Source organism: Phenylobacterium sp. (genome assembly GCF_030646615.1).
Taxonomy (GTDB): Bacteria; Pseudomonadota; Alphaproteobacteria; order Caulobacterales; family Caulobacteraceae; genus Phenylobacterium.
Genome location: NZ_JAUSLG010000005.1, coordinates 1 through 50,218, shown reverse-complemented (window position 1 = coordinate 50,218; position 50,218 = coordinate 1). Strand labels below are relative to the sequence as shown.

Annotated in this window: 47 protein-coding genes and 1 rRNA gene; 21 read left to right on the top strand and 27 right to left on the bottom strand. The window is 67.1% G+C overall.

Annotated features, from left to right (window positions below; translation table 11 throughout):
- Positions 1 to 416, bottom strand: a 16S ribosomal RNA gene (locus Q7S93_RS00770); the annotation flags it as partial.
- 644 nt (positions 417 to 1,060) lie between these two features.
- Between Q7S93_RS00770 and Q7S93_RS00765 the strand changes: the two genes are divergently transcribed.
- Complete coding sequence (locus Q7S93_RS00765; RefSeq protein ID WP_304711595.1) at positions 1,061 to 1,495, top strand: RrF2 family transcriptional regulator; 435 nt, start codon at positions 1,061 to 1,063, stop codon at positions 1,493 to 1,495.
- Positions 1,496 to 1,519: 24 nt separating this feature from the next.
- On the opposite strand, the gene Q7S93_RS00760 is transcribed toward Q7S93_RS00765, so the two are convergent.
- From Q7S93_RS00760 to Q7S93_RS00750, 3 genes are all read right to left on the bottom strand, one after another.
- Positions 1,520 to 2,101, bottom strand: a complete 582-nt coding sequence (locus Q7S93_RS00760) for a GNAT family N-acetyltransferase (protein WP_304711594.1) — start codon at positions 2,099 to 2,101, stop codon at positions 1,520 to 1,522.
- A 2-nt stretch (positions 2,102 to 2,103) separates the two neighbouring features.
- Entirely contained in the window at positions 2,104 to 2,532 is a 429-nt protein-coding gene (locus Q7S93_RS00755; protein ID WP_304711593.1) for a CBS domain-containing protein, read from the bottom strand.
- A gap of 67 nt (positions 2,533 to 2,599) precedes the next feature.
- Positions 2,600 to 3,259 carry a rhomboid family intramembrane serine protease gene (locus tag Q7S93_RS00750; RefSeq protein ID WP_304711592.1) on the bottom strand — a complete coding sequence of 220 codons (660 nt, stop codon included), beginning with the start codon at positions 3,257 to 3,259 and terminating at the stop codon, positions 2,600 to 2,602.
- A gap of 257 nt (positions 3,260 to 3,516) precedes the next feature.
- Here Q7S93_RS00750 and hfaA point away from each other — a divergent pair, with 257 nt between their 5' ends.
- The 4 genes from hfaA to Q7S93_RS00730 all read left to right on the top strand — a co-directional run bounded on the left by hfaA (position 3,517) and on the right by Q7S93_RS00730 (position 9,119).
- On the top strand, positions 3,517 to 3,912 hold the full coding sequence (gene hfaA, locus Q7S93_RS00745; RefSeq protein WP_304711591.1) for a holdfast anchoring protein HfaA: 396 nt from the start codon (positions 3,517 to 3,519) through the stop codon (positions 3,910 to 3,912).
- Positions 3,902 to 4,906: a holdfast anchoring protein HfaB gene (gene hfaB, locus Q7S93_RS00740; protein WP_304711590.1), complete on the top strand. Its 1,005-nt coding sequence runs from the start codon at positions 3,902 to 3,904 to the stop codon at positions 4,904 to 4,906. The genes hfaA and hfaB overlap by 11 nt, the downstream gene beginning before the upstream one ends.
- The gene (gene hfaD / locus Q7S93_RS00735; RefSeq protein ID WP_304711589.1) at positions 4,836 to 6,071 is read left to right on the top strand and encodes a holdfast anchor protein HfaD; all 1,236 of its coding nucleotides are present in this window, start codon (positions 4,836 to 4,838) and stop codon (positions 6,069 to 6,071) included. Before hfaB ends, hfaD begins: the two co-directional genes overlap by 71 nt.
- A gap of 153 nt (positions 6,072 to 6,224) precedes the next feature.
- Positions 6,225 to 9,119: a M16 family metallopeptidase gene (locus tag Q7S93_RS00730; protein ID WP_304711588.1), complete on the top strand. Its 2,895-nt coding sequence runs from the start codon at positions 6,225 to 6,227 to the stop codon at positions 9,117 to 9,119.
- Here the strand turns inward: Q7S93_RS00730 and Q7S93_RS00725 are convergent.
- Positions 9,116 to 9,994 (bottom strand): hypothetical protein, encoded by an 879-nt coding sequence (locus Q7S93_RS00725; RefSeq protein WP_304711587.1) that lies wholly within the window; start codon positions 9,992 to 9,994, stop codon positions 9,116 to 9,118. The genes Q7S93_RS00730 and Q7S93_RS00725 overlap by 4 nt on opposite strands.
- A gap of 171 nt (positions 9,995 to 10,165) precedes the next feature.
- On the opposite strand from Q7S93_RS00725, the gene Q7S93_RS00720 reads away from it, so the two are divergent.
- Both Q7S93_RS00720 and Q7S93_RS00715 read left to right on the top strand, forming a co-directional pair.
- Positions 10,166 to 10,717: a PAS domain-containing protein gene (locus tag Q7S93_RS00720; RefSeq protein ID WP_370652033.1), complete on the top strand. Its 552-nt coding sequence runs from the start codon at positions 10,166 to 10,168 to the stop codon at positions 10,715 to 10,717.
- 107 nt (positions 10,718 to 10,824) lie between these two features.
- A complete protein-coding gene (locus Q7S93_RS00715) occupies positions 10,825 to 11,502 on the top strand; it encodes a TetR/AcrR family transcriptional regulator (RefSeq protein ID WP_304711585.1) in 678 nt (225 codons plus the stop codon).
- Here the strand turns inward: Q7S93_RS00715 and Q7S93_RS00710 are convergent.
- From Q7S93_RS00710 to Q7S93_RS00700, 3 genes are read right to left on the bottom strand one after another with little or no spacing between them, the layout of a single operon-like run.
- Positions 11,499 to 12,665, bottom strand: a complete 1,167-nt coding sequence (locus Q7S93_RS00710; RefSeq protein ID WP_304711584.1) for an MFS transporter — start codon at positions 12,663 to 12,665, stop codon at positions 11,499 to 11,501. The two genes, Q7S93_RS00715 and Q7S93_RS00710, sit on opposite strands and share 4 nt — an antisense overlap.
- On the bottom strand, positions 12,662 to 13,312 hold the full coding sequence (locus Q7S93_RS00705) for a class II aldolase/adducin family protein (RefSeq protein ID WP_304711583.1): 651 nt from the start codon (positions 13,310 to 13,312) through the stop codon (positions 12,662 to 12,664). Before Q7S93_RS00705 ends, Q7S93_RS00710 begins: the two co-directional genes overlap by 4 nt.
- Positions 13,312 to 14,256: a carbohydrate kinase family protein gene (locus Q7S93_RS00700; protein ID WP_304711582.1), complete on the bottom strand. Its 945-nt coding sequence runs from the start codon at positions 14,254 to 14,256 to the stop codon at positions 13,312 to 13,314. Before Q7S93_RS00700 ends, Q7S93_RS00705 begins: the two co-directional genes overlap by 1 nt.
- A gap of 70 nt (positions 14,257 to 14,326) precedes the next feature.
- On the opposite strand from Q7S93_RS00700, the gene Q7S93_RS00695 reads away from it, so the two are divergent.
- Positions 14,327 to 15,619 (top strand): aminotransferase class III-fold pyridoxal phosphate-dependent enzyme, encoded by a 1,293-nt coding sequence (locus tag Q7S93_RS00695; RefSeq protein ID WP_304711581.1) that lies wholly within the window; start codon positions 14,327 to 14,329, stop codon positions 15,617 to 15,619.
- A gap of 27 nt (positions 15,620 to 15,646) precedes the next feature.
- Here the strand turns inward: Q7S93_RS00695 and Q7S93_RS00690 are convergent, their stop codons facing one another.
- Positions 15,647 to 17,197: a N,N-dimethylformamidase beta subunit family domain-containing protein gene (locus tag Q7S93_RS00690; RefSeq protein WP_304711580.1), complete on the bottom strand. Its 1,551-nt coding sequence runs from the start codon at positions 17,195 to 17,197 to the stop codon at positions 15,647 to 15,649.
- Between the two features lie 222 nt (positions 17,198 to 17,419).
- On the opposite strand from Q7S93_RS00690, the gene Q7S93_RS00685 reads away from it, so the two are divergent.
- On the top strand, positions 17,420 to 19,654 hold the full coding sequence (locus Q7S93_RS00685; protein ID WP_304711579.1) for a TonB-dependent receptor: 2,235 nt from the start codon (positions 17,420 to 17,422) through the stop codon (positions 19,652 to 19,654).
- 56 nt (positions 19,655 to 19,710) lie between these two features.
- Here the strand turns inward: Q7S93_RS00685 and Q7S93_RS00680 are convergent, their stop codons facing one another.
- The 7 genes from Q7S93_RS00680 to Q7S93_RS00650 form a co-directional block, all read right to left on the bottom strand.
- A complete protein-coding gene (locus Q7S93_RS00680) occupies positions 19,711 to 20,463 on the bottom strand; it encodes a sulfite exporter TauE/SafE family protein (RefSeq protein ID WP_304711578.1) in 753 nt (250 codons plus the stop codon).
- A 13-nt stretch (positions 20,464 to 20,476) separates the two neighbouring features.
- On the bottom strand, positions 20,477 to 20,902 hold the full coding sequence (gene rnk, locus Q7S93_RS00675) for a nucleoside diphosphate kinase regulator (protein ID WP_304711577.1): 426 nt from the start codon (positions 20,900 to 20,902) through the stop codon (positions 20,477 to 20,479).
- Between the two features lie 219 nt (positions 20,903 to 21,121).
- The gene (locus Q7S93_RS00670; RefSeq protein WP_304711576.1) at positions 21,122 to 22,072 is read right to left on the bottom strand and encodes an aldo/keto reductase; all 951 of its coding nucleotides are present in this window, start codon (positions 22,070 to 22,072) and stop codon (positions 21,122 to 21,124) included.
- A gap of 21 nt (positions 22,073 to 22,093) precedes the next feature.
- A complete protein-coding gene (locus Q7S93_RS00665) occupies positions 22,094 to 23,752 on the bottom strand; it encodes a choline dehydrogenase (RefSeq protein WP_304711575.1) in 1,659 nt (552 codons plus the stop codon).
- Between the two features lie 60 nt (positions 23,753 to 23,812).
- Positions 23,813 to 24,595 (bottom strand): enoyl-CoA hydratase-related protein, encoded by a 783-nt coding sequence (locus Q7S93_RS00660; RefSeq protein WP_304711574.1) that lies wholly within the window; start codon positions 24,593 to 24,595, stop codon positions 23,813 to 23,815.
- A gap of 86 nt (positions 24,596 to 24,681) precedes the next feature.
- The gene (locus Q7S93_RS00655) at positions 24,682 to 25,299 is read right to left on the bottom strand and encodes a YceI family protein (protein WP_304711573.1); all 618 of its coding nucleotides are present in this window, start codon (positions 25,297 to 25,299) and stop codon (positions 24,682 to 24,684) included.
- A gap of 128 nt (positions 25,300 to 25,427) precedes the next feature.
- The gene (locus tag Q7S93_RS00650; RefSeq protein ID WP_304711572.1) at positions 25,428 to 25,955 is read right to left on the bottom strand and encodes a gamma carbonic anhydrase family protein; all 528 of its coding nucleotides are present in this window, start codon (positions 25,953 to 25,955) and stop codon (positions 25,428 to 25,430) included.
- A gap of 313 nt (positions 25,956 to 26,268) precedes the next feature.
- Here Q7S93_RS00650 and Q7S93_RS00645 point away from each other — a divergent pair, with 313 nt between their 5' ends.
- The gene (locus tag Q7S93_RS00645) at positions 26,269 to 27,042 is read left to right on the top strand and encodes a PhoH family protein (RefSeq protein ID WP_304711571.1); all 774 of its coding nucleotides are present in this window, start codon (positions 26,269 to 26,271) and stop codon (positions 27,040 to 27,042) included.
- Between the two features lie 40 nt (positions 27,043 to 27,082).
- Here the strand turns inward: Q7S93_RS00645 and Q7S93_RS00640 are convergent, their stop codons facing one another.
- Positions 27,083 to 27,655: a TetR/AcrR family transcriptional regulator gene (locus Q7S93_RS00640; RefSeq protein WP_304711570.1), complete on the bottom strand. Its 573-nt coding sequence runs from the start codon at positions 27,653 to 27,655 to the stop codon at positions 27,083 to 27,085.
- 97 nt (positions 27,656 to 27,752) lie between these two features.
- On the opposite strand from Q7S93_RS00640, the gene Q7S93_RS00635 reads away from it, so the two are divergent.
- Positions 27,753 to 28,607, top strand: a complete 855-nt coding sequence (locus tag Q7S93_RS00635; RefSeq protein ID WP_304711569.1) for a metal-dependent hydrolase — start codon at positions 27,753 to 27,755, stop codon at positions 28,605 to 28,607.
- A gap of 166 nt (positions 28,608 to 28,773) precedes the next feature.
- Positions 28,774 to 29,022 carry a hypothetical protein gene (locus Q7S93_RS00630; protein WP_304711568.1) on the top strand — a complete coding sequence of 83 codons (249 nt, stop codon included), beginning with the start codon at positions 28,774 to 28,776 and terminating at the stop codon, positions 29,020 to 29,022.
- Between the two features lie 170 nt (positions 29,023 to 29,192).
- On the opposite strand, the gene Q7S93_RS00625 is transcribed toward Q7S93_RS00630, so the two are convergent.
- Positions 29,193 to 29,483, bottom strand: a complete 291-nt coding sequence (locus Q7S93_RS00625) for a helix-turn-helix domain-containing protein (protein WP_304711567.1) — start codon at positions 29,481 to 29,483, stop codon at positions 29,193 to 29,195.
- 166 nt (positions 29,484 to 29,649) lie between these two features.
- Between Q7S93_RS00625 and Q7S93_RS00620 the strand changes: the two genes are divergently transcribed.
- The gene (locus Q7S93_RS00620) at positions 29,650 to 31,659 is read left to right on the top strand and encodes a TonB-dependent receptor domain-containing protein (RefSeq protein WP_304711566.1); all 2,010 of its coding nucleotides are present in this window, start codon (positions 29,650 to 29,652) and stop codon (positions 31,657 to 31,659) included.
- 49 nt (positions 31,660 to 31,708) lie between these two features.
- Here Q7S93_RS00620 and Q7S93_RS00615 read toward each other — a convergent pair whose 3' ends face one another.
- From Q7S93_RS00615 to Q7S93_RS00595, 5 genes are all read right to left on the bottom strand, one after another.
- Positions 31,709 to 32,653: an alpha/beta fold hydrolase gene (locus Q7S93_RS00615; protein WP_304711565.1), complete on the bottom strand. Its 945-nt coding sequence runs from the start codon at positions 32,651 to 32,653 to the stop codon at positions 31,709 to 31,711.
- Between the two features lie 49 nt (positions 32,654 to 32,702).
- Positions 32,703 to 35,540 carry a hybrid sensor histidine kinase/response regulator gene (locus Q7S93_RS00610; RefSeq protein WP_304711564.1) on the bottom strand — a complete coding sequence of 946 codons (2,838 nt, stop codon included), beginning with the start codon at positions 35,538 to 35,540 and terminating at the stop codon, positions 32,703 to 32,705.
- A gap of 131 nt (positions 35,541 to 35,671) precedes the next feature.
- Complete coding sequence (locus Q7S93_RS00605; protein ID WP_370652034.1) at positions 35,672 to 35,863, bottom strand: DUF3126 family protein; 192 nt, start codon at positions 35,861 to 35,863, stop codon at positions 35,672 to 35,674.
- A gap of 99 nt (positions 35,864 to 35,962) precedes the next feature.
- Entirely contained in the window at positions 35,963 to 36,805 is an 843-nt protein-coding gene (cysE, locus tag Q7S93_RS00600; RefSeq protein ID WP_300572636.1) for a serine O-acetyltransferase, read from the bottom strand.
- Positions 36,806 to 36,817: 12 nt separating this feature from the next.
- Complete coding sequence (locus tag Q7S93_RS00595) at positions 36,818 to 37,324, bottom strand: NUDIX domain-containing protein (protein ID WP_370652030.1); 507 nt, start codon at positions 37,322 to 37,324, stop codon at positions 36,818 to 36,820.
- A gap of 217 nt (positions 37,325 to 37,541) precedes the next feature.
- Here Q7S93_RS00595 and Q7S93_RS00590 point away from each other — a divergent pair, with 217 nt between their 5' ends.
- Positions 37,542 to 38,111: a nitroreductase family protein gene (locus Q7S93_RS00590; protein ID WP_304711561.1), complete on the top strand. Its 570-nt coding sequence runs from the start codon at positions 37,542 to 37,544 to the stop codon at positions 38,109 to 38,111.
- Between the two features lie 279 nt (positions 38,112 to 38,390).
- On the opposite strand, the gene queF is transcribed toward Q7S93_RS00590, so the two are convergent.
- Positions 38,391 to 38,846 carry a preQ(1) synthase gene (gene queF, locus Q7S93_RS00585; RefSeq protein WP_304711560.1) on the bottom strand — a complete coding sequence of 152 codons (456 nt, stop codon included), beginning with the start codon at positions 38,844 to 38,846 and terminating at the stop codon, positions 38,391 to 38,393.
- Positions 38,847 to 38,980: 134 nt separating this feature from the next.
- Between queF and Q7S93_RS00580 the strand changes: the two genes are divergently transcribed.
- The 3 genes from Q7S93_RS00580 to Q7S93_RS00570 all read left to right on the top strand — a co-directional run bounded on the left by Q7S93_RS00580 (position 38,981) and on the right by Q7S93_RS00570 (position 42,810).
- Positions 38,981 to 39,784 (top strand): SDR family NAD(P)-dependent oxidoreductase, encoded by an 804-nt coding sequence (locus tag Q7S93_RS00580; protein ID WP_304711559.1) that lies wholly within the window; start codon positions 38,981 to 38,983, stop codon positions 39,782 to 39,784.
- Positions 39,785 to 39,973: 189 nt separating this feature from the next.
- Positions 39,974 to 40,660 (top strand): TorF family putative porin, encoded by a 687-nt coding sequence (locus tag Q7S93_RS00575; protein ID WP_304711558.1) that lies wholly within the window; start codon positions 39,974 to 39,976, stop codon positions 40,658 to 40,660.
- 215 nt (positions 40,661 to 40,875) lie between these two features.
- Positions 40,876 to 42,810 carry a polysaccharide biosynthesis protein gene (locus tag Q7S93_RS00570; protein ID WP_304711557.1) on the top strand — a complete coding sequence of 645 codons (1,935 nt, stop codon included), beginning with the start codon at positions 40,876 to 40,878 and terminating at the stop codon, positions 42,808 to 42,810.
- 126 nt (positions 42,811 to 42,936) lie between these two features.
- Here the strand turns inward: Q7S93_RS00570 and Q7S93_RS00565 are convergent, their stop codons facing one another.
- The 3 genes from Q7S93_RS00565 to Q7S93_RS00555 form a co-directional block, all read right to left on the bottom strand.
- Positions 42,937 to 43,146, bottom strand: coding sequence for a hypothetical protein (locus Q7S93_RS00565; RefSeq protein WP_304711556.1), 210 nt, complete (start codon positions 43,144 to 43,146; stop codon positions 42,937 to 42,939).
- Positions 43,147 to 43,274: 128 nt separating this feature from the next.
- Positions 43,275 to 45,128 carry a phosphoenolpyruvate carboxykinase (GTP) gene (locus Q7S93_RS00560; RefSeq protein WP_304711555.1) on the bottom strand — a complete coding sequence of 618 codons (1,854 nt, stop codon included), beginning with the start codon at positions 45,126 to 45,128 and terminating at the stop codon, positions 43,275 to 43,277.
- 341 nt (positions 45,129 to 45,469) lie between these two features.
- On the bottom strand, positions 45,470 to 46,036 hold the full coding sequence (locus Q7S93_RS00555; protein WP_304711554.1) for a polysaccharide biosynthesis/export family protein: 567 nt from the start codon (positions 46,034 to 46,036) through the stop codon (positions 45,470 to 45,472).
- 296 nt (positions 46,037 to 46,332) lie between these two features.
- On the opposite strand from Q7S93_RS00555, the gene Q7S93_RS00550 reads away from it, so the two are divergent.
- The 4 genes from Q7S93_RS00550 to Q7S93_RS00535 all read left to right on the top strand — a co-directional run.
- Positions 46,333 to 47,409, top strand: coding sequence for a transglutaminase-like cysteine peptidase (locus Q7S93_RS00550; RefSeq protein ID WP_304711553.1), 1,077 nt, complete (start codon positions 46,333 to 46,335; stop codon positions 47,407 to 47,409).
- A gap of 255 nt (positions 47,410 to 47,664) precedes the next feature.
- Positions 47,665 to 49,026: an O-antigen ligase family protein gene (locus Q7S93_RS00545; RefSeq protein ID WP_304711552.1), complete on the top strand. Its 1,362-nt coding sequence runs from the start codon at positions 47,665 to 47,667 to the stop codon at positions 49,024 to 49,026.
- A complete protein-coding gene (locus tag Q7S93_RS00540; protein ID WP_304711551.1) occupies positions 49,023 to 49,655 on the top strand; it encodes a hypothetical protein in 633 nt (210 codons plus the stop codon). The genes Q7S93_RS00545 and Q7S93_RS00540 overlap by 4 nt, the downstream gene beginning before the upstream one ends.
- Before the next feature lie 82 nt (positions 49,656 to 49,737).
- A partial coding sequence (locus Q7S93_RS00535; RefSeq protein ID WP_304711550.1) for a hypothetical protein occupies positions 49,738 to 50,218 on the top strand: 481 nt, incomplete at its 3' end.

Here is a 50,218-nt window from a genome sequence, read left to right as displayed (position 1 = left end):
TCCCCGGTGAAAGAATTTTACAATCCTAAGACCTTCATCATTCACGCGGCATGGCTGCGTCAGGCTTTCGCCCATTGCGCAAGATTCCCTACTGCTGCCTCCCGTAGGAGTCTGGGCCGTGTCTCAGTCCCAGTGTGGCTGATCATCCTCTCAGACCAGCTATGGATCGAAGTCTTGGTGAGCCATTACCTCACCAACAAACTAATCCAACGCGGGCTACTCCTATGGCGATAAATCTTTCCCCCGTAGGGCACATGCGGTATTAGCTGAAGTTTCCCTCAGTTGTTCCGCACCATAGGGCATATTCCCACGCGTTACTCACCCGTCCGCCGCTCACCCCGAAAGGTGCGCTCGACTTGCATGTATTAGGCCTGCCGCCAGCGTTCGCTCTGAGCCAGGATCAAACTCTCAGGTTGAGTTGACTTCTGACCCAACGTTTCTCAAACACCCCGAAGGGCGTCCAATTGGCATTGGTCTACGTATCTTGACGAGTTCCCAATCGTCGATAAGCCCGAAAGCCAATCGACGCATGGTATTGTCTTCAAGAGACCGCAGAGTTCGTCAGCGTCCAGACAGTTCCTAAGAACCATCGCCAGAACACCGCCGCCTGCGTTTCTCTTTCCAATTCAACAATGTCAAAGACCAAACCGGCTTCCGCCAGCCCCGCCAACCTTTCGGCCCCGGCGAGGAGCGGCGTATCTAGTCGCCACCCCCGAACCTGTCAATCGATCCTTTCGGACTTTCTTTGCGTCATCTTCCAGAAGGAATTTGGCGCAAAAATCACTTCGGGCCGCCGAGGGGCTGCCCTCATATGTCCGCAGCGATTCGATTGAAGGACCGGAACCTAACGACAGATTAAGAAGAGGTCAACAGCCTTTCGGCTAACGCCACGTCTTCGCCCGTCGTTTCGGCCAGGGGAGCGTATTTAGCGCGGCCTCCCCTGGGAGTCAAGGCGAGAGCCCTGGGCGGCATGACGCAGCACGCCGGCCTTCCCGTGCTTGCCCACCGTAGCGCTCGCCCCCTATGGAGAAATGGGCGCGCAAGGGAGGCGCCCCTGGCCATGCTATCGCAGAAGACCCGCTACGCCCTGCGCGCACTCGTCGAACTGGCTCGGGCCGATGGGGTCCAACTGACCTCAGGCGAACTCGCCCTGCGGGCCGACGCACCCCGGAAGTTCCTGGAGGCTATTCTGCTGGAACTGTCCCGCAACCGGCTTGTGGTGAGTCGGCGGGGCAAGTTCGGCGGCTATACCCTGGCGCGACCAGCTCAGGATATCGCCTTCGCCGAAGTCATCCGGGTGATCGACGGCCCCCTCGGGCTGGCCCCCTGCGTCAGCCGCACGGCCTTTCGTAAGTGTGACGACTGCCCGGACCTGGCGACCTGCACCCTGCGCGAGGCCCTGCTCCGCGCCCGCGACGCCACAGCCGAGGTGCTCGAAGGCTACAGCCTGGCCGACGCGGCCACCGGCGATGGCGGAGAAGTGTTCCAGGCGTGAGGCCCGAGCGTCAGGGTTCTTTCGTCAGGGTTCTTTCGGCGCCTCGAGGATGCCGGTGACATCGAACCCCGGCGAAGGCGGCCCCGGATTGGGCTCGATACGCATGCCCAGCCGCCGCATGACCCCGATCGAGGCGGCGTTGTCAGCCTCCGTGCCAGCCAGGATTCGCGCCAGGCCCAGGGTTTCGAACAGCCAGGCGCTGATCAGGCCGGCCGCCGCCGCGGCATAGCCCCGCCCCTGGAAGGCTGGGCGCACCGCCCAGAACAGGCCCACCTCCGGCGTCCGGCGCGCCTCGGGCCGCCCGCCCAGTCCGGGCAATCGCTCGAACGGCTCAAGCCGCGGGACGATGCCGACCAGGCCGACGAACCGTTGGTCACTGTCGAGGATCGCCCGCTCTCCATAGGGCGGCTGGTGAAGCGCGGCCAACTGGTCATAGCTGCGCAGGGTCCAGTCCAGCCAGTCGCGGCGCAGGGCGAGATTCTCGGCCTCGCCAAGGGCGGAATCCGACCAGCCGATCTCATTATAGAGATCATGACAGGCTTGAAGGTCGGACGCCTCCAGAGGGCGGACCGCAACCTGATGGCCCTCAAGGCGGGGAAGCCGCACGCTCAGCCGGCGGCGATATAGGCCTTCAGGCCGTCGGCCTCGGCGACCACTTCGGAAATCTTGTGCTTCACCAGGTCGCCGATCGAGACGATGCCCAGCAGCTTGTCATTCTCGCACACGGGCAGGTGACGCACCCGCCGATCGGTCATCCTCTCCAGCAGGGCGTCCACGGTCTCGCCGGGCCGAGCGAACAGCACGTCACTGGTCATGCAGCTGGTGATAGGACGATCCAGGGCCGGCGCGCCCAGCTCGGCCAGGCTGCGCACCACATCGCGCTCGGAAACAATGCCCACAACCTTGCCGGCGTCGACCACCACCAGGGCGCCCACGCGGCGGGCGTGCAGAAGGGCGGTCACCGCGCTGATCGTGTCCCCCGGGGCGACGGTGAAGACCAGGTCGCCCTTGGTCTTCAGAATCTGGGATACAAGCATAGGTCGTCTCGCTCTCATCCTACAGATGTGCAGCCTGTCGCATAACGATGGTTCTGACAATCACCCTTCAGATCTCCGGCGGCATTTCGACGGCCCGAGGCGCCCCTTTGGTCGCGAGCCAGGCGGCCGGCCCCGCCAGGAGCAAGCCAGCCAGGAAGCCCGCGATATGGGCCTCCCAGGCCACCGCGCCCTCCAGTCCTGGGGCAAAACCCAGGACGGCGATCAGCAGGTTGAGGCCAATCCAGATCGCGCTCATGAACAGGACCCGCCGATCGAACAGGGGGGCCAGCCGCCCGCCGCCCGCCAGGATGCGGGTGGCCGCTCCGATCAGGCCGAAGACTGCGCCGGACGCGCCGACCAGGAGAATCTCTTCCCCCGGATGCAGCCTTGCAAAGGCCAGGTTGGCGAGGCCCCCGCAGGCCAGATAGAACAGAAAGAAGACCAGCCCGCCCCGGATCCGCAGGCCGAACAGGCGCGCCACCGGGCTGCCAAAGGCCAGGGCCCCGGCCGCGTTCATGGCCGCATGAACCACCCCGCCGTGTATGAAGAGCGCGGTGAGCAGGCCGGGCCATCCGCCCGCCTCGAAACCCGCCGGCGAGAAGCCGAAACGGGCATAGGCCCCCTCCCCCAGCACGAAGACCTGCCAGGCGAAGGCGCCGAGTATGGCCCCCACCAGAACCATGGCCGGCCAGGGGGCTTTGAAAATGGGCTCGCGGGGTTCGGTCAACAGGTCCCCTCCAGGGGCGTTCAGATGCGGGCGTTCAGATGGGGCGTTCAGATGGGGCGTTCAGACTTGTCCCGCGCCAGCCTTAACGAATTCGCGAGGGTTGCCCCCCTAGATAGGACATCAGTGTCCATCTTTGGCACGTGGTTTGCTTAACGACGGCCTAGCGCCGTCGCTGTCTGGAGTCCGCCAAGTTCATGGCCATCGCCCCCACTGATATGAGGCCAAAGGCCCAGACCCATCCGACGGCATGGATCGCGATGCTTGTCGCCGGCGCCCTGGGGGCCAGCGGCGCCCAGGCTCAGCAGATGACCACGAACTCGGCCGATTTCAACGCCGGCTGGGGCCGCTATGCCGGCAGCGAAAATCACCCCGTGGACGTCTCCACCCGTGACGCCAACGGCAACCGGGTCATCGTCGATGGCCTGATGCTCACCGGCGAGGACCAGTCGTCCTTCAGCCGCTCCTGGGGGTCGGCCGACGCCTATGCCGGCGTGGGCGCCAGCTCGGGCGGGTCCAGCGCCATCGGCAACAATCTCGTCGTGATCACCCAGGGCAGCTACAATACGGTGATCATCGACTCCACCCAGATCAACAATGGCAATGTGAGCGCCGGCGTGCAGATGAGTTCCGGCGGGGTCGGCGATGGAAACTAAGCTTCCCGTCCGCGCCCTGGGCGTCCTGAGCGCTGCGGCCCTGGCGCTCAGCGCCTGCGCCACCCCGGTGGCCGGCCCCGGCGGCAATTACAGCCGCCCGATCGGCAGCGCGCCGGTGACGTCCAACCCGACGCCCTATTCCACCGCCCTGGTCTGCCTGGCCGGCTATGCGCGCACCGCCAATGTCACGGCGCCCCGCATCGCCATCGGCCGCATCGCCGACTATACCGGCAAGTCAGAGTCCGACGGCAGCGGCCGAAAGATCACCCAGGGCGCGTCCCTGATGGCCATGTCGGCCTTCGCCAAGGCGGGCATGCCCCTGGTGGAGCGGTTCGACACCTCGGTCTCCGAACTCGAGCTGAAATACGCCAACAACAAGCTGATCTCCGACCAGCCCAATCCGGCCCCCAACATGCCGGCCGAGTACCGCCGCATCCTGGCCGGTCAGGTGCCGGGCTCGGACTTCTATGTGGCCGGCGGGTTGACCGAGCTGAACTTCAACATCCGCTCGTCCGGCTTCGATATCGGCGCCGGCGACCCTGATCCGCGGGACCTGAAGGGCAATATCAACGGCCGCCTCTTCATCATGAACATCGGCCTCGACCTGCGGCTGATCAACACCCGCACCCTGGAGGTGGTCGATGTCATCTCCTACCAGAAGCAGGTGATCGGCCGCGAAGTAGGCGTCGGCATGTTCGACTTCCTGGGCGGCAACGTCTTCGATGTCTCGGCCGGCACAGGCGCGCTCGAACCCATGCAGCTGGCCGTCCGCTCGCTGGTGGAGCGGGCCGTCATCGAGATGACCGCCAATCTCTACGGCATGCCTGGTCCCCAGGCCTGCCTGTCCTCCGACCCCCTGGCCGGGACGACGGTGGGCCTCACGGGGGCCTATGTCCCCGCCTACAACAATCTGGGGACCAACAATGCGCAGACTCGCGAAGATCCTAATCGCTGGAACGTCAGCCGCGACTCTGACGTGCGCGGCCGCTACTAGCCAGACCCTCGACAGCGTCATCCTCAGCGATCAGGTCCAGACCGGAGACGTGTTCTCCGGCCAGACCCTGAACGTGGTCGAGATCACCGAGGCGACCACGGCGGTCACCACGGCTACCGGTGCGGCCTTCGACGGCTCCGGCGAAGGCGTGACCCTGGATGTGCGCGCCAACCAGAACCTGCAGGCCGATGTCACCGCCGACACCCGGCTGGAGGCCGCGGTGAGCTCCGGCGCGGTCACCAGCCTGACCACGGCCGCCACCGGCGTGACCAGTGAGTCCAACATCTACGAAGGGACCCTGACGGGGGTCTACAACCAGCAGACCGGCCCCGGTCTAATCTATGGCCACAGCCATATCGAGGCGCCGGACGCCGAGGTGGGCGATGTGACCGCCTCGGCCCAGGCCGTCGGTGTCAGCCAGGGCTTTGGCGTCAGCTACAGCGTCGTCGGCGCCCGGGTGAACCAGACCAATCGGGCCGATGTGGTCGCCGACGGCGGCGGGACCTATGGCTATGTGGAAGGCGCCGCGACCTTCGCCGGCACGGCCACTGGGACCAATGTCACCAGCTCCGGCATTGGCGGGTCGGGCGAGCGCTACATCATCGACCAGGACAACCAGGCCGCCCTCACCCAGGCCAGCCAGTTCACCGCCCACGGCAACGCCTATCTGAGCACCACCAGCGCCACGGCCAGCGGCAATAACATCTCGGCCTCCAACGAGGGTGGGCTCCTGGATGTGACCAGCGCCCAGGAGAACCAGGCCTATGTCCGGGCCCAGAGCCAGGCCTCGGCCTATCAGTTCGGCTCGGCGGCCAGCATCGCCTACGGGGTGGGCAATTCTTTCCTGGCCGGCAATTTCGGCTCGGAAACCGTGATCGACGCCATCCAGCTGAACGAGGGCGGCGGCGTCGAGGTCATCGCCGACTTCACCGGCGCAGAGGGTTATGACGCCTCGTCCACCGCTACGGCCATCGGCAATGCGGCCACCGGCTATGCCTGCAGCGACTGCCAGGGCCGCATCGTCGCCACCAGCCAGCAGGTGAACAATTCCGATGTGAGCGCCACCAGTTCGGTGACCGTCACCGGCTATGCCCGCTCGGCCACCGGCGTCGCCAACGCCGTGGGCAACACCGCCAGCTACTATGTGAGCCGGCCCTCCAACTAGGAGGGCTGCGGGCGAGAGCCTGGAGGGGCGTTTCGCCCGATCACCGGTTCCCGCCCACCGGAACGCGCTCTGGCCTCCGCCGCCATCGCGCCTTGCCCTCGCCCCATCCGGCGGCGATGGTGCCGGCCATTGTCGTGAATTGCGGACGTCTCAATGATCTTTTCCAAGCGAGCGGCGCTTGCGCTTACCGCCGCCCTCGCCTTCGCCGGCCTTTCAGGCCTGGTGTACGCCGCCCCGCAGATCGCCGAGCGCGCGCCCCACGCTGGCGCCCACGCGACGCCGGCCGCCGACCTGGCGCCGGGCCAATGGCCCCAGGCCGTCTCCGATGTCGAGGTCGATCCCGAAATCCGCTTTGGCGCCCTGCCCAACGGTATGCGCTACGCCATCCGTCGCCAGACCATACCGGCGGGCCAGGCCGCCCTGCGCCTGCGCATCGACGCCGGCTCGCTGATGGAAGAGGATGATCAGCAGGGCCTCGCCCACTTCCTGGAGCACATGGCCTTCAACGGCTCTGAAGCGGTGCCCGAAGGCGAGATGATCAAGATCCTTGAGCGCCTGGGCTTGGCCTTCGGCGCCGACACCAACGCCTCCACCGGCTTCGACGAAACCATCTACAAGCTCGATCTTCCCCGGACCGACCAGGAGACCCTGTCCACCAGCCTGATGCTGTTGCGCGAGACGGCGATGAGCCTGACCATCGCCCAGGACGCCGTGGACCGCGAGCGCGGCATCGTCCTTTCGGAGGAGCGCTCCCGCGACGGGCCCTCCTATCGCACCTACAAGGAGCGTCTGGCCTTTCTGCTTAAGGGTCAGCGGCTGAATGCGCGCTATCCGATCGGCGAGGTCGAGGTGCTGCGCAACGCGCCGGCCTCGCGGATTCGGGCCTTCTACGAGGCCTATTACCGGCCCGAGCGGACCTTGCTTGTGGCGGTCGGCGATTTCGATGTCGACGCCATGGAGGCCCAGATCGTCGAGGCCTTCAGCGGCTGGGTGGCCAAGGGCGCGCCGGGCGAAGATCCCGAGCTCGGCGAGGTCCGTCGCCGCGGCCTTGAGGCCAAGGTCGCCGTCGAGCCCGGCGTCCAGGGCGCCCTGCAGATCGCCTGGATACGGGACCCCGACCTCGCCGCCGACTCCGAAGCCCGGCGCAGGGCCGACCTGATCGAACAACTCGGCTTTTCCGTCCTGAACCGGCGTCTTTCGGTCTTGGCGCGGGCGGCCGATCCGCCCTTCCTGGGCGCCGGCGCCTTTGTGAACGATGAGTTCGGCGCCGCAGAGACCACCAGCATCATCGCCAACGCTCAGGAGGGCCGCTGGCGCGAGGCGCTGCAGGCCATCGAGGTCGAACAGCGCCGCGCCGTGCTGCACGGGGTCCGCCAGGACGAGCTGGATCGGGAGATCGCCGAATACCGGGCGCGTCTTCAGGCCAGCGTGGCCGGCGCCGCCACCCGGCGGCCGTCGAGCCTCGCCCAACAGATCCTGGGCGCCACGGCCGAGGACGAAGTGGTCACCAGCCCAGCGCAGGATCTGGCCCTGTTCGAGGCCGCCGTCGACGGGCTCGAAGCCTCCACCGTGTCCCGCGCGCTGCAAGACGCCTTCCAGGGACAAGGTCCGTTGATCTTCCTGGCCAGCCCGACGGAGGTCGAAGGCGGCGAGGCTGAGGTGCTGGGCGCCTATGAGGCCGCTCGCCAGACCAAGGCCGCCCCGCCCGAGGCCCTGAGCGTGGTGGAGTGGCCCTACAGACAGTTCGGCGCTCCGGGCAAGGTGGTGGAGACCCGCGACGTCGCCGATCTGGACACGGTCTTCATCCGCTTCGAGAACGGCGTGCGCCTGACCATCAAGCCGACCCGTTTCCAGGACGACGAGATCCTGGTCGCTGTCCATGTGGGCGAGGGGCTACAGAGCCTGCCGTCCGACACCCAGAGCCTGGCCTGGGCCAGCCAAGCCCTGGTGGAAGGCGGACTCGGCGAGATCACCGCTGAGGATATGGAGCGGGTGCTGGCGTCCAATGTCTATGGCGCGCGTCTGCGGGTGAGCGACGACGCCTTCACCCTGTCGGGCTCCACGCGGCCTGAGGACCTCGACGTCCAGATGCAGGTGCTGAGCGCCTACCTGGCCGACCCGGCCTGGCGGACCGAGGCCTTCGCCCGCATCCAGGCCGCAGGCGCGACCATCCATGAACAGTATGAGGCGACCGCTGGCGGGGTCCTGTCCCGCGACCTGTCGGGCCTGCTGCATTCCGGCGACCGTCGCTGGACCTTCCCCACCAAGGCTGAGATCGCCCAGGCCACCCCGGACGACCTGAAGGCCCAACTGGCTGGACCGCTCGCCAATGCGCCGATCGAGGTGATCATTGTCGGCGACACCACGGTGGAAAAGGCCACCGACGCCGTCGCCCGCACCCTGGGCGCCCTCCCCCCCCGGGTCGACGCCGCCCGGCCCGAGGCTGCGCCCGTGGCCTTCCCGCCGCCCACGGCTGCGCCGGTCCGGCGCACGCACAAGGGACGCGCCGACCAGGCCATCGGCTATGTGGCCTGGCCCAGCACCGACTTCTTCGCCGATCCTCAGGCGGCCCGTGAGGCCGCGATCCTGGGGGAAATCCTGCGGCTTCGGCTGGTGGAGGAACTGCGCGAGAGCCAGGGCGCGACCTATTCCCCGTCGGTCAACTACAACCACTCCTATGTCTGGACCGGCTGGGGCTATATCTCGGCGAGCGTGGAGATTCCGCCGGAGGGGCTCGACGCCTTCTTCGCCGACGTCGCCAAGATCGCCGACGACCTGCGCCGCAATCCGGTGGATGACGATGAACTGGAGCGGGCGCGGCAGCCGAGGCTGGAGCGCATCGAGCGCGCCCGGGTCGGCAACGACTACTGGCTGGGCGAACTGGCCCGCACCCAGACCGACCCCCGCCGCCTGGAGGCCATCCGCGCCGTCATCCCGGGCACCGAACGGGTGGGGGCGGCGGACGTCCAGCGCGCGGCCGAGCGCATCCTTTCGCCCGACCGCGCCTGGAAAATCGAAGTGGTCCCGGAGAGCACCGGCCCCCCTTAGTAGACCGTGCCGCCCACGCCGCCGTCGAGGCTCAGCGCCATGGAGGACGAGGATTCCGAGTATGCCTCTTCCTCGCGATAGGCGGTGTAGGTCTCGGTGCTGACCATGGTCAGGATCTTGATGCCGGCGCCGAAGCGACGGAGCAGCGAGCGCTCGTTGCAGTCGCGGGCCGCCTTTTGAGGCCGGCAGGTCACCTGGCCGCCTGGTGCGTGATAGAGGGCCTCCCCCTTGGCGCAGACCAGGGACTGGCCGCCGGAGAAGTCCACCTGGCCGGAATATTCGGCGATGGTCGCCTGCAGGCGCGTGCCCGCCAGGCAGCGATAGAGTTCGCCGTCGAAGATGTCGCGGACATCGCGCTCGGGGAAGAGCTGGGCGGCCGGGTGCGGCGATTGGCGATCATCGATGCAGACGGCCTGGATGACCACGCGGCGGGTGCGCGAGCGGGTCGCCTCATAGGCGGTGCGCTTCATCTGGCGCTGGCCCTCGACATTGAGGCCCTGGATGAGGCCGGTGGCCATGGGCGGTGAATAATAGCCGCCGCCTCCGCCGCCGCCGTAATAGACGGCCGAGCCCGCGCCGGCGCCGGCGCCGGCCGAGGCGCGCACGCTGGCGCTGGCGCTGGCGTTCACCACCACCGTGGGGGCCACCACCACATTGACGCCGGGCACCTTCACCCCATGACCAGGAGAGGTGCAGCAAGGCGGATTGGACGGCGGCGGCGGCGGCGGCGGCTTGCAGCAGGGCGGCGGCGGCGGGGTGCAGCAGGCGGGCGGCGGCGGCGTGCAGCAGTCCTGAGCGCCTGCAGGCGCGGCCCCTGCCAGCAGGAACAGACCCGATCCCAGGATCAGGCCAAGCAGGGTCTTTTGCGGCGCCATCTCGGCCTCCAAACACAATACAATGGACCCCTGCAAATTTCACGCCGAGGCGCCCCTGATCGGGGGGACGCCCCACCGCGACTGTCCCGAAGCGAGACAGAGCCGGCCTGGTCCGAATCCTCCTGCAAGCCCCATGCGGCCGCGTTTGGCCGCGACTGGAGCCGCGCAGCGATGTCGATGTGCCATCCAAACACGGAACGGTTGATAGACTATTGGCAAAGCCGGGCCCTTGAGGGCGCGCCGCCGCCGCGAACGTCGATCAGCCCCGCCGATTTCGCCGACCTGCTGCCGCAGGTGGTCATGCTGGGCCGTGTCTGTTCGGGCATCTATCCAATCCGCCTGGCCGGCGCCCTGATCGGCGAGTTGCACCAGCGCGACCTGCGCCAGCAGAATGCGCTCTCCCTGTTCAGCGCCCAGGATCGAATGGACCTGCAGACCGCGCTCGAAATGGCGCGTCGGCGGCCTGAGCCGATCGTCGTCACCGCCAAGGCCCATGCCGAGGGCGTGGCCATCGGCATGGAGATTCTGTTCGCCCCCCTCGCCGGCCCGGAAAACGGTCCCGATCGCTTCCTCTGCCTCTATCAGCCCCTGACCATGGTCGCCCGGCTCAAGGGCCTGCCTTTGGTGGGCTTCTCCCTGGTGGATATCCGTAAAGGGGGCCTGGCCCATGAGGCTGCGCCACGCCTGCGCCTGGCCGCCATCGATGGACGCCGCATCGCCTAGGGGCGTGACGTGGCGCTGGCGGCGCTGAGGATGACCCGGCGGCGCCGATGCGATAGGCTGAGCACGGAAAAGCGGTCCGTCCGCGCGAAAATCTCTGAAGAGGTGAGATGCCCAAGCGCGTAGCGCTGCCTGCCGAGCCGATGCTCGTCCCGCTCGACGCTCGCGCCACGCCCTCGCAAAGCCGCGCGCGCAACACGTTCGAGGCGGTGCTCTCCACTGCGGGCGAGCTTCTGGGCGAGGTGGGCTTTGAGCGCCTGTCCACCAACCTCGTCTGCGAGCGGGCCGGGATTACGCCGCCGGCCCTCTATCGGTACTTCCCGAACAAGTACGCCATCCTGGGCGAACTGGCGCGCCGGCTGATGGAGGCCCAGGACGAAGCGGTCTTCGCCTGGGTCCAGTCCGGCGGTCTGCAGGCGGCGAACCTTGAGGAGGCCGTCGAGAAGAACCAGGAGATGCAGCGCCAGGTCAATGAGATCACCCGCAACAGCCCCGGCGGCGTCTGGATCATGCGCGCCCTTCGGGCTGTGCCCTTGCTTCGGGACATCCGCATCGCCTCCCGCGACCAGGTGGCCGCACAGATCAGCGCGCGCCTCACCACCGCCTATCCGGACGTTCCCGAAGTCGAGCTGTTCCGCTCAGCGCGCCTCACCACCGAGATGATGTACGCCGCCACAGAGATGGTGCTGGAAGAGCCGACCGAGGACGAGGATCGGATCAACGAGGACGTCTGCTGGATGGTGGCGATGCACTATCGTCGGCTGGCCGAGCGATACGGCGCCAGCTAAACGCCGCTCGGAAGCGGGCCTCGACGGGCCAGCGCCATCACCACGCCAATAAACAGCACAAGCGCCGCGGCCAGGCAGACGCCGGCCAGAATCATCGCCCCGTCCGCATTGCTTTCACCGACCAGCAGGGCGGCCGCCAGCGGACCCGCGCTGCTGCCCAGGAGCTGGGCGGCGCCGAGTTGCATGGCCGAGCGCCGGGTCGGGTCGATGCCGATCAGAAGCACCGTGTAGAACGGAAGGACGAACAGCCACAGGAAGCCAAACACCGCGACCAGGCCGATAAACACCAGCCCGGCGGGATGCGCCGACAGCGCGATCACCAGGCCGAGATTGATCACCGCTGCGGTGATGATCACATGGCTCGCCCTCAGGCGCGCTCCGATCAGGGTCGCCGCCAGACCGCCGAGGACCTGCATGGCCAGGGCTGCGGCCACGGCGTCGTGGGCCTGGGCCGGCGCAAGGCCTGCGGCGGCGGCCAGGGGCTCCAGATAGACCCAGATCGCCACGATGAACGCCATATAGAGGAACACGGCAAGCAGGGCCGCCCAGGCCAGCGGCGGCAGGCCGCTCGCCCCGGCGGTCGGGCGCGGCAGGGGCGCAAAGCTGCGCGGCCCGGCCAGGGCGGCCACGGCCGCCGTCAGCGAGATGAAGGCCAGCGCCACCAGGGCTCCGTCGACGCCGAACGCCGTCATGACCGTGCGGGGCAGTAGAGCCGCGAGCAGCAGCTGCGCCAGGGTCTGACCCGTGATGAAGATGCCCGCCTGACGCTCCGGCCGCGCTGAGCGGGAGATCATGCCGATGGTCGACCACAGCATCACCCCGGCCGCAGCCCCGGCCAGCGCCCTCAGGCCGATCAGGACCCCGTCTGCGCCCCAGACGCTGGCGAGGTTGCAGGCGGCATGGGCCAGGCACGCGGCCGCCAGCTTCGCCCTGAGATGGGTTGGCCGCAGCAGGGCGGCGGCCAATCCGCAGACGGCCCCGAGGGCCAGCAGCTCAGCCGTGGCGGCCAGACCGATCCCCGCCACGGTCAGCCGGCCGGCCTCGGCCAGGCCGCCCAGCACCAGGGGCTGCAGGCCCGCAATGAGAAGGGCGACCACGCCGATATGCAGGATGGCGAAGTTCAATGGCTGGGGCGGTTCCACAGCCTCGACCGAGGCGGTCACTTCGCTTGCCCGTAAGAGCCGAAGCGGACCAGAATCTCGTCCATCTGGTCGTCGGACAGCAGGTTTGGCCCGCCGATGGCCAGGCAGCCCCAATAGACCGCAGCCTGCTCCTCAATCTCTTCGGCGATCATCAGGGCCGAGCCGAGCGTCGGAGCGACGGCGATCTGACCGTGGTTGGCCATTAGGGCCGCGCGCCGGCCATCCAGGGCCGCCACAACGATATCGGCGAGATCTTCGGAGCCGAAGGTCGCATAGGGCGCCACCGGAACGCTCGCCCCCCCGCTGACGCCCACCATGTAGTGGACCGCTGGGATCGGCCGCCCGGCGCAGGCCAGGATGGTGGCGTGGCGGGAATGACAGTGGACGACGGCGCCGACATCGGGCCGCCGTCTCAGGATCTGCATGTGCATCCGCCATTCGCTGGACGGCTTCAGCTGGCCTGCGGGGATGGAGTCGTCAGCCCCGACGAAAACCATCGCGTCCGGGGTGAGCCGCTCCGGCGGCACGCCGCTTGGGGTCACCAGCATGCCCTCACCCAGTCGGGCGGATACATTGCCCGAGGTGCCACGGTTCAGACCGCGGGCGTCCATGGCCCGCATGGTCTCCACCATCCGGCTCCGGAGCGCGGCTTCTTTCTCGGCCGACATCAGCCCGGCTCCTTCAGGGTCATCGTCCTCATCGCCTGAAGCACCCCCTCATAGGAGTCCAGCCTGCCCAGGGTAGCCAGGCCCTGCGCCACCAGGGCCGCCACGGCCGTGGCGAAACGGGCGGCGTCCAGGGGGGCGAGGCCGCGGCTCAGGCCCGCGATAAAGCCCGCGCAATAGGAGTCGCCGCAGCTCGTCGTGTCGACCGGCGTGATGTCATAGGCGGGCAGGACCGTCCGCTCCGCCCCCAGCGCGACATAGGAGCCCGCCCCGCCGTTCTTGATGATCACGGCGCCGGCGCCCAGGCCGAGGAACACATTGGCCGCCGCCGACAGATCCTGCGTCCCAGACAGGGCGAAGGCCTCGCTGACGCTGGGCATGAAATAGTCGGTATAGGGCAGCAGCCGCTCCAGCTCGGCCAGGGCCGTGGCTTGGGGCGAGATCAGGTCGCAGGTGACGATGGCGCCCGCCGCCTTCGCGGCCTGCAGGACCGCCAGGCCGGGCCCCCCGTCCGCGGCAGGCCCCCCGATGGCCCCGTAGTGGAGATAGGCCGCCTGGGTCGCCGCGGCGATGACCGGTTCGCCGAGCGGCGCAAACAGCCCGGCGCCCAGGGCGTGAAAGTTCGGGCGGCGACCACCTGAATCGATCGTCAGCACCGTGGCCGAGGTCGGGGAGCCTTCGATGACCTGGAGAAGAGACGTATCGACGCCCTGCTCTTCCAGGCCGAGCCGCACCACCCGGCCCATGAAATCGGAGCCGATGCTTCCCGCCAGTTGCGTCGCAACCCCGAGACGCGCAGCCACCATCGCCGCCCCCGCGGCTGTGCCGGCCGGCGCGACCGCGATTCCCTCGATGAGTCGCGTCCCCTCGCCCGTGGGCAGCGCGTCGATGGGGCGGGCCGCCACGTCCAGCGTGGTCAGGCCGATGCAGAGTAGGCCGCGGCTCATGCTATCTCCGTCCGATGCGTGGTTGATTTGTAGCCTCGCGCATATAAGGTAGTCAAAGCTATCTTTTCTGATGGGGTTGCAGACGATGAGCTGGACCAACAGCAAGAACAAGGCGCTCGTCGAACGCGCGCAAGCGGTCATTCCGAGGGGCATGTACGGGCATCAGTCCGTCGCCCTGCTGCCCGACGATTATCCCCAGTTTTTCGCCCGCGCCGAAGGCGCGCACCTGTGGGACGTGGACGGCAATCGTTACCTGGACTTCCTCGGCGGATATGGCCCGAACCTGTTTGGCTATGGCGACCGCGAGATTGACGACGCCTATGTCGCGCAGATGCGCCAGGGCGACACCATGACGGGCCCCGCCGAGGTCATGGTCGAGCTGGCCGAGACCATGGTGGGCATGGTCAGCCATGCGGACTGGGCGATGTTCTGCAAGAACGGCACGGACGCCACGACCATGGCGCTGATGATCGCCCGTAACCACACCCGCAAGAATACGGTGTTGCTGGCCCGGGGCGCCTATCACGGCGCCGCCCCTTGGTGCACGCCGCTGAAGCGGGGCGTCTCCCCGGGGGATCGGGCCCATCAGGTCTTCTACGACTATAACGATGTGGAGAGCCTTGAGGCCGCGGTGCGTGAAGCCGGCGACGATCTCGCGGCCATCTTCGCGGCCCCGATCAAGCATGACACCTTCATCGACCAGGAACTGCCCGATCCGGCCTATGCGCGACGGGCCCGGGAGCTGTGCGACGCGCACGGCGCCCTTCTCATTGTTGATGACGTGCGCGCCGGCTTCCGGCTGGCCCGAGACTCAAGCTGGTCGCTGGTGGGCGTGAAGCCGGACCTGTCGTCCTGGGGCAAGGCGATCGCCAACGGCCACCCCATCTCGGCCCTGATGGGGGCGGAGGTCGCCCGGGAGGCGGCGATGACGATCTACGCCACCGGCTCCTTCTGGTTCTCGGCGGCGCCCATGGCGGCGGGCCTCAAGACGATGGCCAGGATCCGCGACACCGACTATCTCGAGCGCACCGAGGCGCTGGGCCAGCGCCTGCGGGACGGCCTGGACGAGAGCGCCCACCGCCACGACTTCGCCCTGCGCCAGACCGGGCCGGCCCAGATGCCCCTGATCAGGGTCGAAGACGACCCGACTCTGGCCAAGGGCTACTTCTGGGCCCAGGCGCTGATGAAGCGGGGGGTCTATGTCCACCCCTGGCACAACATGTTCATCTGCGCCGCCATGACGGACGGGGACATCGACTTCGCCGTCCAGGCGGCCGATGACGCCTTCAAGCTGATGAAGGCGGCCGGCCCCCTGGAGGCGCCGGCCCAACTGGCCTTCATGACCCAGATCCTGGATCACTGACGGACGCGAAACGCGCCCGCCGCCAGATCAGGCGGGCGCGCCCGGCCGGCTGACGCCGAAGCGCCGCAGGACATTGTGGGTGATCGTCTCGACGAACGGGTCCCGCGCGCCGAGGCCGTGGGCCCATTCCGTCGTGCCGCTGTTGAACACCTCGCCGGCGCCGCGTTTGAAACTCGCCAGCACCGCATGGCCCCGCAGCACCTTCGCCTGCGCCTCAGGGCTGCTTTCCCCGAACATCACATCGGCGATCACGTCCAGCTTTTCGGGCGGGATGATCGGGTTATAGCCGCGGCCGGCCTCCTCGCCGAAGGCGCAGGGGGCGATGCCGATGATCTCCAGGTTGGCGGGCACCCCGAGGGTGGGGATAGCCCGCGGCAAGCCGTCGTCCCCGAACTGGAAGCGACAACCGTCGCTCTCATAGCCGATCAGCGGCAGGTCGCCGCCCAACAGGTCGCCATAAAAGAGGTCTGAGCCCTCGAGCGCCCAATGGCGGTCATCATAGACCGTGAAGCCCCCCTGCCCCCGCGCGACGCAAAGGCCCAGGCGGTGATAGCCGGCGAAGACGAAGCTGAGGCCTGTAATCTCGGCCTCCGGCTTGCCGAACGCCGGGTGCGACCAGAGGTGAGTCGCCTGGTCCGGCGGCACGTCCTCGGCTTCGAAGCCGCGCCACTTGTGACAGACATAGGTCTTGCCGTCGTTTTCCCAGCGCACCTTCCAGAAGCAGGTGTTGCCAGACAGGATCGCCGCCCGTCCGCCGGCGTCCACAAAGCGCTCGACCTGTTCGCGCTCGCCCGCCGACCAGTATTCGCTGTGGCCGACGAACAGCACCGCCTCATAGCCGTCCAGGAAGTTGGGCTCGGCCTCCAGGTCGTAGTCGGTGGCGAAGTCGAGGACGTAGCCCTCAGCCTCGGCCCAGGCCACGAACACGTGCTCCCACTTGTGTAGAAAGCCCGCCGAGCCATCGTAGGGCGAGGCCTTGTGCTTCGCCATCCAGGCGTAGTCGGACGCCCAAGGCCGCTCGCGATATCCGCGCTTGCGCATATTGACCAGCCGCGGCGGATCGGCCGGCGGCGCGACGATCAATGGCGGAAAAGGCCGCTGGGTGGACAGGACCCCGATCGCCTCGTCCATCGCCTGATCGAACGGCGTCTCGCCGGACATCAGGCCGGCGACATTGGCATAGGCGTTGGCCCCGCCCCAGTAATTGTAGGACTGATAGGTGTTGGTCGCGAGCACCATGACGGCGCTGGACCGCCGCTCGCCCAGGGGCGGCTTGACGCAAACAAAGTGGTGCGCCTCACCACCATCGGCGTCGGTCAGGACAATGTCGTAATAGCCCGACGCCCAGTCGCCGCCGACCTCCACCTCCAGGGCGACGGGCCAGCCGCAGCCGTCACGGTCGGCGTGGGGCGGGACCGGGTGGTCGCCGATCATGAGGCCATCGATGGTCAGGACTTCGCGCCGGTCCATCCCCACCCGCGACATGGAGAGGCGGCAGGGGCCGTGCGTGGCGCTGGCGCGCAGCTCAAAGCGCTCCCCCGGCCGTACGCTCAGGCGGTCCGTATAACAGGCCAGCATCGACGCCCCTTTCGCTCGAGAAGAGTAGCAGACCCTATCGTTCGCAAGGCTCGTCAGCGGCGCAAAGGCCGTTCGAACAAGCCTAGGTCACAAGCTCGCTGCGGCGCCGCAAACCTGATCATCCCGACAGATGCGATCGTAGCCGCGAGCAGCCCACTTGATTTGCATAGTTTTTACTATCGTATAAGCGGGGTCGCAAGAATGATTGGTGAGGGGATCCCGATGAGAGCCGTACTGTTTGTGAGTTGCGCGGTGGTGGCGCTGTCTGGCGGCAGCGCGATGGCGCAGACCGCCGCCGATAGCATGATGATTCAGGAAGTGGTGGTCACCGCCCAGAAGCGCAGTGAAAACCTCCAGGATGTCCCTGTCTCGGTGACGGCGCTGTCGGGCGACGCCCTGACCGCACGGGGCGTCACCAATGTGACCGGGCTCAACAACCTGGCGCCTGGCCTGCGGGTGAGCAGCGGCGACGCCGCCGCCAACCCCAAGATCTTCATCCGCGGCGTGGGCTTGAGCGACTTCAACCCCAACTCGTCCAGCGGCGTCGGCATCTATGTGGACGGCGTCTATGTCAGCTCGCCCCTGGCGCAGATGGCCGGCTTCTTCGACATCGGCCAGATCGAAGTGCTGCGCGGGCCACAGGGCACGCTCTACGGCCGCAACACCAATGGCGGCGCGGTGAACGTCACCACGAAGCGGCCCACCCACACATTCAGCGCGGAAGCCGCCGCCGAATACGCCACCTACAATGCCGTGAACCTGACAGGCGCCGTCAGCGGCCCAGTGATTGAGGACGTGCTCTCGGTGCGCGCCGCCGGCCAGGTGGTGCGCGACGACGGGACCACCTACAACCGCGTCACCGGCAACGACGTCAACGCCACCGACTACTGGGCGATCCGGCTGTCGGCCCTCTACACGCCCCATGAGGACGTCGAGGCGCTGTTCCAGGTCAACCGGTTCGTCAATCGTGGCGACGCCACCCAACCGCAGCACCGGGCGCTGTTTCCGTTCACGGCCGAAGCCACGGGCCCCGACGGCTTCTGCGCGCCGACCGCCTATGGCTCGGGCCTCTGCGGCGACGCCTTCGGCTACAGCGACACCGACGGCGACGACCGCGCCCTGGACGCCAACGCCGAGGGCAAGGACAAGATCGACCTGTTCGGGGCCTCAGCGCAGGTGGACTGGGACCTGGGCGCCATCTCTCTGGTCTCGGTGACCGCCTATTCCTGGGCGCACCGCAACGCCTTTGAGAACACCGACTCCAGCCCCAACCAGATGCTGGAGATCAACTACCTCGCCCGCCAGAACCAGTTCACCCAGGAGCTGCGGCTGCAGTCCAACGACAGCGCCGATGGCCGCCTGAAGTGGGTCGCTGGCGGTTATTATATGGACGAAACGGTTGAGGACGCCTCGACTCAGGACGTCCTGCGCGATCTGCGCCCGCTCTTTCCAGACGGGTTCAGCCTCGCCGACAGCGTCGCGGCCTTCAGCTATCCCTATACCCAGAAAACCAAGAGCTACGCCTTCTTCGGCCAGGCCGACTACCAGCTCGCCGAGCGGCTCACCGCCACGGTCGGCCTCCGTTATTCGGCCGACGAAAAGTCCTTCGACTACCGCAGCCAGGCCGAGGGCGGCCTGATCGTCCTGCTCACCTCGCAACAGGAGAAGACCTTCTCCGCCTGGTCGGGCCGGCTGGGCCTGCGCTATGAGGTCAATGACGACCTCAACCTCTATGCGACCTACAATCGCGGCTTCAAGAGCGGCGGCTTCTTCGGCGGTCTGGCGACGACGCCCGAGGAGCTGATCCCCTACGACAACGAGCAGCTGGACGCCTATGAGGTCGGACTGAAGTCCGAACTGTTCGATCGCCGCGTCCGCCTGAACATGTCGGCCTTCTACTACGACTACCAGGACCAGCAGGTCTTCGCCCAGGCCCTGCGCAACGGGCTGACGGTGCTGGTGCTCGATAACGCCGCGAACTCCGAAGTCTATGGGGCCGAGATCGAGGCGACGGCGCGGCTGAGCGAGAATCTGTCGATCGACGCCGGGCTTTCGCTGCTGGACGCCACTTACGGCGAGTACTTCTCCGAAGGCGACGACTTCACCGGCAATCGCCTGCCGCAGTCGCCGGAGGTCACCTTCAATGCGGCGGCCAACTATCGCCATCCCCTTCCGCAGGGCGGCGAACTGGTGGGCTCGCTTGATGCGGCCTATTCCTCGAAGGTCTATTTCGACAATTCCAACGCCGAGCGCCTCTCGCAGGACGCCGTCTGGGTGGTGGGCGCGCAGGGGGGCTGGCAGGCGCCGGACGGGCGCATTGAGTTGGGGCTCTTCGCCCGCAACCTGTTTGACGAGACCTACAAGGTGTCGATCTCGAACATCGACAGCCTGGGGGTCGATCTGCTCACCCTGAACCGCCCCCGCAGCCTGGGAGCCTACCTCCGCTACCGGTACTGAGGACTTGGAAGGCAAGGCCCACGCGCGCGGGATGGTCCCATCAAGCGCGAGTGGGCTTAGCTGGCGAAGGCCTTCCAGAGCAGTTGGGCCCCGACGGCGATCATCAGCAGATAGATGGCCGTATAGAACCGCTCGGGCTTGATCCGCCGCACGAGCCAGACGCCGGCCAGGGTTGAGACGATGGCCACCGGGGTCAGGGCCGCCGCCGTGGCCAGGTTCTCAGCCGTGAACTGGCCGAGCGCCAGATAGGCCGGGACCTTCAGCCAGTTGATCACCGCAAAGAAGATCGCCGTCGTGCCCACCAGGACGGCCGGCGGCAGCCCCTTGGGCAGGACCCACATCTGAAAGGGCGGCTGGCCGGCATGGGCGATCTGGCTGGTGAAGCCTGACGCCGCCCCCAAGAGCGCGCCAAGGGCGACGGGCGCATTGGAAGGCGCCTGGATCCGCCCGCCCCGAGCCAGCCAGAGACGATGGATGGCGAAGACGATGCTGATGGCGCCCAGCACCGCCAGGATCGTCGTGGCCGATACCTGCGCCGCCAGCAGATAGCCCAGTATGATGCCGACGGCGGCCGATGGGATCATGAGGGCAAGGATCGACCGGTCCCAGCTGCGTCGGAACGCCCAGACCCCCACCACGTCCTGGACGATAAGCACCGGCAGCAGGATGGCTGCGGCCTTTACCGGCGAAATCGCCAGGGCCATCAGCGGCAAGGCGATCGCGCCAACGCCGGCGAACCCGCCCTTGGCCAGGCCCAGCAGGATCACTGCCGGAATGGCCAGGGCGTAGAAGATCGGATCGTTCAGCACCGCAACGCCGAGTTCAAGTTGGGCCGAGCGCCACTTCGGGCCTGCGCACGCTGACGACGCGCAGTTCCCGCTCCCGGCCCTCCCGATCGGGCCAAAGGATGGACTGACCCGGGCGAAGGCCGAGAAGGCCGGCGCCGACAGGCGTAAGGATGGACACCCGCCCGGCGCTGATGTCGGCCTCGCCGGGAAAAACCAGGGTCACGATCCGGCTCTCGCCATGGGACAGATCGACGAACTCCACTGTCGCGCCCATGCCCACAATGTCGGCCGGCACGTCGGTGTCGGGGCGCACCTCGGCGCGCTCGATCTCCTCAAGCAGGAGGCCAGCCACCTGGGGGAGGCGTCCCTGGGCCGCCAGGGCGAGATCGGTGATGCGCTCAGCGTCGGTTTCGCAGAGCAGGATTGTTGGCCGCAGGGCGGCGAGGTCAGTGACTGACATGGGATATCCGTAAGCAGAATGAGCAAGGGACCAGGACGGCCTCATGCTCGCCCCGGCGATCAAGACACGCAGATCGGCCCCGAGCCCGGCTGACGCGCAGCGCGGACCCGGGGCTTGGAGCCTGCCGCCAGGTCCCGCCCTCGAATCCGGATTCTCAATGTGCGCGCGCTCGCCATAGGCCCAGAGAGCCCATCAAGCCGGGAGGAAGTCAATCTGAGCTCAGACCGCGGCGCTCGCCGCGTCCAGGGCCTTGAGATCATCGGCGCTCAGCCCTAGCCGCGCCGAGCCCATGAGGTCGTCCAGCTGGCTGACGCTGGTGGCGCTGGCGATGGGTCCAGTGAGGCCCGGCTGAGCCATCACCCAGGCCAGGGCCACCTGGGCCGGCGTGGCGGCGTGCGCGGCGGCCACCTGGTCCAGAGCGGCCAGAATCTTCATGCCGCGCGCGTCCATGTACTTCTTGGCGCCGCGTCCCCGGGGGCTCTTGGCCAGATCCTCTTCGGAGCGGTACTTGCCGGTAAGGAAACCGCTGGCGAGGCCATAGTAGGGAATAACCCCGACCTCTTCGGCGATGCAGAGCTGCTGCAAGCCGGCCTCGAAGCCGGCCCGGTCATAGAGATTGTAGAGCGGCTGCTCGCTCTCATAGCGCGGCGTGCCCCTGGCCTTGGACGCCTCCAGCGCCGACTTCAGGCGCTCAGGGGTGAAGTTCGACGAGCCGACCACCCGCACCTTGCCGGCCTTGACCAGCCGCTCATAGGCCTTGGCCGTCTCGTCCTGGGGGGTGTCGGGATCGTCGCGGTGGGACTGGTAGAGGTCGATATAGTCGGTCTGCAGGCGCTTGAGGGAGGCCTCGACGGCCTGCTCGATATACTGGGCCGACAGCCCCTTCATCCCCTCGCCCATCTCCGAGCCGACCTTGGTGGCCAGCACGATGCGGTCGCGGCGACCGCCCTGGGCGATCCAGTTTCCGATGACGGTCTCCGAAGCCCCGGCGCCGGCCGGGGACCAGCGGGAATAGACGTCGGCGGTGTCGACGGCGTTGAACCCGCCGTCGACAAAGGCGTCGAGGATCGCAAACGAGGTCTTCTCATCGGCCGTCCAGCCGAAGACGTTCGTGCCCAGCACCAGCGGGGCCACCATGAGGTCGGAACGTCCCAGTCTGCGCAGCTCCATGAGCGGCCTCCCCTACTATGATCAGGCGGCCTGCTGGCCGTCCTCGTAAACCGGCGCCTCCTCGGCCGGCAGGGCCGGGCGCCCGAGGATCATATCCGAAGCCTTCTCCGCGATCATGATGGTCGGCGCATTTGTATTGCCCCCCACCAGGGTCGGCATCACCGAGGCGTCGATGACCCGCAGGCCGCTAAGCCCGCGGACCTTCAGCTCGCCATCGACCACGGCCATGGGATCGTCGGCCGCGCCCATCTTGCAGGTGCCCACCGGGTGATAAATCGTCTCCGAGGTCCTGCGAATCCAGGCGTCGATCTCGGCGTCGGTCTGCACCGCCTCCCCGGGCGAGAACTCCGCCCCGCGATAGGGGTCCAGCGCGCTCTGGGCCGCCACATGGCGCATCATCTTGACGCCCTCGCGGATCGCCCTGCGGTCCTCTTCGGTGGAGAGGTAGTTGGCGAAGATGGCGGGATTGTCCATCGGATCGGCCGAGCGCAGGCCCACCCGCCCGCGGCTTTCGGGACGCAGCTGGCAGACGTGGAAGGTGAAGCCGTCCTTGGCCACCGAGACCTTGCCGTGGTCCTGCATGATGGCCAGTACGCAGTGGATCTGCAGGTCGGGGCGATCGAGATCAGGCCGCGAGCGCAGGAAGGCGCCCGACTCCAGGAACTGCTGGCGACCGGGACCCTTGTTGAAGAACATGTAGTTCATGCCCACGCCCAGCGTCTTGATCAGGCCCTTGCGCATCGAATAGGCGGTGATCGGCAGCGGGCATTCCCAGGACAGGGTCACGTCCAGGTGGTCCTGCAGATTGGCGCCGACGCCTTTCAGCTCATGGACGGGCGTGATGCCGTGGGCGGCCAGGTCTTCGGGATCACCGATGCCTGAGAGCTGCAGGATGTGGGGGGACTGGACGGCGCCGGCGCACAGCAGCACCTCGGCGTCGGCATAGACCTTGCGGATCTCCTTGGTCTTGTCGTCGATATATTCGACGCCCACCGCGCGGCCATTCTCCACCAGGATGCGGCGGGTGCGCGCGCCGGTCAGGGCCGTCAGGTTGGCGCGCTTCAGGGCCGGATGCAGATAGCCCCTGGCGGCGCTCCACCGCTGGCCGTCATGAACGGTGAGCTGATAAGGCCCCCAGCCTTCCTGCTGGAAGCCGTTGAAATCCTTGGTGATCGGGTGGCCCGCCTGACGGCCGGCCTCGACGGTGGCGGCATAGATCGGATTGGTGGACGAGGCCTTGGAGACCTTCAGCGGCCCATCGCCGCCGTGCCAGGCGTCGCCGCCGCCCTCCAGCGCTTCGGAGCGTTTGAAATAGGGCAGCACCTCGGCATAGGACCAGCCGGTCAGGCCCATCTGACGCCACTGGTCATAGTCGCGCGCATGGCCGCGGATGTAGATCATGCCGTTGATCGACGACGATCCGCCCCAGCCGCGGCCCCGGGGCCACCAGAGCTTGCGGTCGTCGAGGTTCGGCTCGGGCTCGGTCCAGAAGCCCCAGTTGTAGGGGCCTTCCTTGCCGATCAGGCCTCCGACGCCGGCGGGCATCTTGACCATGATGGAATTGTCCCGCCCGCCGGCCTCCAGCAGCAGAACCTTGGTGGCGGGGTTTTCGCTCAGCCGATTGGCCAGCACGCAGCCGGCCGAGCCAGCGCCGATGATGATGTAGTCGTAGCGGTCCATAGACCGTCCTCCCCTTTTCGTGTCGCGCCGGGCTTGCCGCCCGCTCTTGTCTATTGACCGCTAGCGGCCCTTCCATTGCGGCGGGCGCTTCTGGGCGAAGGCCATGGGCCCCTCCTTGAAGTCCTCGGACCTGAGCATGGCCGATGTCGCCGGATAACGCATCTGGCCCGCCATGGCGGTCGCAAGGCTCGTCTCGTCGAGACCCTTGTAGACCGCCTCCTTCGAGGCCCGGATGGACATGGGCGAGAGTTCGCAGATCTGGGCCGCCCAGCGGCGGGCGGCGTCCATCAGTTCAGCGGCCGGGACCACCTCATTGACGAAGCCCAGCTCACGGCCCTCGGCGGCGGCCACGCGCCGGCCGGTCAGGATCATGCCCATGGCCTGCTTCTGGCCGATCTGGCGGGGCAGGCGATGCAGCCCGCCGGCCAGGGCCGCCAGGCCGACCCGAGGCTCGGGCAAGGCGAAGGTGGCGGTCTCAGCGGCGATGATCAGGTCGCAGGCGAGCGCGATCTCGAAGCCGCCGCCCATGGCCACCCCGTTCACGGCGGCGATCAGCGGCTTGGTGAGATCGAAGCGCTCGGTCAGGCCGGCAAAGCCAGACGGCGGCAGGCCCATGCCGCCGCCGCCGGCCTGATGCTTGAGATCATTGCCGGCGGAAAAGGCGCGCTCGCCGGCCCCGGTGACGATGGCCACCCACTGATCCGGATCGGCGGCGAAGGCGTCGAAGGCCTCGTGCAGCTCGAAATGCGCCGGGGAATGGAGCGCGTTCATGACCTCGGGGCGGTTCAGGGTGACCACGGTCACCGGTCCCTCCCGCTCCACCTTGATGAACTCATAGGCCATGGCGCGCTCCCGTATGTCTTTTGCAGACCTTCCCCCAGGCGCCCTTGCGTCCGTCAAGCCCTACCGCTGGGGCGGGCCAGCGAGACCTAGTCGGCCGCCCGTTCGAACGCCGCGGTGATCTTCAGCTTCACCTCATCGGACACCACCGGCGCCGCATAGCCGAGGTTGAAGTCGCTGCGCTTGATGGTCGAGGTGGCGGTGAAGCCGACGGTCTGGGCCTTGCTCATCGGATTGGCCCCAGCGCCCATCAGCACGGCGTCCAGCACCACCGGCTTGGTGACGCCCTTAAGGGTCAGGTCGCCGGTAATCTTGGCCTTGGTCCCGTCAACCACCACCGAGGTCGAGACAAAGCGGCCCGTGGGGTACTTCTCCACCTCGAAGAAGTCGGCCGAGGCCAGATGGGTGGCGAAGTCGCTGGAGGTCACCGTCAGGCCCGACAGCGGGATGTCGATCGCCAGCTTCGCCGCCGAGAGATTGGCCGGATCCAGGGTGAGCGTGCCGCTCATCTCGCCGAACATCCCATAGAGGGTGGAGAAGCCCATATGGTCCACAGACCAGACCGCCTGGGTATGATGCGGATCGACATTATACGTGCCGGCGACGACCCGGGCGGCTTCGGGTTGGCCCGGCATTTCCGGGGCCTGGGCGAAAGCCGGGGTCGCCAGCAGAATGGCCGCCGCGGCGACGATGGGGGAAAATCTCATGATGGACCTCGCAGATTCGCTCGCCCGCGCAGAGGCGAGCCGGTTCAAGCCAGCGGGACCTTAACGGGGATCAGGCCCGGGCGCATGCGGATTGCTCGGCCGGGCCCCCCGCGGCCCGCCGCGCGGGGTCAGATCGCCCGAAGCTCCCGATGATAGCGCTTCCAGTTCTCCACATAGTGGTGCGCCGAGGCGGTCAGGATGCGGGCCTGGCCTTCGGACACCTCGCGGACCACCTTGCCAGGGGCGCCCATGACCAGGCTGTTGTCGGGGATCTCCTTGCCCTCGGTGATCAGGCAGTTGGCCCCGATCAGGCAGTTCTTCCCGATCTTGGCCCCGTTCAGGATGATCGAGCCGATGCCAACCAGCGAATTGTCGCCGATCGTGCAGCCATGCAGCATCACCATATGGCCCACCGTGACGTCGCGGCCGATGGTCAAGGGCGATCCCGCATCGGTGTGCAGAACGGATCCGTCCTGAATATTGGAGTTTTCGCCGATCAGGATGGGGTCATTGTCGCCGCGCAGGGTGGCGCCGAACCACACCGAGGCGTTTTGCTTGAGAATCACATTGCCCATCACCGCGGCGGTGGGCGCGATCCAGTATTCGCCCTCCGGCGGCAGCTGCGGGGCGACCGCGCCCAAGTTATAGACAGCCATCCGTGTACCTCATGTCTTATTTAAAACGTCGCACTTCAGCCTTGGTTAATCACGCTAGCATCATAGTTGCGATGCGATTCGAAGCGATCATCCCGCTCTCGAAACGTCGCCGGGCCGGCTTCCGGCCCGCAGGTTCGAGTTGGACGGAGTGCATGGCGCTGCGTTTGTGGTCCTGGCGGGGTCCCCCCGCCACCGATGTCCCGGCCACGGCCGGGTACGGGCCGCCCCCCGGGCGCGCCGCCCGCCTCTCTTCCTTCTTTTCGTCCTCCCCAAGGGGCGGTCCGCGCAGGACTCGCCCCTTTTTCATGCCCCTATGGAGGCTTTGATGACCAAGCGAGCCCTGAAGCGACAGCTGCGCGAAGGCGCATTCGATGCTGAGCAGTTCGATGATTCAAAAATCCGCCGCCTGCCCATCGAACGCGGGTGGTCGCCGCTGGGCCTGGCCGAGGAAGGGCGTGAGCAGGGCTATCTGAAGACGATCAAGGCCAAGTCCCCCGGCCAGGAGGAGATGATCGCCGCCATCGACGCCAAGAACCTGGTCCTGGCCCTGGGGCCGGCCGGCACCGGTAAGACCTATCTGGCCATCGCCAAGGCCGTCGAAGCCCTCGAGGCGGGACGTGTGGGCCGCATCGTCCTGTCGCGCCCGGCGGTGGAAGCCGGGGAATCCATTGGCTTCCTGCCCGGTGAGATGGAGGACAAACTCGCCCCCGATCTCCGCCCCCTCTACGACGCCCTGTCGGATCGGCTGTCCATGAAGCGGGTCCGCGCCCTGATGGCCGAGGGCGCCATCGAGATCGCGCCGGTGGGCTTCATGCGCGGGCGCACGCTGAACAACGCCTTCGTGGTCATCGATGAGGCGCAGAACTGCACCTATGTGCAGCTCAAGATGCTGCTCACCCGCCTGGGCTGGCACTCCACCATGGTGGTCACGGGCGACCCGGCCCAGTCCGATCTCCTGCCCGAACTCTCGGGCCTCGGCCCCGTGGCCGAGAAGCTGGAGACGGTCGGCAATATCGCCGTAGTGCGGCTGAAGGACCGCGACATCGTCCGCCACCCCCTGGTCGCCGAGATGCTCGGGGTTCTCTAAAGGCCAGGCGGGGCCGGGCGGAACGCCGAGCCGCCCGGCCCTACCTGTTCAGCGCCGCCGCCAGGCCGCTCTTGAGGAAGGCGAGCGCCGCCTCTCGGGTGGTCTCAGGCGGGCGGCCCACCAGTTCGGCCAGGGACCGGCCGATCAGGCCGACTCCCATGGCCAGGGAGACCGCCACAAGGATCAGGTTGGTGGCTTTTTCTGGATCGACGCCCTTCTGGGCCATGGGTCCGGAGATCACCTCTTCGACGGCGGCGCGCACAAGGGTCAGGCGGCGGGTCTCGCCGGTCAGCTCCAGCCACGCGGCCAGACGGGCGCCGCCTGCGGTCTCAAAGGCGTCAAATAGCACCTGCCCGACTCCCTCCAGTTGCGCCTGGGGATCATCAGGTCGCTCAGCCTCCAGCACCCGGGCGACCAGCTGGCGGATCATGGTCTCGGCCAGCGCCGTCTGCACCCCGTCGATGGAGCCGAAGTGGTGCAGCACCGTGGCATGGGACACCCCAGCCCCCTGGGCCACCTCCACCAGCTTCAAGCCCTGGGGGCCCTTTTCAAGCAGCAGACGCTCCGCCGACTGCAGGATGTTCTCGCGCGCGGCTTCGGGTGATCGGCGCACACGGCGGGCGGGCTCTATTGACATTTTTGTAGATAACTCTAACCTGGAGCCAGAACAAGCCGTGGGGCCCATCGCCCCTGTTCCACAGGATCACGCCATGACGCGCAAGACCACGCCCGCTGATGTCGAGGTGAGCCCCCGGGACATCCGCTTCGCAGCGGGCCCGCCGGATTCCGGCCATTGGCTGGATGGGGATCCGGTGGCCACGGCGGTGTTCAACGCCCTTTCCCTCACCTTCCCCGACGGGGAACGCCTGTTCATGGACGCGGTGCGCCACTATCGCGACCATGTCTCGGGCAAGCTGGCTGAGGACGTGCGCGGCTTCATCGCCCAGGAGGCGATCCATTCGCGAGAGCATCACAGCCTCAACCAGCTGATCGACCGGGACCGCTATCCCGTGGCCGAGATCGAGGCGCAGGTACGCGAGCGGGTGGCCTTCAGCCGCGGGCGCGGGCCTATGGCCATGCTCATCTCCACCATCGCCCTGGAGCACTTCACCGCCATGATGGCCGAAGTGCACATCCGCCACCGCGACGAGCTGTTCCAGAAGACTGATCCGGCCATCGAGCGGCTCTGGCGCTGGCACGCCCTGGAGGAGACCGAGCACAAGGCCGTGGCCTTCGACGTCTTCATGGCCGCGACGAAGGACTGGTCGCCCTTCCTGCGCTATCGCCGCCGCTGCATCGCCATGGCGCTGATCACGGTCATGTTCACCCGCAACATCACCCGCTACGCCGCCCGCCTCCTGGAGGCCGACGGCTATACGCCCAAGGCGGCGCTCCAGGCGGTCAAGCAGTTCGTCTGGATCAAGCCGGGTCTCTTCCGGCGAGGCTGGAAGACCTATTTCGCCTGGTATAGGCCGGGCTTCCACCCCTGGGATCAGACCTCGACCTCGCCCACCCTCGCGGCCTGGAAGGCGGAATTCGACGCTGCGGCCCTCAAGCCGACCTGACGACGGCATCCCACAAGACCGCCTGGCCACAAGACTGCCTGGCCACAAGGCCGTCCGGAACGCTCCCACGCCTTTGCCGTTACCCGGGACATGAACCGAACGCCCTGGCGGCGCAGGTCCGGTGGGCCGCTGTCAGCCTTCGGGCATGGATGGCAAGGAGCAGGTGATGGTCGATCTGAACAGGTCAGAGAACGGGAAGAAGAAGGGTGTCCCGCCCCTGGTATGGATCATCCTTCTTATCCTGGTCGGCTGGATCGCCTTCACCTTCTTGGCCCGCGGCGATGAGAGTGGACCGGGCGACAACGGCCAGATGCTACAGCCGCGCCCGGACACGACCTACATGCCCGCGGCCCCGGCCCAGGGCGACGCCCCTGCGATGGAGGGCGGCACGATGACGACGCCCGAAAGCAACTAACCCATTGCCGTTGTCTCAACGGCGCTGAATTCCATCTTTTGGGCATGGTGTTTGGGCAGGGGCGCCCCGCAGCCAGGGCGCAGCGCTCCGCCGGCACGATCCCTCACCCTGTCCAGCATCGGCCTGCAGAGTCTCGATGTGTCGAAAGAGCGTGGACGTCCCGTCGAGGCTCACGACCCGGTCGGCTCCCGGCCCCGCGCCTCCACGTGGCACGCCAGCCGCGCGTCCATGGCCGCCAGCAGCCGGGCGGCGGCCTTGATGGTCATGTTTCGCGGGTCGTTCAACCAGGCCCAGACCTGACTGGGCGGGACGCCAAGCTGAGCGGCCAGGGCGACCTTCGTCAAACCGCGATCGCGACGCTGGGTTTCGAAACGCGCGCGGACGAGGCTCCAGACCTGAGCCTGAAGCTCGGCCACCGCCGCATCGGCGGCGGCCTGGGCGGGAGCGGGAGTTGGGGTCAAAGGGACCTGAACGCTGCGTTGCATTATGTTATGTTATAACGTATCTGCCGGTGATTGTTTCTATCCGGAGCCGGCGCGAATGTCACCCAAGGTTGCTCTTTTCCTGGCCGCAAGCCTTTCAGTCATGGCGGGTGCCTCGCGCGCAGAGGCGGACCAAGGCCCGGTCGTGCGGGAAGTGATCGTCACCGCCGATCCCCTCGGCCGGTCGGGCGACGAAGTGATTTCCAATGTCGAGATCCTCAGCGGTGAGGTCTTGGCGCAACGCCGGCAAGCGACCCTCGGCGAAACCCTGGTCAGCCTCCCGGGGGTCACATCGGACGCCTTCGGCGGCGGCGCCAGCCGGCCGGTGATCCGCGGCCAGACCGCCCCGCGGGTGAAGATTCTCAGCGACGGATCGAGCCTGTTCGACGCCTCCGATGTCTCCCCCGACCACGCCGTCTCCGGCGAACCGCTGCTGCTGGACGGGATCGAAGTCCTGCGTGGGCCGAGCGCGCTCCTCTATGGCGGCGGGGCGATCGGCGGGGCGGTGAACCTGATCGATCGCAAGATTCCCACGGCCCTGCCCCCCGCGGGCGGAGAAGGCGCCGTGGAGCTGCGCTACGGGTCGGGTGACCGTGAGCGGGCCGGCGTGGTGGGAGTGACCGTCGGCCTGGGCGCCTTCGCCCTGCGGCTGGAAGGGGCCAGCCGGCGCGCCGACGATTATGAGGTGCCCTTCTACACGCCGCCGGCCCATACCGACGACGAGCATGACCATGAGGAGGATCACGATCACGAGGAGGAGGCCGCTGGCTTCGACCGCCTCCCCGGCTCCTTCAATCGCAACCGCACCATCACGGTGGGCGGGTCCTGGATCGGCTCAGACGGCTATTTCGGCGTCGCCTATACCGAGCAGGACAGCGAATACGGCCTGCCCGGACACAATCATGAATACGAGTCCTGCCATCCTCATGGCTCCAGCCTGCATTGCGGCGGGCATGACCATGGGGGCGAGGATCACGACCATGATCACGAGCACGCCGACGGCCATGTGCCGATCGTCGATCTGAAGAGCCGCCGGGTCGATGTGCGCGGTGAAATCCGCTCGCCCTTCGCCGGGGTGGAGCGGATCCGCTTCCGGGGCGGCCATACCGACTATGCCCACGATGAGATTGACGACGGCGTGGTGGCCACGACCTTCAGCAACAAGGGGCATGAGTTGCGGCTGGAGGTGCAGCATGCGCCCATCGGCGGCCTCAACGGCGTGATCGGCGTCCAGACCTCCGAGAGCGACTTCGCCGCCGTGGGGGCCGAATCCTTCGTGCCCCCGAGCACGACCAAGAACACCGCCATCTTCCTCCTAGAGGCGATGACCCTGGGCGACTGGCGCCTTGAAGGCGCCCTGCGCCAGGAATGGCAGGAGGCCGAGGCTCTGAACCGCCCCGACACCGAGCACAGGCCCTTCTCCGCCTCGGCCGGCGCCAGCTGGACCTTCGCCCCCGGCTATATGGCGTCGCTCAATGTCGCCCGCTCACAAAGGGCGCCCCATGCCCAGGAGCTCTATGCCCGGGGCATCCACATCGCCAGCAACACCTACGAGATCGGCACGGCCACCCTGGACGAGGAGACGGCCAACTCCATCGAGCTCAGCCTGCGCAAAACGCAAGGCCCCCTCACCTTCTCCGCCAGCGCCTATCGCTACGCCTATGAGGGCTACATCTATGCCGCGACGCTGGACCGCTTCGAGGACTTCCGCCTGATCCAATATACGCAGGACGACGCCACCTTCACCGGGGTGGAAGGCCAGGTGCGCTACGCCTTCGCCAATGGTCTCGCCGTGAGCGCCTTCGGGGACAGGGTGAAGGCCGAGTTGGACGATGGCGGCCCCCTGCCGCGTATTCCCGCGGCGCGGCTGGGCGGACGCGGCGAGTTTGTCGCCGGAGCCTGGTCGGGAGACCTGGAGTACATCCGCATCTTCGAACAGGATGATATCGCGGCCTTCGAGACGTCGACCCCAGGCCACGACATGGTCAATGCCACCCTGGCCTATGATTTCGCGGCGGGCGCGTTCGACAGCCAGCTTTTTGTCCGCGGCACGAACCTGCTGGATGAGACGGCGCTCAGCCACACCTCCTATCTTTCCACCCTGGCGCCGCAACGCGGCCGTAGCTTCCTTGTGGGGCTGCGGACGCAGTTCTAGGGCGCTACGGAGGCCTCGGCGTGAGAACGGCTGCGCCTTGACCGAGCGGTCACTCGCGGGCGGCGCTCGCCCTCGCCACCCGTTCCACCGCCGCGACGATCTCGGCGTTGTGGGCGTGCGACAGGAGGGTGGCGTGACCCGCGGCGGCGACGGCGGCGTAGCTGCCATGCGCCGACTCTTCGGCCGGCGCCAGCCGGGCGCGACCCCATTCACCGTTCCGATCGGCCGCGGCTCCAGCGGTGACCACCGCCACCGGCCAGGCCGGATCGAGCTGTCCTGCCGCCCGCGCCATCGCGGCGCTCTCGAGCCATTGGGCGGCTTCGTTGGCGGCGTTGCGCGCATGACGGCCTGACACGAACGCCGCCTGCTTCTCGCGCACCACCGGCCCGCTAAGCCCGATCCGATCCCCCAGGAAGAAGAGGGGCTTGGCCAGGCCCGCGCTGGTGAGCGCCGCCACCCCTTGCGACAAGTGGCCAAAGGTGTCGACGAAGCGCCGCACCAGGGGGATCTCCACCGCCTCAGGGGTCGCTGCGTCCAGCAGGACGATGCCGGCCACGCGCGCGGGGTGACGCACGGCGAACAGCCGGACGTGCTGGCCGCCCATGGAGTGGCCGACCAGGATCGCCGGCCGCGTCACGCCGGCCTCGGTCATCAGCCGCTCCAGGTCGGTGACAATGGCGGCGCTGTCCCGGGGCCAGGGGCCAGGATCTGAGAATCCCAGGCCAGCCCGATCATAGGCGCAGGCGCGGAAGCCCGCCTTGGCCAGGGAAGCCTGAAGGTCGGCGAAGTCGGCGGAAAACCCGAAGGCGCCGGCCTCCAGCCAGACAAGCGGCCCAGACTCCGGTCCCTCGCAGACCAGACGAAGACGCCGCTCGCCGATACTGACCATCTCGCCGCGCAGGCTCTTTGGGGCGAAGGCGGCCTCGATGGCCAGGCCAATCCCGATCCAGGCCACGAGGATCACGCCCAGGCCCAGGACGATGAGTTTCAACATGATGCGAGGCGCCCTGGCGGAGAGGAGTCTCCACCCTTAGCCCTGGGGCTCAGGCGGCGGAACCCTCCAGTTCCGTGGACTGAGTTTCCTGCGGCGGCAGGTTCCGCGCGATGGTTTCGAGGAAGGCCGACGGTTGAATGGGCTTGGAGACGAAGTCGTCCATGCCGGCGGCGAAACAGGCGTCCTGATCGGACTGCATGGCGTTGGCCGTCATGGCGATGATGGGGGTCTGGCTGGCTGGCCCCTCGATCTGTCGGATGCGCCGCGTGGCTTCCAGGCCGTCCATCACCGGCATCTGCATGTCCATCAGGATCAGGTCATAGGCCTCAGTCTCGACTGCGGTCACGGCCAGGGCGCCGTTCACCACACAGTCCACCTGGCAGCCGACCTCGCCCAGGAGGGTCCTGGTCAGCAGGGTGTTGATCTCATTGTCCTCGACCAGAAGGATCCGGGCGGGCGGCGCATGGTTGTCGGGGGCCGGGAGCCTGGCGGGCTCAGGCAAGGCTGGCGCCGGGGAGAAGGCGGCGCGGGATGTGAGCGCCATGCGTCCCAGGCATTCGGTCAGGACGTGGTGGCGAACCGGCTTGGTCAGGAAGGCGTCCAGGGCCGGCCAGCTCTCCAGTTCATGGCGGCTGGGGGCGCCCATGGACGAGGCCATGACGATGCGGGGCTGATCGGCGCCGCCGGCCGCACGAACGGCGCGGGCCACCTCGTCCCCCGCCATGCCGGGCATCATGTGGTCGAGCAGCAGGATGTCGAAGGGGACGCCATCGGCCCTGGCCCGGGCCATGAGCTCCAACGCCTGGCGGCCGCCCTCGGCCTCGGCGATGAGCGCGCCTTCCGCCTCCAACTGGCGACGGAAGATGTGCCGGTTGAGGTCGATGTCGTCGACCACCAGCACCCTGACCCCCTCGAGTGCGCAGGCCTGGGCGGCGATCGCCGGCTCAACCGCCGCAGGCGTCAGATCGAGCTCGAACCAGAAGACACAGCCGCCGCCCGGCCGATCGGTCACGCCAATTCGACCGCCCATCAGCTCGACCAGTTGCCGGCAGATGGAGAGCCCCAGGCCCGTGCCCCCGTATTTGCGGGTGATGGAGCCGTCGGCCTGATGGAATTTCTGAAATAGGCCGGCCTTGGCCTCCCGGCTGAGGCCAGGACCGGTGTCGGCGATCTCGAAGCGAAGGCGCCTGCCCCCTTGCGGAAGGTCGTCGGACTTGACCTCGAGGGCCACGAAGCCGCGCTCAGTGAACTTCACCGCATTGGCCGTCAGGTTCAGCAGGATCTGGCGCAGGCGGGTGGGGTCGCCGGTGAAGCCCCCTTGCGCGCCATCGTCCAGATAGCAGGCGATCTCCAGGCTCTTTTCAGTCGCCCGCGGCGCCAGCAGTTCGGCGACGCCCTCCACCAGGTCGGTGAGATCGAAGTCGATCGCCTCCAGATCGACCTTGCCGGCCTCAAGCTTGGAGACGTCGAGGATGTCATTGATGATCGCCAGCAGGCTCTCGGCCGAGGTCTGCACCGCCTCGGCGAACTTGCGCTGTTCAGGCGCCAGGGTGCTGCGCAGGAGGAGCGAGTTCATGCCGATCACCCCGTTCATGGGGGTGCGGATCTCATGGCTCATATTGGCGAGGAATTCGCTCTTGGCCCGGTTGGCCGCCTCGGCGTCGTCCCGGGCTCGCGCCATCTCGGCCTCGTAGGCCTTGCGGGCGGTGATGTTCTGTAAGGCGCCGACGAGGCGAAGTGGCCGGCCGCTTTCGTCGGCGATCAGCTCAGACGTCGAATAGGCCCAGACCTCCTGGCCGTCATCGCGCGCCACCCGGTATTCGACGCGGTAGGGCTCCCCCGTCTCACGATGGCGCTCCCACGCCGCCTGGGCCATGGCCCGGTCGTCCGGATGCACCGAGACCCAGACATTGCGATAGAGGTCCTCATAGGTGAGGCGCCGGTTGAAGAAGGTGTCCTCGGCCCCGATGCTCAGCAGTTGGCGCGACTTGTAGTCCAGCTCATAGACGTGGATCTCCGAGAGCTCCGTGGCCAGGCGCATGCGCCCTTCCGAGCGCTGGGCGCGATCGAGCGCCTCCACCAGATCCGATATGTCCTGCGACAGGACCAAAAGCCCGCCGATCTCCCCTTGCGGATCGCGCCAGGGGGTGACCTCCACCCGGGCCCAGATGTGGCGGCCATCGGCGGTCTCAAACCGGATACGATCGGCCTTCAGGGTCTCGCCATCGAGACAAGCCTGAAGACGCTCGCCCCAGCGCGCGGCGACGTCGGGCAGAAGCTCCGCCACCGGCTGGCCGACCACGTCCTGCCCGGTGAGCCCGAGTTCCTGACTCCATCTAGGACTGGCGTGCATCAGCCGAAGATCGCGGTCGGTGACGGCTATGGCGACGGGCGCGGCGGCCATCATGTTGAGCAGAAGCTGTTCGGCGGCGTCGGCTTCGGCCCGCGCCTGGTCCTGGCGGCGGGCGGCGTAGAGCCGGCCGGCCGTGGTGGCGACACCGTCGGCGAGATCGGCCAGGATCTCCGCCAGACTCACGTCATAGGGCCGCGATGACGCAAAAACGGTCAGGCGGCCGCGCAGACCATCAGCGGTGAAACGCACCGGGGCGCTGGCCGCCAGGTCGCCGCCCACCAGGCCCAGCTCGACGTTCCGCCTTTTCGAAACCGACCACAGAGGTTCGGCGAACAGGACCTCGGGACCAGCGTCCAGCACCAGCTGAAGAACGCCGTCTTCCCCACAGCGGAAAGCATCGTCCCCGTCGTGCAGAACGATTTCCACGGAATCGGCGGCAAAATGCGCCCGGGCCGCCTGCGCCATCCGCCGCAGCGTCGGACGCAGGGCTTCGGCGTCAAACTTCGGTCCGACCCCGCCGCCCCAAAGCTGCATAGTTCCAAACATTCGAAACCCACCCAGAACCCGTCTGGGGAGGTTCAACCTATGGCAGTTAACGACCCGTCAAACGCCGTCTGGATGAGCTTGTTCAGCCTATTTCGAAGGCGCCGCCGACGGCGGGGGCCTCAGGGCAGATCTTCGGCCAGGATCGCCATTTCGAACATGAACGAGCCCGCCTCGTGCTCGTCCTCGATGACCACGCCACTGAACTCGTCGGCGATATATACCTCAGCGGAGTCCTTCTGCTTGGGGCGCGGAACCAGGGTGATCCTGGCGTTGGCGAAGGTGCCGCGCAGGTGGCCTTCGACTTTACGCATGGCGCGTTCGTCCACGGGGGGGCTCCTTTGGAATCTGAAGAGGCCGCGAACCTAGACGCTCGCGGCCTCCTGTTAAACCTCGACCAGACAATTCTGGGTTCAGATGACGTAGTCGTACACAGCCTCGGCCAGGGTGTGGTCCATGCTGCGGGCCGGTTCGTCGCAGGTCGGGCAGTTGACCAGTCGCGCCGGGACGCCGGCCGCCGTGCAGTGGGCGGGCACCGGTTTCAGCACCACAGACCCTGAAGCCACCTTGGCGTAGTCGCCGATGGTGATGTTGCCCAGCACCTTGGCGCCGGCCCCCAGCAGCACCCCGCGGCCGATCTTGGGATGGCGGTCGCCGCGCTCGGCGCCCGTACCGCCCAGGGTCACCCCTTGCAGCAGGGAGACATCGTCGCCGATGACGGCGGTCTCGCCAATGACGATGCCGGTGCCATGGTCGATGAAGACGCCCGAGCCGATGCGGGTGGCCGGGTGGATATCTACCTGGAAAATCTCGGACATGCGGCTCTGCAGATAGAAGGCCATGGTGTCGCGGCCCTGGCTCCAGAGCCAGTGGGCCACCCGCTGGGTCTGCAGGGCGAGGAAGCCCTTGAAGAACAGGAAGGGCTGGACATAGCCCTTGCAGGCCGGGTCGCGCTCGAAGACCGCCTTCAGGTCGGCCTCGGCGATCTCCACCAGTTCCGGCGCGGCGGCATAGGCCTGCTCGGCGATGTCGCGCAGGCTCATGGCCCGAAGCTCCTGGTCGCCGAGCTTGCGCGCCAATTGATAAGACAGGGCGTCGCCCAGGCTGTCGTGACTGAGGATCACGGCGTTCAACAGCGACGCCAGGGCCGCCTCGTCGCGGGCGGCCCGCTCGGCCTCGTTTCGCAGGGCCGCCCAGACCGGCGGGGCGTGCCCCGGATCGATGACTTCCAGCCTTGCGGCGTCTTCGCGGCCCATGGGCTCTCTCCCCTAGCTCAGCACCCGACGCGCCAGCGCCGGAGGCAAGGCCCCTTCATGGGCCATGTGGTAGACGCGCAGCAGCATCGCCACCGTCAACATATCCAACATATGACCTGAAAGCGCAGTTTCCAGCACCTCGCGAAAAGGCGCCCTGACAATAGCCAGATCTTCGGTCTCGTCCGGCGCCTGGGGAACGGGGGTCAGATCGGTCGCCAGGAAGCCAACCGCCCGTTCGTCGGTGACGGAATTGGAGAGTTGAGCGCGCAACACCTCGCGCCAGGTTCCAGCGGCCAGGCCAACCTCTTCGCGCAGCTCGCGACGGGCGCCTTCGAGGGGGTCTTCCCCAAGGGGGCCGCCCCCTTCGGGAATCTCCCAGCTGTAATCCCCATGCGGGAAGCGGTTCTGTCCCACCAGGGTCACGGTCCCGTCCTCATGCAGAGGCAGGACCGCCAGGGCGAGGTTCTTGAACTTGACCACCCCATAGGGCCCCGAGACGCCGGTCGGCGCCGTGGCCATATGCTCATCCACGGCGATCCATGGGTTTTCGTAGACACGGCGGGGGGCGTCTGCGCGCCATGGATGACCATGGGGCTGGAGCCAGGACGGTTTTTGCGACATATTCTCAACTATAACGACAGGCTATGCTGATGGCAGCGATAGAATCGCGCCCATGTCCACGAAAAGGAACGCCTTGACCCACGCTCTCCCTGCGCCCTCCCCGCTTGGAACGCCCATGCCGATCGCCGCCAGCCCGGAGGTCCTGGACTTCCTGGCGCTCCGCCGATCGGTCTCGGCCCTGACCCTGACTTCCCCCGGCCCCGAGGCTGGCGAACTCGACATGCTCCTGCGCCTGGCCAGCCGCGTGCCGGACCATGGCAAGCTGACGCCCTGGCGGATGATCGTCCTGGAACCCGCGGCCAAGACCGAATTCGCCGCGCGCCTGGAGGCCCTGGCGCTCAACCGCGACGATGCCAAGGCCGCCGCCAAGCTCGCCAAGCTCAAGGCCCCGCCCATGGGCGTGGCGGTGATTTCGCGGCCGCGGCCCTCGGAGATTCCGGAATGGGAGCAGCTGCTCTCGTCCGCCGTGGTCTGCGCCAACCTGCTCTATGGCGCGACGGCCATGGGCTATGGCGCCAACTGGATCACCGACTGGTACGCCTATGATCCTGAGGCGATGACGATCCTGGGACTGGAGGCTGGCGAGCGCGTGGCCGGCTATGTGCTGATCGGAACCGCCAAGGAGCCGCCGCTGGAACGCGACCGGCCCGACTGGACGGGTCTCGTCAGCCGCTGGAGCGCCTGAGGGGGCCCGCGACCGACAAGAAAGACCGAGCGCAGAGTCACAAAGGCCGGACGGCGCAGATGCACCGCCCGGCCCCAGGTGACACGCCCGAGGAGAGTTGGGCAGTCTCTATATAGCTGATCATCCTCCATCCCGCCAGCGGGCCGCGAATTTGGCGGAAACCCAAAATGGGTCCTCATGACCTGGGCGAATCCCCGGGTCGTTTAAGCTTCAGGCCCGCAGGACCTGATCTTTGGCCTGGGCCTCGAACATTGCCGTGCCTGGCTGGTAACTTGAATTTTAACCCCGCCCCCTGTAGGGGGCTACGCCCTGATCGGGCAGCCAGAGGCCTTCAGGGGGCGGCCCCGACTGCCAGAAGACGTCGATGGGGATGCCGCCTCGCGGGTACCAGTAGCCCCCGATGCGCAGCCAACGCGGCTGGGCCACCTCGACGATCCGGCGGCCGATGGCGACCGTGCAGTCTTCGTGAAAAGCGCCGTGGTTGCGGAACGAAGCCAGATAGAGCTTCAGCGACTTGGATTCGATCAGCCATTGGTCAGGGGCGTAGTCGATCACCAGATGGGCGAAGTCGGGCTGGGCGGTCACCGGACAGAGCGAGGTGAACTCCGGCGCGGTGAAGCGCGCCAGGTACAGGGTGTCGGCCTGCGGGTTGGCCACCCGCTCCAGCACCGCATCCTCTGGGCTGGCGAAGCCCGCCACCGGCTGGCCGAGTTGGGTCAGATGGGTCTCTTCCATGGGCCGGCTTTAGCTCTGGTTCGAAACGCGGGCAACCATGGGGCAAGGGGCGACAGCACGCCGCCGCCTCGCTAAACCTTCGTCAGATCAGCATAGGGCGCAGACAACGATCTGCATCACCGGAGGAGGCGTCGATGAGCGGCCAGGATTTCAAGGACTATGTCGTGGTGGTGACCGGCGCCTCGACCGGCCTTGGGCGGGCGATCGCCGTCGAAACCGCGGGCCGCGGGGCCAGCGCGGTGATCGTCAACTACGCCCGCAGCCGCGATGAGGCCGAGGAGACCGGTCGTCTCGTGGAGGCCAAGGGCGCCCGCGCCATCCTGGTCCAGGCCGATGTGGGCGACGACGCCGATTGCCGGAAGATCGCCGCCGCAGCCGAACCCCTCGGGCGCATCGACGCCCTGTTCAACAATGCCGGCATGACCCGGTTCGCCCCCAACCACGCGGACCTGGACGCCGTCTCGGCCGACGACTTCCTCGACCTCTATCGCGTCAATGTGGTGGGGGCCTATCAGGTCCTGCGCGCCTGCCGCAGCCTGCTGGAGGCCGCCCCCCAGGCCGGGGCGGTGGTGAACACCGCCTCGATCGCCGGCGTCATGGGTATTGGCTCCTCGGTTCCCTATGCGGCGTCAAAGGGCGCGCTAACCACCATGACCCTCTCGCTGGCCCGGGCCCTGGCGCCGAAAATCAGGGTGAACGCGGTCTGCCCCGGCTTCATCGATACGCCCTGGTTTGAGAAGGGACTGCCGGCGGGACGGGCCGAAAAGATGCGGGAAGGCGCTGCCGCTTCCACCCCTCTGAAGGCCGCTTCGACCGCCGAAGACGTGGCTGGGGCGACGGTCTTTCTGGCTTCGCCGGCCGCCCGCCATATCACCGGCGAGACCCTGTTGGTCGATGCTGGGACTCACCTGGGGTATGCCCCGCTGGCCATGCGCTAATCCTGTGGCAGAAGCGTGACAGTGGTGCGCCTTTTATTTTGGCGCCGTTTCTGAGGCGTGCCGAATATTTCGCCACGGTCTAAGCTCAAGGCTCCGAGGGACCAACCTCCGTTGATCTGCCCTCCTTCACCATGAGGATGCAGAACATCGGTCGGGCAAGGCCCGATCGGGAACTCAAGGGGATAATAAATGAAAACTCTCAAGCTCACGCTTCTCGCCGCCGCCGCCACCTTCGCCATGGGCGGCGTCGCCGCTGCTCAGGAATCGCCTGTCAGCTTCAATGTCGGCGTTGCGTCCGACTACGTCTTCCGCGGCGTCAGCCAAACCGATGAAGGTCCGCAAGTGTTCGGCGGCGTCGACCTCGCCATCGGTGAAATGGGCTATGCGGGCGTGTGGGCCTCGAACGTCGATTTCGGCGACGACACCGCCGCTGAAGTGGACTTCTATGCGGGCGTCACCCCGACCATCGGTCCGGTGTCGGCCGACTTCGCGGCGATCTATTACGCCTATGTCGATGCGCCGTCGGGCTCGGACTACAACTATTGGGAATTCGCCGCCTCGGGCACCATCCCGGCTGGCCCGGCTGAAATCGGCGCGGCGATCTACTACTCGCCGGAATTCTTCGGCGGCATCGGCGACGCCTTCTATTACGAAGTGAACGCGGCCGCCCCGATCAACGACATGTTCAGCGTGAGCGGCGCCGTGGGCCGTCAGGAGTTCGACGGCGGCGGTGACTACACCACCTGGAACATCGGCCTGGGCGTTGCCTTCAACGAGACCATTGGCCTCGACCTGCGCTATCACGACACCGATGAGGACGCCCTGGGCGACCTCGGCGAAGGCCGCCTGGTGGCCAGCCTGACCGCCGCCTTCTAAGGCGCGGAAAAGCAGCACTTCAAAGAAGCCGTCGCCGAAAGGCGGCGGCTTTTCTTATTTCCAACACGATCACGCTTCAAAGCCTTCCCAGGCTTCGGCCACAGACCGTCCGGGTCTGGCGTCCGGGATCACTTCGTCCCCGGATTGAGTTTGGTTGGAGGGGTGGTAAGCCCCGTCTATGTTGTCGGCTCGCAGGGAGTCGTGGAGATCAGCCCATGATGCGGATGGCCTTCCGAGCGCAAACCGTCGTTGTCGATGTCGCCATCGCCGCTCTGGCCTTTCTATGCGCCTATCTTCTCTCGCCCTCGGCCTTGCCTGACCTTGGCTTCGATGGGCGACCATCTCTCAACATCATCCAACTGACGGCGATCTATGCCGCCTTCGCCGCGGTATTTACGACCCTGTTCCGCGGCGAGCTTTCTCCCTGGCGCTACGCCTCCATCCCAGACGCCCTGGTCATCGGGCGCATCGCGGCCCTGACGGCCGTCCTCTTCCTCCTCACAGTCTGGGTGCTGGACCGAGCCTCGACCCTGCCCCGCTCGGCCCTGGCCATGGCGGCTGTGTTTCACGTGACCGGCTGCCTGGGCCTGCGGGTGCTGCGCCGCGCCATCCATGAGCGCGCCCTGGTCAAGGTCGCCCCGATCCGGTCGAAGACGGGCGCCCAGGCCCCGGCTCTGCTGCTGATCGGCCCGCCGGCCCTGGCCGACACCTATCTGCGCGACGCCGCCCGCGCCCACGACCGCCGCTTCACCCCGGTCGGCATCATCGGCCTGGATCTGCGCGACGTGGGCCAGCAGGTTCGCGGCGTCTGCATCCTCGAGAGCCTCGACCGTTTGGACGAGGCCCTGGTCGATCTGCGCCGCTGGAACCGCTATCCGCGGGCCGTGCTGTTCCTGGACGAGCCCAGCAAGATCAAGGGGCTCAGCCCTGACCATCTCGGCCGCTTCAAGGCTGAGGGCGTGCGGATGCTCCGCCTGCCGAGCATTGTTGATCTGCGCCATCACGAAGGCGTGGCCCTGATGCCGCTGCGCGATGTCAGCGTGGAAGAGCTCCTGGCGCGGGAGCCTATCGAGCTGGACGCCGCCCCCCTGGCGGCCCTGATCCGGGGCCGGCGGGTGCTGATCACCGGCGCTGGCGGCAGTATTGGCGGCGAACTCGCCCGCCAGGTCGCCAGTTTCGACTGCGCCCACCTGACCCTGGTCGACTCCTCGGAATCGGCGCTGTTCGCCATCGAGCGGGAAGTGGCCGAATCCTATCCCGACATCTCGCGCACCGCTGTCCTCTGCGACGTTCGCCATGCCGGCCGGCTGCAGGGCCACTTCGCCGCCCAGGCCCCGGACCTGGTCTTCCATGCCGCGGCGCTCAAGCACGTCTCCATGGTCGAGCGTCTCCCCTGCGAGGGCGTCCTGACCAATGTCATCGGCACCTGGAACGTGGCCGAGGCCGCCCGCCTCTGCGGGGCGGCCCAGATGGTGCTGATCTCCACCGACAAGGCGGTCGATCCGACCAACGTGATGGGGGCGACCAAGCGGCTGGCCGAGGCGGTCATCCAGGCGCAGCAGACCCATGGCGGCAAGACCCGGTTCGCCGCCGTGCGCTTTGGCAATGTGCTGGGCTCGGCTGGCTCGGTGGTGCCGATCTTCAAGTCACAGATCGAACGCGGCGGCCCGGTCACCCTCACCCATCCCGACATGACGCGCTTCTTCATGACCATCCCGGAGGCCGTTCAGCTGGTGCTGCACGCCACCGCGGCCAGCGCCGAGGACCGGGACGCCCAGGCGCGGCTCTTCATCCTGGATATGGGTCAGCCGGTCCGCATCATGGATCTGGCGCGGCAGATGATCGCCCTGTCGGGCCGCACCCTGGGTCAGGATATCGAGATCGAGGTCACCGGCCTGCGCCCCGGCGAGAAACTCACCGAAACCCTGCTCGATGAGGATGAGCAGGCGGCGCCGTGCGCGCCCAAGGTGATGCAAGTGGTGTCCAACTCGGCCGTCGGCATCACGCCGGGGCATCTCCAGACCCTGGAAGCCCTGGCCGAGCAGGCCGACGCCGAAGGGGTGCGCACCGCCCTGTTCGACCTTGTCGGCCAGGTTCGCGGCCAGCGGCCGGGCGGCGCACCGCGCCTGAAGGTGGTGGCGGGCGGCTAAGCCGCCATTTAGCCTCGGGACCATGCGCCAGGGCGAACCTGTCGTAGGCGCCGCTTGAAGACGCGATTCAGATCTCGGCGTTAACGGAGTCCGGGCGGACAGGCCGAGGCGGGGGCATCCGCCTTCCTAGGCCGATCCCGCCGCTGAGAGCCGGCGGCCAGGGCCGGAAAGACCGATCCAGGCCACATGACGCATGGCGCGATCAACGGCGGCCTTGGCGGTCTCCTGGCATGCGTCCAGGCCCGAGGCGACGATCTCGCCGGCCTCGTCATAGACGCTCCAGGCCCAGCCGGACATGTCCTGGCTTAGGGAATAGGCGAAGAGCGGCTCAGACATTTCCAGCCCCTTTTGCGCTGCAACATCGTCAGACATCAGACGTCTCCGTAACGCACTGTGTCAAGTTTCGATCCCCCGCCAGCGACGACACAACCATGTCGCCGCACAAATAGGCAGGCGCGGCGCCACTACTCCGCCGCCACCGTCTGGCCCCGGCGCTCGCGTTCCAGGCGGCTGACGAGGGCGGCATGCTCGTCCCAAAGCGCCTTGGGCAAGCGGTCGCCGAAGCGCTCATAGGCCGGCGGGATGAGGGCGGCTTCCTGGCTCCAGATTTCGGCGTCTACGCTCAGAAGGAGATCCAGCTGGGCGTCCGTCAGGGAAAGCCCGCTCAGGTCGAGGCTCTCGCGGGTGGGCAGACGACCAATGGGCGTGTCGATCGCCTGGGCCCGGCCTTCCAGCCGTTCGACGATCCACTTGAGCACGCGGCTGTTTTCGCCGAAGCCCGGCCAAACGAACTTGCCGCGCTCATCCTTGCGGAACCAGTTGACGAAATAGATGCGGGGCAGCTTGGCCGCATCAGCCTGGGCGCCAAGCTTCAGCCAATGGGCGAAGTAGTCACCCATATTGTAGCCGCAGAAGGGCAGCATGGCGAAGGGATCGCGGCGCAGCTCGCCAATGGCGTTCTCGGCTGCGGCCGTGCCTTCAGACGCCACATTGGAGGCCATGAAGACCCCGTGACGCCAGTCAAAGGCCTCGGTCACCAGCGGCACGGCGCTGGCGCGACGACCGCCGAACAGGATGGCCGAGATCGGCACGCCTGCGGGATCTTCCCACTCCGGCGCGATCACCGGGCATTGCTCAGCCGGCACGGTGAAGCGGGCGTTGGGATGGGCCGCCGGCGTCTCCGAGGCCGGGGTCCAGGGATTGCCGCGCCAGTCGGTCAGCTGCGGCGGCGCCTCGGCCGTCAGGCCTTCCCACCAGACGTCGCCATCGGGGGTCAGGGCCACATTGGTGAACACGCAATTGGCGTGCAGGGCGTCGATGGCGTTCTTGTTGGTCTCGATCCCGGTGCCAGGCGCCACGCCGAAGAAGCCGGCCTCGGGATTCACCGCATAAAGACGACCGTCCTCGCCGAACCGCATCCAGCAGATGTCGTCGCCGATCGTCTCGGCCTTCCAGCCGGCCAGCGTCGGCTGCAGCATGGCCATGTTGGTCTTGCCGCAGGCGCTCGGGAAGGCCGCAGCAATGTAGCGGACCTCGTTCTGCGGCGAGGTCAGCTTGAGAATGAGCATGTGCTCGGCCAGCCAGCCCTCGTCACGGGCCATGACGGAGGCGATGCGCAGGGCGAAGCACTTCTTGCCCAGCAGCGCATTGCCCCCATAGCCCGAGCCATAGGACCAGATCTCCCGGGTCTCGGGAAAGTGGACGATGTACTTCTCGTCGTTGCAAGGCCAGGCCACGTCCGTCTCGCCGGCGGCCAGGGGCGCGCCGACGCTATGGATGGCCGGAACGAAGAAACCGTCCTCGCCAAGCTGCTCGAGCGCGGCGGCGCCCATACGGGTCATCACGCGCATGGAGATGGCCACATAGGCGCTGTCGGTGATCTCCACGCCGATGGCGCTGATCTTCGAGCCCAGCGGCCCCATGCAGAAGGGCGCCACATACATGGTGCGCCCGCGCATGCAGCCGTCGAACAGGCCCTGCAGCTTGGCGCGCATCTCCGCGGGCTCGGCCCAGTTGTTGGTGGGGCCGGCGTCGGCCTCGTCGGCCGAGCAGATGAAGGTGCGGCTTTCGACGCGGGCCACGTCCCGGGGGTCGGAGGCGGCATAGAAGGAGTTGGGACGCTTTTCCGGATTGAGCTGGATGAGCGTGCCGCTCTCGACCAGCTCGGACGTCAGACGCGCCCATTCGGCGTCGGAGCCGTCGCACCAGTGAACCCGATCAGGCTTGGTCAGCGCAGCGACCTCCGCGACCCAGGCGAGCAGACCGACGTGGCGGGTTGGGGCAGCCTCTAGACCCGGTATCGTGGTCAATTCCGTCATAACGCTCTCCATCACCCGGCTGTCGCCTCCCTCGGGCCAAGGGACCGCCGAGGTTCATATATGAACAAGTCCATAATGCGTGACACCCTCACTGCAAACCACAGGCCGGGTGATTTTTTCCACTTCTGGTACATATTGCCGGCTTGACGGCGGCCCGCGTGAGCCCCTGTCCAGCGCTTCGGCGCCGATGCGAGCGCGATCACGGCTCTGCCGCCGACAAAATCCACGGGCCCCACCCCAAAACAAAACCACCGCCCAACCATGGCGGTGGGCGGTGGGGTCGGGGCAAGGCGCGGAGCGCTCAATCCGGGCGGCCCGCCGAAATAGGCTGGGGGCGGCGCCTAGAAGAAGCGCTCTGTGATGCGGATGGTGTCACCGGGCGCCACGGGCGTCAGGGGCGTTAGGGGATATTCGCGCTCGATGGAGGAGTCCGATCGCTTGATGTAGACTCGTCGATTGTTGGCCCGATAGGTGAACCCGCCGGCCGTGGCCACGGCGTTCAGCACGGACAACCCGTTGGTGTAGGGGTACTCGCCCGGGTTCTGCACTTCGCCCATGATGTAGAAGGGCCGATAGTTCAGCACCTCTACGCTTACCCGCGGCTCGCGAAGATAGCCCTGCTTCAGGGACTCCTCGACGGCGGTCTGGAATTGGGGAACCGTAAGGCCCTCGGCCGCCACATCGCCAATCAGTGGCATGGATACGTTTCCCGACCCGCCGACGACGAACTCCCCCGTCAGCGCTTCCTCGCCAAAAGTGATGACGCGGATCTTGTCGCCCGAGCCAAGGCGATATTCCGGAATCGCCCGGATGGCGGCCTCAACCTCCTGGGCATGGGCCGCGCTTGCCGCAGCCGAGGTCACGATCAGGGCCGCAACCAGGCCGAGCAGGGACAAAATTCGCTGCATTAGAAATTTTCGCTCCGCATTCTCATAGTCCCTCGGGTCGTTTTCTACCGCACTGCGGCGGAACTGGAAACATCTGCCTCGCCCAGTTTGCCGCTTCGGGCAAAGATGGCGAAGCCATAGATAACAGAACCATAATCCAGCCTTTCCAGATCATGAACCCCCCGTTCAGGCTCTGTACATATTTACCTACGTGCAACCACGTTTAGTTCTGAACTATACACCACGTAATTACAGTAAGGCTTAATTGGGTCTATCGTAAACAAGCCACACAAGAACTCCAGAAAGGGGTGGGTGTGGTGTCGTCTAGAAAGACTATATTTACTCAATCATCTATGGTTATTGCGGCATTTACGATGTCTGCATGTGCAACCATGCCTGAACCAAGCGCGCCTATGAGCCTGGCCCAGGCGGCCGCCCCGCCAAGCGCCTTCCTCGACTTCTGTCGGCGGCAACCTTCAGACTGCGGCGGCGCTCCGGCGGCCGTGATCCAGCAGGTGGCTCAGATTGAATTGCAGCAACGCACGGCAGCCGAGGCGAGGTTCGCCACCGGCCGAGATCGTAACAACCTCGTGGCGACATCCGCGGTCCAGACGCGCAGCGCCAGCTGGTCACAGACCTTCGCCGAGGCGCGCCGTCGCCGCGAAGCGCTCGATATCGACCTCAAAGAGGCGCGATTGACATACGACTGGTCGGGCGTGTTCGCCGCAGCCAAGTCTGATCAACAGGGCCAGGCCGAGGCGGCGGATGCAAGCGCGCCAGGCGTCCGGACCCTGTCATGGGCCAGCAAAGGTCCCATCCAGGCTCAACCTGTGGCTTTGCTCGCTGCGACGCCAAAGGCCGTCATGACCCCCGCCTCGATCAAGGACCCTGCCGCTCAGGCCTTGCTTCATACGATCGAGGCCCCCGGAAGCTCCGCGCCGACGGTTCCCGCCATGACGCCTGCTGTCTGGTCCACGATCAACAAGGTCAATGACAAGGTGAACCGGGCCATCGCCCGGCGGACAGACGCCGAAAACTATGGCCAGCTCGACCATTGGGCTACGCCCCTGGCCCTGGGTCAGAAGTACGGCGACTGCGAAGACTATGTCCTCGAAAAGCGCCGCGCCCTCCTTGAGGCCGGCCTGCCCCTGAGCGCGCTGTCGATCGCCGTCGTCACCACCAGCTGGGGCGAAAGCCACGCCGTGCTGCTCGTGGCGACGGACCAGGGAGAGTATGTTCTCGACAACATCAACCCCTGGGTCCTCCCCTGGCAGAAGGCCAATCTCCGTTGGCAAGAGCGTCAGGTGGCCGGCAGCCCGTTTCGCTGGGCGATGGTCAAACAACCCCTGACCTTCGCCGCGAGCGGCAAGGTCTTGCCTGCAGGTGGACGCTAGAGCATGATGCAATCAGACGGAGCCGTCTGATCGTTGAATCATGCTCTAGAATCTAGAGTTTGAGCGCGTTTCATCCGTGACACCGGGGTTCACTTTTACGGAACGCGCTCTAAGCCTAATTTTCCACCCCAAATCCTGCCTGCTCTGATAGCCAGATCCGAGCCGGCGGGCGGCCCATCAAATAGCTTGAGGCGGCGGTTTTCAGTTCGGCCCACCGGATGAAGCCGCCGACCACGGGCCATGCCAGGACGCGTTGTGAGCGCAGAACGAGGAAGACGCCGTTCGGCGGTCGCCAAGGAACAGCCAGCCAGCCTTCGCTTCTGGCCGCCGCCGGAGGGCTTTGGTCTGGGGGGAGCGGCCGCGGCGCTGCTGCTTTCGGCCCATTTGGCCTATGGCGCGCTTCTCGCCGAGCCAGCTCTGATCGCCACAGCGGCGGCGGCGTTGATGCTTCTGGGGGTTCTGGCGGCGCCCCGGCTTCGGAAGGACCTGTTGCGCGTCCGGGGCCTTCTGATTCCGGCCGTCTTATTTCTCTTGGTCTTGGCCGCCGGCGTGCTTTCGATGACGCCGTTTGCGCCAGGCGGCGCCCATCCGGTCTGGTCCTATGTCGGCCTTCAGCCTGGCGCGGCCACGATTGACCGCTCAGCCACACTTCTGGAACTGGTCAAGCTGATGGGGCTTGCTTGCCTTTTTCTGGTGGGCGTGGCCGCCGGCGCATCTGACGAACGCGCCAAGACCGCCGTCAATCTCCTCGTCCTGGTGGCCGCGGCCCTGGGACTTTGGGCGTTCTTCGGCTTCGTCACCGGTGGCCTCTATCAGAGTCAAAGAGGCCGCCTGGAGGCCAACTTTCTGAATCCCAACACCGCCGGCACGTTTTTCGCCGCCATGGTGATCGTGACCTTAGGGCCGCTCCTGCGGCGGCTTCGCGGCGCGCGGCTCGGCCGCGCCGTCCAGGTTGCGACAGGCCATTGGGCCGCGCTTCTGATCCTCGTGGTCTGCCTTCTAATGACAGCATCCCGGGGGGCCGCCCTCGCCACCGGCGCCGGCCTGGGGACCCTGATTCTCTTGATGCTCTTCTCCGGCAAGATCGCCTGGAGCCGGGCGACCTTTGGCGTGCTGGCTGGCCTGCTGGCGGCGGCCGTCCTCCTCTTCCTGTTCGGCGAGCAGCTTGTCGCCCGCTTCGAAGGCGTCGGGGAAAGCGCAGTGTCGCGAGGGGAATTGTTCGCCCTTCACTGGAAGGCCTTCCTTGCGTCCCCCTGGATGGGATACGGGCTCGGCGCCTTCGACATCATTCATCGCACCCTCCTCGATGCGAGTTCGACCGACAGCCTGTGGCGCATCCGAGCCACCCACAACGTCTACATCCAGTGGCTGGAGGAAGCGGGCCTCGTGGGCGCGCTACCCATGTTCGGCGCGATCGCCGCCGTCCTGGTGATCACGACCGTTCGTGGCCTGGCCCGCTCGCGGATGACTCATCTCCTCTTCGCCCTGATGGCGGCGAACCTCGTCTTCCTGGTGCACGGCTTTTCGGACTTCGCGCTCCAGACGCCTTCCATGGCGCTGCTCTGGAGCTACCTTCTCGGGTTGCAGTTCGCCCTGTCTCAAGGGTCGCGTCGATGACGCCGCTCGCGATGATCAAGACCGCGCTCCTGGCGCTGGCCGGCCTGTTCACCCTCGTGGCCGCCGGCGCGACCTATGTCGCGCTGGTCGCCCCGACCCATTCGGGCGCGCCGTTCACGCTGGCGGCGGCCGAGAACAGGCGGGCGACTCAGGCGCTTGGCCAGACACCCCCCGATACCGAAGCCGCCACCCAGGCGACTGAACGGGCTCTGGCTCAGGCGCCCTATGATCCGTCGGCCTGGCTGAGGCTCGCCTATATCGACGCCGCCGACGGCGCCCTCGGGCCTGAGGGGCTGCAGGCCCTGGAGCGGTCCTACCAACTCCGCCCTTTTGACCACTATGTTGCGGTCTGGCGGGTGCGCTTCGCCCTGGAACATTGGGGCGACCTGACGCCGGCGATTCGGGCCGCTGTGAAGTCCGAAACCTTGGCGTTTACCCGCACGTCGCGGTATCCTGACATGATCGCCACCCTTGCCGCGGTCGAAAATCCGATCGGGCGTCTGCCGGCCGCGATTTGGCGCGCCAAAATGCGGGAAGAACGTGCCCGGATGCGCGCCCGAAGGGCAGAGCTGATGCAATCGGGACACGAAAATGCTCAGACTAGGCGACAGTTACTAAACCACCGCTAGAAATTGCTTGAGAAATCTGTGTGCCTGTGACCTTAAGTCACGACGGCACTCCCGCCCCACGTTTCCTCTAAGGAGAGGCGCCATGAGCCTCAAGATGATCGGCATCAGCGCCATCGCGCGCGCCCTCGTGTCGACCGCCGCCCTCGGCGCGGTCGCCTTCACTGCAACCACGGCCGCAGCCCAGCTGTCGGCCACCCAGGAAGCACAGGCCACGGCCCTTGCCGACGCGATCGCGGTTGCGACGCAGCAAGCCCTGGCGGCCACCGCGGGCGAATCCCCCGAGGTTCAGGAAGCCGCCATTGAAGCGGCGATTGAAGCGGCCATCGAGGCCAGCGGCGTAAGCGCCGAAGTGGCCGCCGTCGCACTCACCCGGGCCCAGGCCGCCCTGGCCGCCGCCGGCATCGCCTCGCCGGCGGTCAGCGCGGCCCTGGCCTCTGTGGCGCAGGCGGTCCAACTCGCCATAGCGGCTCCGGGCGCTGCGCCCGGCGCCACCGGCGGTCCCACCGGCTCCGCGCCGGTCGGCGCCCCCCCCGCGGCGGGCGGCGGCGGCGGCGGCGGCGGCG

Coding starts and splice junctions, on each gene's coding strand:
- Q7S93_RS00690 (WP_304711580.1), bottom strand. CDS start 17,197: ATGCTGGCCTGTTATACGGACCGCCTGAGCGTACGGCCGGGGGAGCGC.
- hfaA (WP_304711591.1), top strand. CDS start 3,517: ATGCTTGTCGCCGGCGCCCTGGGGGCCAGCGGCGCCCAGGCTCAGCAG.
- Q7S93_RS00715 (WP_304711585.1), top strand. CDS start 10,825: ATGCCCAAGCGCGTAGCGCTGCCTGCCGAGCCGATGCTCGTCCCGCTC.
- Q7S93_RS00630 (WP_304711568.1), top strand. CDS start 28,774: ATGGTCGATCTGAACAGGTCAGAGAACGGGAAGAAGAAGGGTGTCCCG.
- Q7S93_RS00670 (WP_304711576.1), bottom strand. CDS start 22,072: ATGGAGCTGCGCAGACTGGGACGTTCCGACCTCATGGTGGCCCCGCTG.
- cysE (WP_300572636.1), bottom strand. CDS start 36,805: ATGGGCCGCGAAGACGCCGCAAGGCTGGAAGTCATCGATCCGGGGCAC.
- Q7S93_RS00560 (WP_304711555.1), bottom strand. CDS start 45,128: ATGACGGAATTGACCACGATACCGGGTCTAGAGGCTGCCCCAACCCGC.
- Q7S93_RS00575 (WP_304711558.1), top strand. CDS start 39,974: ATGAAAACTCTCAAGCTCACGCTTCTCGCCGCCGCCGCCACCTTCGCC.
- Q7S93_RS00590 (WP_304711561.1), top strand. CDS start 37,542: ATGCCGATCGCCGCCAGCCCGGAGGTCCTGGACTTCCTGGCGCTCCGC.
- Q7S93_RS00685 (WP_304711579.1), top strand. CDS start 17,420: ATGAGAGCCGTACTGTTTGTGAGTTGCGCGGTGGTGGCGCTGTCTGGC.
- Q7S93_RS00605 (WP_370652034.1), bottom strand. CDS start 35,863: ATGCGTAAAGTCGAAGGCCACCTGCGCGGCACCTTCGCCAACGCCAGG.
- Q7S93_RS00660 (WP_304711574.1), bottom strand. CDS start 24,595: ATGGCCTATGAGTTCATCAAGGTGGAGCGGGAGGGACCGGTGACCGTG.
- Q7S93_RS00570 (WP_304711557.1), top strand. CDS start 40,876: ATGATGCGGATGGCCTTCCGAGCGCAAACCGTCGTTGTCGATGTCGCC.
- Q7S93_RS00765 (WP_304711595.1), top strand. CDS start 1,061: ATGCTATCGCAGAAGACCCGCTACGCCCTGCGCGCACTCGTCGAACTG.
- Q7S93_RS00650 (WP_304711572.1), bottom strand. CDS start 25,955: ATGGCTGTCTATAACTTGGGCGCGGTCGCCCCGCAGCTGCCGCCGGAG.
- hfaD (WP_304711589.1), top strand. CDS start 4,836: ATGCGCAGACTCGCGAAGATCCTAATCGCTGGAACGTCAGCCGCGACT.
- Q7S93_RS00580 (WP_304711559.1), top strand. CDS start 38,981: ATGAGCGGCCAGGATTTCAAGGACTATGTCGTGGTGGTGACCGGCGCC.
- Q7S93_RS00635 (WP_304711569.1), top strand. CDS start 27,753: ATGACGCGCAAGACCACGCCCGCTGATGTCGAGGTGAGCCCCCGGGAC.
- Q7S93_RS00595 (WP_370652030.1), bottom strand. CDS start 37,324: ATGGCCACGGCGCCGACCGGCGTCTCGGGGCCCTATGGGGTGGTCAAG.
- Q7S93_RS00645 (WP_304711571.1), top strand. CDS start 26,269: ATGGAGGCTTTGATGACCAAGCGAGCCCTGAAGCGACAGCTGCGCGAA.
- rnk (WP_304711577.1), bottom strand. CDS start 20,902: ATGTCAGTCACTGACCTCGCCGCCCTGCGGCCAACAATCCTGCTCTGC.
- queF (WP_304711560.1), bottom strand. CDS start 38,846: ATGGAAGAGACCCATCTGACCCAACTCGGCCAGCCGGTGGCGGGCTTC.
- Q7S93_RS00755 (WP_304711593.1), bottom strand. CDS start 2,532: ATGCTTGTATCCCAGATTCTGAAGACCAAGGGCGACCTGGTCTTCACC.
- Q7S93_RS00720 (WP_370652033.1), top strand. CDS start 10,166: ATGTCGATGTGCCATCCAAACACGGAACGGTTGATAGACTATTGGCAA.
- Q7S93_RS00705 (WP_304711583.1), bottom strand. CDS start 13,312: ATGTCGGCCGAGAAAGAAGCCGCGCTCCGGAGCCGGATGGTGGAGACC.
- Q7S93_RS00725 (WP_304711587.1), bottom strand. CDS start 9,994: ATGGCGCCGCAAAAGACCCTGCTTGGCCTGATCCTGGGATCGGGTCTG.
- Q7S93_RS00730 (WP_304711588.1), top strand. CDS start 6,225: ATGATCTTTTCCAAGCGAGCGGCGCTTGCGCTTACCGCCGCCCTCGCC.
- hfaB (WP_304711590.1), top strand. CDS start 3,902: ATGGAAACTAAGCTTCCCGTCCGCGCCCTGGGCGTCCTGAGCGCTGCG.
- Q7S93_RS00610 (WP_304711564.1), bottom strand. CDS start 35,540: ATGCAGCTTTGGGGCGGCGGGGTCGGACCGAAGTTTGACGCCGAAGCC.
- Q7S93_RS00700 (WP_304711582.1), bottom strand. CDS start 14,256: ATGAGCCGCGGCCTACTCTGCATCGGCCTGACCACGCTGGACGTGGCG.
- Q7S93_RS00665 (WP_304711575.1), bottom strand. CDS start 23,752: ATGGACCGCTACGACTACATCATCATCGGCGCTGGCTCGGCCGGCTGC.
- Q7S93_RS00555 (WP_304711554.1), bottom strand. CDS start 46,036: ATGCAGCGAATTTTGTCCCTGCTCGGCCTGGTTGCGGCCCTGATCGTG.
- Q7S93_RS00655 (WP_304711573.1), bottom strand. CDS start 25,299: ATGAGATTTTCCCCCATCGTCGCCGCGGCGGCCATTCTGCTGGCGACC.
- Q7S93_RS00695 (WP_304711581.1), top strand. CDS start 14,327: ATGGGGTTGCAGACGATGAGCTGGACCAACAGCAAGAACAAGGCGCTC.
- Q7S93_RS00540 (WP_304711551.1), top strand. CDS start 49,023: ATGACGCCGCTCGCGATGATCAAGACCGCGCTCCTGGCGCTGGCCGGC.
- Q7S93_RS00615 (WP_304711565.1), bottom strand. CDS start 32,653: ATGTTGAAACTCATCGTCCTGGGCCTGGGCGTGATCCTCGTGGCCTGG.
- Q7S93_RS00565 (WP_304711556.1), bottom strand. CDS start 43,146: ATGTCTGAGCCGCTCTTCGCCTATTCCCTAAGCCAGGACATGTCCGGC.